This is a genomic window from Paracoccus broussonetiae (assembly GCF_031854425.1).
GTDB classification, from domain to species: domain Bacteria; phylum Pseudomonadota; class Alphaproteobacteria; order Rhodobacterales; family Rhodobacteraceae; genus Paracoccus; species Paracoccus broussonetiae.
This window is the reverse complement of record NZ_JAVRQI010000013.1, coordinates 111009-167368: the sequence shown is the minus strand read 5'-3', so window position 1 is coordinate 167368 and position 56360 is coordinate 111009. Positions and strand designations below refer to the sequence as shown.

The 56360-nt window shown below is 65.3% G+C and carries 51 protein-coding genes, 2 tRNA genes and 1 riboswitch (2 of these 54 cut by a window edge); of the genes, 26 read left to right on the top strand and 27 right to left on the bottom strand.

Annotation, left to right across the window (positions count from 1 at the left end):
- Positions 1-807: the 3' portion of a protein-disulfide reductase DsbD domain-containing protein gene (locus RM190_RS17115; protein WP_311760680.1), read on the top strand. 12 nt of this gene lie to the left of the window's left edge; the window shows 807 of its 819 coding nt (coding positions 13-819); the start codon falls outside the window, past its left edge; it ends in the stop codon at positions 805-807.
- On the opposite strand, the gene RM190_RS17110 is transcribed toward RM190_RS17115, so the two are convergent.
- Positions 804-1616, bottom strand: coding sequence for a uracil-DNA glycosylase (locus RM190_RS17110; protein WP_311760679.1), 813 nt, complete (start codon positions 1614-1616; stop codon positions 804-806). The genes RM190_RS17115 and RM190_RS17110 overlap by 4 nt on opposite strands.
- Positions 1617-1675: 59 nt before the next feature.
- Positions 1676-2092: a hypothetical protein gene (locus RM190_RS17105; protein WP_311760678.1), complete on the bottom strand. Its 417-nt coding sequence runs from the start codon at positions 2090-2092 to the stop codon at positions 1676-1678.
- A 145-nt stretch (positions 2093-2237) separates the two neighbouring features.
- Here RM190_RS17105 and leuB point away from each other — a divergent pair, with 145 nt between their 5' ends.
- The 5 genes from leuB to RM190_RS17080 all read left to right on the top strand — a co-directional run bounded on the left by leuB (position 2238) and on the right by RM190_RS17080 (position 7004).
- A complete protein-coding gene (gene leuB, locus RM190_RS17100) occupies positions 2238-3359 on the top strand; it encodes a 3-isopropylmalate dehydrogenase (RefSeq protein ID WP_311760677.1) in 1122 nt (373 codons plus the stop codon).
- 60 nt (positions 3360-3419) lie between these two features.
- Positions 3420-4367, top strand: a complete 948-nt coding sequence (locus RM190_RS17095) for a DMT family transporter (RefSeq protein WP_311760676.1) — start codon at positions 3420-3422, stop codon at positions 4365-4367.
- 70 nt (positions 4368-4437) lie between these two features.
- A tRNA-Pro gene (locus RM190_RS17090) sits at positions 4438-4514 on the top strand.
- A gap of 189 nt (positions 4515-4703) precedes the next feature.
- On the top strand, positions 4704-5036 hold the full coding sequence (locus RM190_RS17085; RefSeq protein WP_311760675.1) for a hypothetical protein: 333 nt from the start codon (positions 4704-4706) through the stop codon (positions 5034-5036).
- Between the two features lie 24 nt (positions 5037-5060).
- Positions 5061-7004, top strand: coding sequence for a M10 family metallopeptidase (locus RM190_RS17080; protein WP_311760674.1), 1944 nt, complete (start codon positions 5061-5063; stop codon positions 7002-7004).
- A gap of 21 nt (positions 7005-7025) precedes the next feature.
- Here RM190_RS17080 and RM190_RS17075 read toward each other — a convergent pair whose 3' ends face one another.
- The 11 genes from RM190_RS17075 to RM190_RS17025 all read right to left on the bottom strand — a co-directional run bounded on the left by RM190_RS17075 (position 7026) and on the right by RM190_RS17025 (position 20332).
- Positions 7026-7784, bottom strand: a complete 759-nt coding sequence (locus tag RM190_RS17075) for an ABC transporter ATP-binding protein (protein WP_311760673.1) — start codon at positions 7782-7784, stop codon at positions 7026-7028.
- On the bottom strand, positions 7781-8779 hold the full coding sequence (locus RM190_RS17070; protein WP_311760672.1) for a FecCD family ABC transporter permease: 999 nt from the start codon (positions 8777-8779) through the stop codon (positions 7781-7783). The genes RM190_RS17075 and RM190_RS17070 overlap by 4 nt, the downstream gene beginning before the upstream one ends.
- Positions 8776-9612: an ABC transporter substrate-binding protein gene (locus RM190_RS17065; RefSeq protein ID WP_311760671.1), complete on the bottom strand. Its 837-nt coding sequence runs from the start codon at positions 9610-9612 to the stop codon at positions 8776-8778. The genes RM190_RS17070 and RM190_RS17065 overlap by 4 nt, the downstream gene beginning before the upstream one ends.
- Entirely contained in the window at positions 9606-11477 is a 1872-nt protein-coding gene (locus RM190_RS17060; protein WP_311760670.1) for a TonB-dependent receptor plug domain-containing protein, read from the bottom strand. The genes RM190_RS17065 and RM190_RS17060 overlap by 7 nt, the downstream gene beginning before the upstream one ends.
- 131 nt (positions 11478-11608) lie before the next feature.
- Positions 11609-11809: riboswitch (cobalamin riboswitch) on the bottom strand.
- A gap of 128 nt (positions 11810-11937) precedes the next feature.
- Positions 11938-12900: a Bug family tripartite tricarboxylate transporter substrate binding protein gene (locus RM190_RS17055; RefSeq protein WP_311760669.1), complete on the bottom strand. Its 963-nt coding sequence runs from the start codon at positions 12898-12900 to the stop codon at positions 11938-11940.
- Between the two features lie 29 nt (positions 12901-12929).
- Complete coding sequence (locus RM190_RS17050; RefSeq protein ID WP_311760668.1) at positions 12930-14438, bottom strand: tripartite tricarboxylate transporter permease; 1509 nt, start codon at positions 14436-14438, stop codon at positions 12930-12932.
- A gap of 10 nt (positions 14439-14448) precedes the next feature.
- Entirely contained in the window at positions 14449-14910 is a 462-nt protein-coding gene (locus RM190_RS17045) for a tripartite tricarboxylate transporter TctB family protein (RefSeq protein WP_311760667.1), read from the bottom strand.
- 58 nt (positions 14911-14968) lie between these two features.
- Positions 14969-15943 (bottom strand): tripartite tricarboxylate transporter substrate-binding protein, encoded by a 975-nt coding sequence (locus RM190_RS17040; RefSeq protein WP_311760666.1) that lies wholly within the window; start codon positions 15941-15943, stop codon positions 14969-14971.
- A gap of 194 nt (positions 15944-16137) precedes the next feature.
- Positions 16138-17490, bottom strand: a complete 1353-nt coding sequence (locus RM190_RS17035; protein ID WP_311760665.1) for a sigma-54-dependent transcriptional regulator — start codon at positions 17488-17490, stop codon at positions 16138-16140.
- Positions 17487-19337, bottom strand: a complete 1851-nt coding sequence (locus tag RM190_RS17030; RefSeq protein ID WP_311760664.1) for a sensor histidine kinase — start codon at positions 19335-19337, stop codon at positions 17487-17489. Before RM190_RS17030 ends, RM190_RS17035 begins: the two co-directional genes overlap by 4 nt.
- Before the next feature lie 107 nt (positions 19338-19444).
- The gene (locus tag RM190_RS17025) at positions 19445-20332 is read right to left on the bottom strand and encodes a cation diffusion facilitator family transporter (protein WP_311760663.1); all 888 of its coding nucleotides are present in this window, start codon (positions 20330-20332) and stop codon (positions 19445-19447) included.
- A gap of 271 nt (positions 20333-20603) precedes the next feature.
- On the opposite strand from RM190_RS17025, the gene RM190_RS17020 reads away from it, so the two are divergent.
- Positions 20604-20816, top strand: coding sequence for a hypothetical protein (locus RM190_RS17020; protein WP_311760662.1), 213 nt, complete (start codon positions 20604-20606; stop codon positions 20814-20816).
- Positions 20817-20973: 157 nt separating this feature from the next.
- The gene (locus tag RM190_RS17015) at positions 20974-21429 is read left to right on the top strand and encodes a GNAT family N-acetyltransferase (RefSeq protein WP_311760661.1); all 456 of its coding nucleotides are present in this window, start codon (positions 20974-20976) and stop codon (positions 21427-21429) included.
- 142 nt (positions 21430-21571) lie between these two features.
- On the opposite strand, the gene gltB is transcribed toward RM190_RS17015, so the two are convergent.
- From gltB to RM190_RS16990, 5 genes are all read right to left on the bottom strand, one after another.
- Positions 21572-26104, bottom strand: coding sequence for a glutamate synthase large subunit (gltB, locus tag RM190_RS17010; protein WP_311760660.1), 4533 nt, complete (start codon positions 26102-26104; stop codon positions 21572-21574).
- Positions 26104-26817: a hypothetical protein gene (locus RM190_RS17005; protein ID WP_311760659.1), complete on the bottom strand. Its 714-nt coding sequence runs from the start codon at positions 26815-26817 to the stop codon at positions 26104-26106. The genes gltB and RM190_RS17005 overlap by 1 nt, the downstream gene beginning before the upstream one ends.
- 102 nt (positions 26818-26919) lie before the next feature.
- Positions 26920-28413 carry an NAD(P)-dependent oxidoreductase gene (locus tag RM190_RS17000; protein ID WP_311760658.1) on the bottom strand — a complete coding sequence of 498 codons (1494 nt, stop codon included), beginning with the start codon at positions 28411-28413 and terminating at the stop codon, positions 26920-26922.
- A gap of 151 nt (positions 28414-28564) precedes the next feature.
- Positions 28565-29368 (bottom strand): undecaprenyl-diphosphate phosphatase, encoded by an 804-nt coding sequence (locus RM190_RS16995; protein WP_390908575.1) that lies wholly within the window; start codon positions 29366-29368, stop codon positions 28565-28567.
- A complete protein-coding gene (locus RM190_RS16990; RefSeq protein WP_311760657.1) occupies positions 29368-30360 on the bottom strand; it encodes a complex I NDUFA9 subunit family protein in 993 nt (330 codons plus the stop codon). Before RM190_RS16990 ends, RM190_RS16995 begins: the two co-directional genes overlap by 1 nt.
- Positions 30361-30580: 220 nt before the next feature.
- On the opposite strand from RM190_RS16990, the gene RM190_RS16985 reads away from it, so the two are divergent.
- Together RM190_RS16985 and RM190_RS16980 are read left to right on the top strand one after the other, a co-directional pair.
- A tRNA-Leu gene (locus RM190_RS16985) sits at positions 30581-30665 on the top strand.
- 122 nt (positions 30666-30787) lie between these two features.
- Positions 30788-31237 (top strand): NUDIX hydrolase, encoded by a 450-nt coding sequence (locus RM190_RS16980; protein WP_311760656.1) that lies wholly within the window; start codon positions 30788-30790, stop codon positions 31235-31237.
- Here the strand turns inward: RM190_RS16980 and RM190_RS16975 are convergent.
- The 3 genes from RM190_RS16975 to RM190_RS16965 all read right to left on the bottom strand — a co-directional run bounded on the left by RM190_RS16975 (position 31211) and on the right by RM190_RS16965 (position 34660).
- Complete coding sequence (locus tag RM190_RS16975; RefSeq protein WP_311760655.1) at positions 31211-32494, bottom strand: PP2C family protein-serine/threonine phosphatase; 1284 nt, start codon at positions 32492-32494, stop codon at positions 31211-31213. The two genes, RM190_RS16980 and RM190_RS16975, sit on opposite strands and share 27 nt — an antisense overlap.
- 98 nt (positions 32495-32592) lie before the next feature.
- The gene (gene ilvA / locus RM190_RS16970; RefSeq protein WP_311760654.1) at positions 32593-33831 is read right to left on the bottom strand and encodes a threonine ammonia-lyase IlvA; all 1239 of its coding nucleotides are present in this window, start codon (positions 33829-33831) and stop codon (positions 32593-32595) included.
- Between the two features lie 46 nt (positions 33832-33877).
- Complete coding sequence (locus RM190_RS16965; RefSeq protein WP_311760653.1) at positions 33878-34660, bottom strand: hypothetical protein; 783 nt, start codon at positions 34658-34660, stop codon at positions 33878-33880.
- Positions 34661-34738: 78 nt separating this feature from the next.
- Between RM190_RS16965 and RM190_RS16960 the strand changes: the two genes are divergently transcribed.
- Complete coding sequence (locus tag RM190_RS16960; protein ID WP_311760652.1) at positions 34739-35971, top strand: argininosuccinate synthase; 1233 nt, start codon at positions 34739-34741, stop codon at positions 35969-35971.
- Between the two features lie 54 nt (positions 35972-36025).
- Here the strand turns inward: RM190_RS16960 and RM190_RS16955 are convergent, their stop codons facing one another.
- Positions 36026-36484, bottom strand: coding sequence for a GNAT family N-acetyltransferase (locus tag RM190_RS16955; RefSeq protein ID WP_311760651.1), 459 nt, complete (start codon positions 36482-36484; stop codon positions 36026-36028).
- Positions 36485-36585: 101 nt separating this feature from the next.
- On the opposite strand from RM190_RS16955, the gene mog reads away from it, so the two are divergent.
- From mog to RM190_RS16935, 4 genes are all read left to right on the top strand, one after another.
- Entirely contained in the window at positions 36586-37119 is a 534-nt protein-coding gene (gene mog, locus RM190_RS16950) for a molybdopterin adenylyltransferase (RefSeq protein ID WP_311760650.1), read from the top strand.
- Between the two features lie 99 nt (positions 37120-37218).
- On the top strand, positions 37219-38127 hold the full coding sequence (locus tag RM190_RS16945; protein ID WP_311760649.1) for a DnaJ C-terminal domain-containing protein: 909 nt from the start codon (positions 37219-37221) through the stop codon (positions 38125-38127).
- The gene (locus tag RM190_RS16940) at positions 38124-38474 is read left to right on the top strand and encodes a hypothetical protein (RefSeq protein ID WP_311760648.1); all 351 of its coding nucleotides are present in this window, start codon (positions 38124-38126) and stop codon (positions 38472-38474) included. The genes RM190_RS16945 and RM190_RS16940 overlap by 4 nt, the downstream gene beginning before the upstream one ends.
- A gap of 87 nt (positions 38475-38561) precedes the next feature.
- Positions 38562-40718, top strand: coding sequence for an esterase-like activity of phytase family protein (locus RM190_RS16935; protein WP_311760647.1), 2157 nt, complete (start codon positions 38562-38564; stop codon positions 40716-40718).
- A 3-nt stretch (positions 40719-40721) separates the two neighbouring features.
- Here the strand turns inward: RM190_RS16935 and RM190_RS16930 are convergent, their stop codons facing one another.
- From RM190_RS16930 to ccmI, 3 genes are read right to left on the bottom strand one after another with little or no spacing between them, the layout of a single operon-like run.
- On the bottom strand, positions 40722-40901 hold the full coding sequence (locus tag RM190_RS16930) for a DUF1289 domain-containing protein (RefSeq protein WP_311760646.1): 180 nt from the start codon (positions 40899-40901) through the stop codon (positions 40722-40724).
- Positions 40898-41365: a Holliday junction resolvase RuvX gene (gene ruvX, locus RM190_RS16925; RefSeq protein ID WP_311760645.1), complete on the bottom strand. Its 468-nt coding sequence runs from the start codon at positions 41363-41365 to the stop codon at positions 40898-40900. Before ruvX ends, RM190_RS16930 begins: the two co-directional genes overlap by 4 nt.
- Positions 41362-42576, bottom strand: a complete 1215-nt coding sequence (gene ccmI / locus RM190_RS16920; protein ID WP_311760644.1) for a c-type cytochrome biogenesis protein CcmI — start codon at positions 42574-42576, stop codon at positions 41362-41364. The genes ruvX and ccmI overlap by 4 nt, the downstream gene beginning before the upstream one ends.
- Before the next feature lie 205 nt (positions 42577-42781).
- Between ccmI and RM190_RS16915 the strand changes: the two genes are divergently transcribed.
- The 11 genes from RM190_RS16915 to der all read left to right on the top strand — a co-directional run bounded on the left by RM190_RS16915 (position 42782) and on the right by der (position 54471).
- The gene (locus RM190_RS16915) at positions 42782-44056 is read left to right on the top strand and encodes a sarcosine oxidase subunit beta family protein (RefSeq protein WP_311760643.1); all 1275 of its coding nucleotides are present in this window, start codon (positions 42782-42784) and stop codon (positions 44054-44056) included.
- Positions 44057-44210: 154 nt separating this feature from the next.
- Positions 44211-44495 carry a hypothetical protein gene (locus RM190_RS16910; RefSeq protein WP_311760642.1) on the top strand — a complete coding sequence of 95 codons (285 nt, stop codon included), beginning with the start codon at positions 44211-44213 and terminating at the stop codon, positions 44493-44495.
- 256 nt (positions 44496-44751) lie between these two features.
- Positions 44752-45120, top strand: coding sequence for a sarcosine oxidase subunit delta (locus RM190_RS16905; RefSeq protein ID WP_311760641.1), 369 nt, complete (start codon positions 44752-44754; stop codon positions 45118-45120).
- Positions 45117-48047 (top strand): sarcosine oxidase subunit alpha family protein, encoded by a 2931-nt coding sequence (locus RM190_RS16900; RefSeq protein ID WP_311760640.1) that lies wholly within the window; start codon positions 45117-45119, stop codon positions 48045-48047. Before RM190_RS16905 ends, RM190_RS16900 begins: the two co-directional genes overlap by 4 nt.
- Positions 48040-48558, top strand: coding sequence for a sarcosine oxidase subunit gamma (locus RM190_RS16895; RefSeq protein ID WP_311760639.1), 519 nt, complete (start codon positions 48040-48042; stop codon positions 48556-48558). Before RM190_RS16900 ends, RM190_RS16895 begins: the two co-directional genes overlap by 8 nt.
- A 69-nt stretch (positions 48559-48627) precedes the next feature.
- Positions 48628-49080, top strand: a complete 453-nt coding sequence (locus tag RM190_RS16890; protein ID WP_311760638.1) for a hypothetical protein — start codon at positions 48628-48630, stop codon at positions 49078-49080.
- 123 nt (positions 49081-49203) lie between these two features.
- A complete protein-coding gene (locus RM190_RS16885) occupies positions 49204-49803 on the top strand; it encodes a superoxide dismutase (protein WP_311760637.1) in 600 nt (199 codons plus the stop codon).
- A 117-nt stretch (positions 49804-49920) separates the two neighbouring features.
- Entirely contained in the window at positions 49921-50829 is a 909-nt protein-coding gene (gene rarD / locus RM190_RS16880; RefSeq protein ID WP_311760636.1) for an EamA family transporter RarD, read from the top strand.
- Positions 50830-50904: 75 nt separating this feature from the next.
- A complete protein-coding gene (locus tag RM190_RS16875) occupies positions 50905-51600 on the top strand; it encodes a tetratricopeptide repeat protein (RefSeq protein ID WP_311760635.1) in 696 nt (231 codons plus the stop codon).
- A 79-nt stretch (positions 51601-51679) separates the two neighbouring features.
- Positions 51680-53002, top strand: a complete 1323-nt coding sequence (locus RM190_RS16870) for a PQQ-binding-like beta-propeller repeat protein (protein ID WP_311760634.1) — start codon at positions 51680-51682, stop codon at positions 53000-53002.
- A complete protein-coding gene (der, locus tag RM190_RS16865) occupies positions 52999-54471 on the top strand; it encodes a ribosome biogenesis GTPase Der (RefSeq protein ID WP_311760633.1) in 1473 nt (490 codons plus the stop codon). The genes RM190_RS16870 and der overlap by 4 nt, the downstream gene beginning before the upstream one ends.
- Positions 54472-54477: 6 nt before the next feature.
- Here the strand turns inward: der and RM190_RS16860 are convergent, their stop codons facing one another.
- Together RM190_RS16860 and serS are read right to left on the bottom strand one after the other, a co-directional pair.
- Positions 54478-55290, bottom strand: a complete 813-nt coding sequence (locus RM190_RS16860; protein ID WP_311760632.1) for a hypothetical protein — start codon at positions 55288-55290, stop codon at positions 54478-54480.
- A gap of 67 nt (positions 55291-55357) precedes the next feature.
- A protein-coding gene (gene serS, locus RM190_RS16855) for a serine--tRNA ligase (RefSeq protein ID WP_311760631.1) crosses the window boundary here: on the bottom strand, positions 55358-56360 show its 3' portion. It continues 290 nt past the right edge of the window; 1003 of the gene's 1293 nt are visible here — the last part of the coding sequence; the start codon falls outside the window, past its right edge — the gene reads right to left on this strand; its stop codon occupies positions 55358-55360.

The following is a 56360-nucleotide window of genomic DNA, read 5'->3' as shown; positions in this document are numbered from 1 at the left end:
GCCCTTATATTGCTGTCGTCGCTGCCGGCCGTCGCCCAGGAAGGACTGGCGCAGTCCACCCCCGCCTGGGACGGGGCCACGGCCGCAACCCCGCCGGGCCTGGTATCGGCAGAGCTGATGCCGGGCTGGACCACGCCCGAGGGCCATCGCATGACGGCGCTTCGGATCGAGCTTGAGCCGGGCTGGAAGACTTATTGGCGCAGCCCCGGCGATGCGGGCGTGCCCCCGCAGTTCGACTGGACCGGTTCGCAGAATCTGGGCGAGGTCGAGATGCATTGGCCCCGGCCCGAGACAATCGAATCCGGCGGCGAACGGACCTTCGGCTATCACGACAGTCTGGTCCTGCCGATCGAGATCGCCCCGCAGGATTCGGCCAGACCCGTCGAACTGCGCGCCGTGGTCGATTTCGGGATTTGCGACCAGATCTGCGTACCGGCACAGGTGTCGCTGACCGCGCCCCCGCCCGCCGACGATCAGGATCCGGTGATCGAGGCGGCTTTGGCCGAGGTACCGGGCCTTGCCACGGATCGCGCGCAATGCCGCATCGAGGAGATTGCCGACGGGATGCGCGTCACCGCGCTGTTCGCGGGCCATGACGCCCCCGAGGTGGCGATGGAATTGCCCGGCGATCCGGTCTGGGTATCCCAGCCCGAGCTTGCCAGCGAGGACGGAGTGCTGAGCGCGCAGGCCGATTTCGTCTCGGAAAGCGGCAAGCCCTTTGCGATTGATCCCGCCCGCCTGCTGCTGACCCTGATCGGTCCGGACGAGGCGACGGAGTTCCTGGGCTGCGACCGGGTCGGAAGCTAGGCGGTTCCGTCCAGCCGCGCCGCGACCGACAGCAGGTCGCCCCAGGCCTCGCGCTTGGCCAGCGGCGTGCGCAGCAGATAGGCGGGATGGGTCATCGGCAGCGCGGGCAGGCCAAAGGCCTCGACCCACTGGCCGCGCAGCTTCAGGATGCCCTGCCGGTTCAGCCCCGCGATGCAGGGCGTGTTTCCCATCAGCACCAGCATTTCCGGCTGCGCCAGTTCGACATGACGGCGCAGGAAGGGCAGCATCAGCGCAATCTCGGCGGGTTCGGGCCGACGGTTGCCCGGCGGCCGCCAGGGCAGGACATTGGTGATGTAAAGCCCGCGCTCCGCATCGACCGCATCGCGCGCAAGCCCGATGGCTGCGAACATGCGGTCAAGCAACTGTCCGGCGCGTCCGACGAAGGGGCGGCCCTGCATGTCCTCTTCCTCGCCCGGTGCCTCGCCGATGACCATGACGCGCGCCCCGGCGCGCCCGTCCGCGAAGCAGAAATTGCGCGCGCCCTTGCGCAATTCGATGGGCTCGAAGGATTCCTGCGCCGCCGCCAGTTCCGCCAGCGTTGTCGCGCCCCCTGCCAGTCGTTCGGCCAAAGCCGCATGATCTGCGCCCACATCCGACTGTGGGGCGGGGGCGGGACGCGCCGCGGCGGGGGCGGCAGCGGCGGTCTCGACCCGGTCAGGCAGGGCATAGCGGTCGACCGCGGCATCCAGACAGGGTTCGTCCACGCCAAGCTCGGCCTGCCACTGCAAGAGTGCCAGCGCCGTTTCCGCGTCCAGCGCGAATCCCCTGTAGGTCGGATCTGCGGTCATGCGGGCAAGCTAGGGCCGTCGGGGGCCGCGGGCAAGCGCATCCGGCGGCCCGCGCCCGGTCACTTGGTCTCGGTCAGGGGAGTGGTGCCGCCGCCCATGTCGACAAGCTGCTGGATCAGTGGTTTTGCGGTCGGGCCAATGCGGTCGCAGGCCTGGGGGTCATCAAGCAGCTTGAAGGCGGGGCCATAATACTTGCTGTCATAGGCTGTCGCATCCAGCCCCAGCTTGGCCGCCAGCAGGTCGCCGGTCCCCGTGACCAGTGTCCATTCGCCATTGCTGATCTCATATCCCGGACAGTTCGACGTGATCACGTTCACATTGGCCAGGTCTGCGATCAGCTTCGTCGCCTGTTGCTGGTCAAGGCCCGAGATGTCGGGAAGCTGCACCTTGACGCCTCCGTCTGCCATGGCCATGCCGGCCAAGGTCACGCCGGCCATGACGGCAAGCGCCCCGGCCGTAGCCGTGATTGGTTTCATGGGTTGCCCCTTCTTTCCGATTGCCCGCCCATCCGGCCCCAAGCCCCGCTGGCGTGCAACCCAATTCGCCGTGAACTTGACGGGGCCGGGCCGCGCCGTTACGCGGATTTCCAAAGCGCGAGTAGCACGAGAGGATGCCCCTGCGATGACCACCCATTCCCTGCTGATCCTGCCCGGCGACGGCATCGGTCCCGAAGTCATGACCGAGGTGCGCAAGGTCATCGACTGGTTCCAGACGAACAAGGGCATCGCCTTTGACGTCAGCGAAGACCTGGTGGGCGGCGCTGCCTATGACAAACATGGCAAGCCCCTGGCGGATGAAACCATGGCCAAGGCGCTGGAAGTCGACGCGGTGCTTCTGGGCGCCGTGGGCGGCCCGGCCTATGACAATCTCGACTTCTCGGTGAAGCCCGAGCGCGGCCTTCTGCGCCTGCGCAAGGAAATGGACCTGTTCGCGAACCTGCGCCCGGCGCAGTGCTTCGACGCGCTGGCCGACTTCAGCTCGCTCAAGCGCGAGGTGGTTGCCGGTCTCGATATCCTGATCGTGCGTGAGCTGACCTCGGGCGTCTATTTCGGCGAGCCGCGGGGCATCCACTCCGATGACAACAACCCGCAGAACGAAGGCGGCCGCGTCGGCATCAACACCCAGCGCTATACCTCGGGCGAGATTCGCCGCGTCGCGCGCGCGGCCTTCGAACTGGCCAAGAAACGTGACAACCGCGTCTGCTCGATGGAAAAGGCCAACGTCATGGAATCGGGTATTCTGTGGCGCGAGGAAGTGCAATGGGTCCACGACAACGAGTATCCCGAGGTCGAGCTGTCCCACATGTATGCCGATAACGGCGCCATGCAGCTTGTCCGCCGTCCCAGCCAGTTCGACGTCATCGTGACGGACAACCTGTTCGGCGACATCCTGTCGGATGCGGCGGCGATGCTGACCGGCTCGCTCGGCATGCTGCCCTCGGCCAGCCTTGGCGCGCCGATGGCCAATGGTCGCCCGCGTGCGATGTACGAGCCGGTGCATGGTTCGGCCCCCGACATCACCGGTCAGGGCAAGGCGAACCCGATCGCCTGCATCCTGAGCTTCGCGATGGCGCTGCGCTACAGCTATGACCTTGGCGCTGAAGCCGACCTGCTGGAAAAGGCGGTCGAGAAGGTTCTGGCCGACGGCGTCCGCACCGCCGACCTGATGGGCCCCGAAGGTGGCACGCCGGTTTCGACCTCGCAGATGGGGGACAAGATCGTCGGGGCGCTGTCCGCCCTGTGATCCAAGATTGCGCCCGCCGTCACGGCGGGCGTTTTCCATTCTGCGGGCCGGGGAGGGGCGATGCGCGGAAACCTGAAGGGCGCCTTGTTCGCCCTGATGTCGATGGGGATCTATTCGACCCATGACGTGATCATCAAGCTGCTGGGGGAAACCTATCCCGCGCTGCAGATCCTGTTCTTTTCGGCCCTGTTTTCCTTTCCGCCCATCGCCATCCTGCTGCTGCGCGACCCGACCCACGGGACGCTGCGGCCGCGCTCTCCGTTCTGGGTGGCGCTGCGGTCGGCCTGCATCGTGAATTCCGGCATCTGCGGCTTTTATGCGTTTTCGGTCCTTCCATTGGCGCAGATCTATTCGATCCTGTTCGCTTCGCCCCTGATCATCACGGTCCTGTCCGTCCCGATCCTGGGGGAAAAGGTCGGCCTGTCGCGATGGGCCGCGGTGGCGGTGGGCCTGCTGGGCGTGCTGGTCGTGCTGCGACCGGGTTATGTCCAGTTGAGCCTTGGCCATGCGGCCGGGCTGCTGGCCGCTTTCTCCAGCGCGATGGCCGCGATCTCGGTCCGCAAACTGGGGCGGTCCGAGCGGACGGTGATCCTGATCCTGTGGCCCATCATCGGCAACTTCGTCCTGACCGGCCTGTCCTTGGGGCTGGCCTATCGGCCGATGGCGGGCGGCGACCTTGCGCTGACCGGGCTGATCGCGGTTCTGGGGCTGTCCGCCGGGTTCCTGCTGATCCTTGCCTATCAGACCGGAGAGGCGGCCAATGTCGCGCCCATGCAATATTCCCAGATGCTGTGGGCCATCGGCTACGGCTGGCTTTTCTTCGATGAGCGTCCCGGCTTGCTTACGCTTGGCGGGGCGGCACTGATCATCGGATCGGGCCTGTTCATCCTGATGCGCGAGGGCAGCGGCGCGTCGCGCCTGCGTCCGGTGACCGAGGCGCGTTTGCGGGGCGAGACCGTGACTGCCCCCCGCGCAAGCCTTCTGCGCCGTCTTCTGAACCAGCAATGAGCTTCGATCAGAAAAGCGAACGAAACCCCTTGCATTCCCGCGTTGGCCGGGCTACCTGCCGCTCCACGGTCGGAGCGTAGCGCAGCCTGGTAGCGCACCTGCTTCGGGAGCAGGGGGTCGGAGGTTCGAATCCTCTCGCTCCGACCATTTTCCCGATTTCCCCTATATGTTGGAAAACCTGCCGCGGGCGGGCGCATTTCATGCACGCCCAGGTTGTCCAAAAATCGACGAAATAGACAGGTGGCGTGACGGCGAAGGCATTGATTAAGATGGATTCGTTGCCAAGCGAGAAGCGACCGAATCCTTATGCCCAATGCCTTGTCCGGTTGTCTGCTTTTGCTTCTTCTTGGTTCTGCCCCGACCCTTGCCAGTGAACCCCTGTCCCTGAACTGCGAGGTTGAGGGAGCGGGGGCCGAGCAGCTTTGCGCGGCGGTCCGCGCGGAATTATCCCGCCGCGGCGGCCTGTCTGATGCCGATCCTGCCCTTGTCCTTGTTGCGCAATCCCCTCGTCCCGACATGCTTCGCGCGCGGATCGATCTGGTCAGGAATGGTCAGCGCCAGCAGGGCGAGCCCGGAGAAACCGTCGCCATGGACCGGGACGGGCTTGCACCCGGACAGCTGGAAGACTTCGCCCGCGCCCTTGTCCGCCGGACGGGCCTTTTTCCGTGATTTCCCATTCTTCAGGAGCCTTCGATGACCCTTGCCACTGACCTGCTGCGCGATGCGATCCTTGGATCTGCAACGTCACAGTACGTTCCGCGCGCCGTTCGGGTCGAGGGAACCGATGCCCGTGCAAACACGACCACGACCCATACGATGAGTGTCGGGGACACGTTCAACGGCTCGATCGGTCGCGGGGGGGATGCCGACTGGGTGCGCGTCAACCTTCAACCGGGGGTCTATGTCGTCACGCTGAACGGAAACGGGGCCAACGCGCTGAGCGATCCCTATCTTCGCATCCATTCGGCGAACGGAGCGGTCATTGCCTCGAATGACGATGGCGGCTCGGGGCTGAACTCTCGCGCTGTCGTGACGATTGCCCAGGCGGGGACATATTACCTGGACGCGGCAGCCTATAGCTGGTCCGATTCGGGCGGTTATTCGCTGCGCATCACGACAAATACCGTTCCCACCTACACGATCCCGCAGATCGCCCGGCAGCTGACCGACGGGTTCTGGCAGGATCGGGGAGAGACGCGGCGGGCCTTCGACGTCGATCCGGGCGAGGTGCTGAAAGTCGATATCTCGGGCCTGACCGCAGACGGTCGCCGACTTGCCGTCGCGGCGCTGCAGGCCTGGACCGACGCGACCGGCATCCGCTTCAACACCAACCCGGCCAGCGGCACCGCGGATATCGTCATCGACGACCGCTATTCCGGTGCTTATGCCACCAGCACAACCTTTGGCGGCACCATCGACAGCTCGAGCGTGAATATCGGGCTGGACTGGCTTCGTGCCTATGGATCGGGTTTCGCGACCTATTCCTTCCAGACCTATATCCACGAGATCGGCCACGCGCTGGGGCTGGGTCATGCCGGCAACTATAACGGCTCGGCAAGCTTCGGGGTCGACAACCTGTTTCGCAACGACAGCTGGCAGGCATCGGTGATGTCCTACTTCAGCCAGGACGAAAACCCTTACATCCATGCCGATACCGCCTTTGTCACCTCGGCCATGATGGCGGATGTTGCCGCGATGCGCGTGCTTTACGGGCATGCGGACCTGCGCATGGGAAACACGATCTATGGCGAGCACAGCAATGCCGGGGGGAACTATACCCGGATCTCGAACCTGCTCGCCTCTCCGGCCACCCGCAATGACATCACCTTTACCATCGTGGATGATGGCGGGGTCGACACGCTTGACCTGCGCAGCGACACGACGAACCAGCGGATCGTGATGGCGGGCGGCGGGATTTCGGACGCTTATGGGCTGGTCGGGAACATCTCGATCATGACGGATACGCGGCTTGAAAACCTGCAGGCCGGTTCGGGCAACGACCGGGTCTCGGGCAACGCCTTCAACAACACCATCTGGGGCAATGCCGGGAACGACGTGCTGAACGGCGGGGGCGGCAACGACACGCTGATCGGCGGGGCGGGGCGCGATACGCTGGTCGGGGGCATCGGGAACGATGTCTACCACGTCGATGCTCTGGACGTGATCGTCGAGCAGGCGAATGGCGGCGTCGACCTTGTCAATTCCGCTGCAAGCTTCACCTTGGGCACTGCGCTCGAACAGTTGCGCCTGACGGGAACCGCCGCGATCAACGGCACCGGCAATGCCGAGGCGAACGTGATCTACGGCAATGCCAACGCGAACCAGCTTCGGGGACTGGGCGGCAATGACATGCTCAGCGGGAATGCCGGGAACGACAGCCTGTGGGGCGGCGCGGGGGCGGATGTCTTCCTGTTCAATGCCGGGCGGGACCGGATCATGGACTTTCAGAACGACATCGACACGATCCAGATCGACGACGCGCTGTGGGGCGGCGCGCCCAGATCGGTGGCGCAAGTGCTGCGCCTTGCCACCGTCGCCGATGGCGACGTGGTCTTCAACTTCGGCAATGGCCACAGCCTGACGGTCGAGAACCTGACCAATATCCAGGCGCTGGCAAACGACTTGATCATCATCTGATCCTGCCGCCGCCCGGACGGATCAGGTGTCCCGGGCGGCGCGACCCAGAAGCTGGACGATCAGGCCCTGCGGGGCCTCTTCGACATGGGCCGCGACGCCGAAGCAATCGGCCAGGTTGCGCGTCGTCAGGACCGCGCGTGGCGGCCCGTCCGCCGCGATGCGACTCCGGTGCAGCAGGACCAGTCGTGTGCAATGGCGCGCCGCCAGCCCCAGGTCGTGAAGCGAAGCAAGCACCGTGCGCCCTTGCGAGGCAAGCTGGCGGAACATCTGCATGACCTCGATCTGCGCGGCCGGATCCAGCCCCGAGATCGGTTCGTCCGCGATCAGAAGCGGCGTTTCCTGTGCCAGTGCGCGGGCCAGCAGTGCGCGGGCCTGCTCGCCCCCCGACAAGGTGGTGGCGCTGCGGTGGCGCAGCCTGTCCAGCCCCAGAGCGGCGATGGCGCGATCGGTGGCAAGTCGGTCGACCTCGGCCGCGGCGTCGGGATGGGCGATGCGCCCGAGCGAGACCAGCGCCTCGACCGAGACCGGCCAGGCGATCTCGCGGCCCTGCGGCATGAAGGCGGCCGCGCGGGCGCGTTCGCGCGGCGGCAGCGCGGCCAGCGAGGATTGCCCGGCGAAAGGCAGCAATCCCTGTGCCGCGCGCAAAAGCGTGGTCTTGCCCGCGCCATTGGGGCCGATCAGTCCCACGAACTCGCCCGGTTGCAGGGCCAGGTCGATCCCGTCGATCACGACACGGCGGCCGTGACGGCAGGACAGGCCGGACAAAACCAACCCGGTCATAGCGCGTTCCCCCGTGTCTTCAGGATCAGGCGCAGAAAGAATGGCGCGCCGACCAGCGCCGTCAGCACGCCCAGCTTCAGGTCGCGTTCGGGCAGGATCAGGCGCACCGCGACATCGGCAGCCAGCACCATTGCCGCCCCGCCAAGCGCCGAGGCAGGCAGCAGGCGCGAAGGGCGCGCACCCACCGCGTGACGCAGCACATGCGGTACCACCAGACCGACGAAGCCGATGGTTCCCGCAACCGCGGTGGCGCCACCGACCAGCGCCGCTGTGCCGGCGACCAGCAACAATCGCAGCCTGCGAAGGTCGACGCCCATCGACGCGGCCGCATCCTCGCCCAGTGTCAACGCATCCAGCTGTCCCGTGATCGGCACCAGCAGGGCAAAGCCGGCCAGCAGGAAGGGCAGGACGATCCAGACATGCAGCATGGACCTGTCGGCCAGCGATCCCAGCGTCCAGAAAATGATCTCGTTGGCGGCAAAGGGGTTGGGCGACAGGTTCAGCACCAGCGAGGTCGCGGCCCCCGCCAGGGCCGAAATCGCGATGCCCGCAAGGATCAGCGCCAGCGCGCCGCCCCGCGCGCCGGCCAGTATCAGCACCAGCAGGACCGAAACCAGCGCCCCGGCCAGTGCCGCCAGCGGCAGCGCCAGAGGAAAGGCCAGCGACAGGCCGGTATGGATCGCAAGCACGGCCCCCAGCGCGGCCGAGGCGCTGGTCCCGATCAACCCCGGCTCGGCCAGCGGGTTGCGCAGAAAACCCTGAAGGACCGCGCCAGACATGCCAAGCGCCGCCCCGACCAGCACGCCCAGAATGGCGCGCGGCAGCCGGATCTCGCGCATGACCAGCGCCAGCATCTCGTCCCCCTGTCCCAGCAGCGCCGCAAGGGCGGGACCGGGGCGGACCCCGGCGGGACCGATCAGCAGTGACGCCGTGAACAGCGCCGCGACCAGCAGGGCCAGCAGCGCAAGTAGGCGGGAATAGCTTGCGCGGATCATTTCGCCTCCGGCATGGAAAGGCGCTGGTCCCGAAGCCGGGCGACGGCATTGAGGACAAAGGGGGTGCCGCACACCCATTCGGGGTCGTTCATCGGTGTCGAGGGCAGCCGACGCGCCAGCTCCCGCAGGGCGGGGTGGTCCAGCGGCTCTTCGGCGCGAGAGCGACCGGGATAACGCCGCCCCTTGACCAGCAGGTCGGAACCGGACAGCAGCAGCGTTTCCAGTGGCAGGTAGCCCCCGGCAGCGATCCCCCTGCGGTCGGCAAGGTTTTCGAAGCCGGCCAGCGCGATGATCTGGCCGGGCAAGGTCAGGCTGCCCGAGCTGTAGCCATTGGCGGCGTAAAGCGCGGCAAGCGGGCGTGGACCCGGCGGGGCGTCGTCCAGCCGGGCCAGGTCGCGGTCGAAATCCCGGATTGCATCCCCGGCGGCAGGTTCGCGCCCCAGCAGTTCGCCCATGCGGCGCAGGTTGTCGCGGATCCCGGCGACGGTTTCATCAGCCGGAAAGGTTTCGACCCGAATGCCCAGCCTTTGCAGCATCGCAAGGGTGACGGGGTTGGTGTAATCGCCCGCCAGCACAAGATCGGGGCGCAGCAGATAGATCTCTTCGGCGGTGCCGCCATTGGCGGGAAAGGCCCGCGCCTGATCCGCCATCGCTGAGGTCGAGGGATCGCCCGCATGGCGCGACACCGACACAAGCTGTCCCGGTCCCGCCAGCAGCATGGCCAGCTGATCGGTGCACAGGTTCATCGACACGACCCGTTGTGGGACATCGGCCCGCGCAAGAACGGCGCAAGGCAGCGCCAGCGCCAGCGCCAGAAGCCCGGACCTTACCATCGGGCCTGCAGCCCCGCATAAAGCGTGCGACCCTGCGAGGCAAAGCCCCAGACGTCCGAATATTCGCTGTCGAAAAGGTTCACGACCCGCCCTGTCACCCGCACCCGTTCGGTCAGGTCATAGCCCGCCGACAGGTTCACAAGGTTATAGGCCGGCAGTTCGGCCGTCGCATAGTCGCCGAAGAAGCGCGTGTCGAAATTGCCCGAGACGTGGCGGAAATCGGCGGTGACCTGGCCGCGGCCTTCCAGCACAGCAAGCGTGGCGGACAGTCCGAATTCGTTGCGCGGACGCCGGATTTCGATCGAGCCGTCGGGATTCTTTGCGTCCAGATAGGTATAGCTCAGCGCAAGGTCCAGGTTCGCGGTGGGTTTGATCCGGGCGCTGGCCTCGATCCCTTGGCGCGGGCTTTCTCCCGACTGGTTCACATAGCTGGCCCGGCCATCCGGGGCGGCGCCGTAGACATAGGTGATCTCGTCCTCAAGACGCTCGTTGAAATAGGTCACGTCGATGCTGCCCAATCCATTCGGCAGTTCGGCCTCGATCCCAAGGTCGAAGCCGCGGTTCTTCTCGGGGGCGAGAAAGGGATTGCCGACGCTGTAGGCGTCATTGGCGTAAAGCTCGAAGAACGAGGGATTGACCATCCCCGCCCCGGCCGAGGCATGAAGCCGGAATGGGCGATCTGGAATCTGCCAGGACAGGCCGATGTTCCAGCTGGTGAAGTCGTCGAAGACCCTGTTGTCGTCATGACGGATCCCGGCCTGCAGATCGATGCCATTGTCAAGGAACGCCCGGTACTCGACGGCCAGCGAGGTCATCTCGCGGTCGAAATCCGGCGCGGTCGAGGCCTCGTCCTTTTGCCCCTCGGCCATGACGTTCAGAAGGTGGTGGGCTTCGTCGACGGCAAGGCCGTCCAACCCGAAACTCAGCCGGTACTTCAGCTTGCGGGTTTCGCCCCGTGTCTCGTTTTCGCCCTGCAGGCTCTGCTTGAAGATGCTGTCCTGATATTCCAGGCGCTGCGTCAGCCGTCCGTCCAGCATCGACAGTTCGGCCCAGGTCGCGCCCTGGAATTCGTCCCGGTCGCCAAACAGGCCGGGATCGTCGACGACATATTCGTCGGTGGTGGTGGCGCTGTAATTTTCGGCATCATAGTCATAGGTTTCGGTCGCCCGCCGCAGTGTGGCACCCAGCCGCAGGTCGTCGGTCGCCTGGAACCAGCCGGACAGGCCGATCGTCTTGCGGGTCAGCCCGTCCTTTTCGCCGCCATCGCCCGACTGGTCGAACCCGTGGTCGTCCTTCGCGGACAGATTCACCGCCAGCCCGCCGCGAGATCCGTTCCGGCTGGCATAGGCCGAGGCAGAGGCACCGTTTCCAACCTCGACCGCGCCGCCATAGGACAGCCCCTCGCCGCCCTTTCGGGTGATGATGTTGATCACGCCAGCCGAGGCGTTCGATCCGTAATAGACTGATTGCGGGCCGCGCAGGACCTCGATCCGCTCGACATTGGCGGTTTCCAAACCGCTCAGGATGTACTCATCCGCTCCGCCCGTGGCCTCGATCCCGTCGATCAGGATCAGGGTGTGATCTGCTTCGCCGCCGCGGATGCGGACCTGGGTATGGGTCGATCCGGTGCTTGAAACCGAGACGCCCGGCACCGCGCGCAGGGCATCCTGGATGGTGGCGATGCCCCGCGCCTCGATCTCGTCCGAGGTGATGACGGTGAACGCGCGGCCATAGGCATCCCCGGCGATCGGCGCGAAGCCGGCCGAGAGGATGACCGGGTCCAGCGTCACCACATCCTGCGCGGGGGCGACGGCGGGCAGAAGGGTGGCGGTGACGGCGGTGGAAAACAGATGGCGCAACTTCATGCCTTGGCCTTTCCTGTGCAGGCCGGGGCCTGCCGCTGCAGATTGCCCGCGACGGGAACCGGGGTCCCTGCCACAGGCCGGTGATCTTCACCTCTGCGGAATGGCCGCTTTCACGGCGCGCCCCGCGCCGGAAATGGGTGAGTGCTGCGGCAGGTCTCCTGGCTTGCGGATCGCTGCTCGGGCCGGCCTTCCCGGGTGTTTCCCAGTGGCGTCGTCGGCCTTCGCTCACCGCCTACAGTTGCGGGGGCAGCCGCGGCATGGCCTTTCGGCGCACCGCATTCCCTTTTGATCCGACGGCAGTACCGCCGGAAACCGAAGCGTTCCTGTGTTGGCGCAGGATTGCGGGCTCTGTCAAGCAGACTTGCGGCACGGCTTTGGCGGCACCGGCAGTATCGCGGGTCCGCAAACGAAAACGGCCCGGAGAGACGATCTCCGGGCCGTGGTTTCTGGACGTGGCGCCTCAGTCCAGGCTGACATTCGCGGCCTTCACGACCGGCTCCCATTTCGCCATCTCGGCCTTGACGTGCTCGGCCAGTTCCTCGGGGCTGGAGGCGACGATGCTGGCCGAGAATTCGCCCATGCGGGCCACGACCGCCGGGTCGGCCATGGCCTCCAGCGCGGCCTTGTTCAACGCGGCAATGGCTTCGGGCGGGGTTCCGGCGGGCGCGAAAAGCGCGTTCCAGCTGTAGGTTTCATATCCCGGCAGCGTTTCGGCAATGGCCGGGATATCCGGGAACGAGGGCACGCGTTCCTTGGTCGTCACACCCAGCGCTCGCAGCTTGCCACTGGTGATATGGCCCGAGGAAGACGGCAGATTGTCGAAGATGATCGGCACCTGGTTGCCCAGAACATCAGTCAGCGCCGGACCCGAGCCCTTATAGGGGATATGCGTGATATCGACGCCAGCCATCGACTTGAACAACTCGCCCGACAGGTGCAGCGGTGTCCCGTTCCCCGACGAGGCATAGGCCAGCGGGTCTTTCTTCGCGAGGTCGATCAGCTCCTGCACAGTCTTGACCGGCAATTCCGGGTTCACCGCCAGCACGTTCGGGACCAGCACCAGAAGCGAGATCGGCGCGAAATCCGTGACCGGGTCATAGGGCTTCTGCTTCAGGATCAGCGGGTTCAGCGCATGGGTCGCGACCGTGCCCATCAGGATCGTGTAGCCGTCGGGATCGGCCTTGGCGACCTGCTGCGCGCCCAGACTGCCGCCTGCGCCGCCCACGTTCTGGACCACCACCTGCTGGCCAAGGGCCTGCCCCATCCGGTCGGCGACGATGCGCCCGACCACGTCGGTCGAGCCGCCGGCCGCGAAGGGGATCACCAGCGTGATCGGGCGGTCAGGGAACGCGGCGGCCGCGGCCCCGGCCAACCCTGCGGCCATTGCGGCGCCCAGAAGAAGGCGCCGGGTGATTTTCAGCATCATGTTTCTCCTCCCATTCTATCGCGACCTCAGGCGTCGCTTTCGGTAAAGACCTCGTCCCGGCGCTTGCGGATCTGGGGCAGGAAGACCAGCACCAGGATCGCGGCGGCCATCAGAAGCAGCGTGGCGCTGATCGGACGGGTGATGAAGGTGGTCGGATCGCCCCGTGACAGGATCATGGCCCGGCGCAGGTTCTCTTCCAGCAGGGGGCCAAGGACGAAGCCCAGAAGCAGCGGTGCGGGTTCGCAGCGAAGCTTGGTCATCGCGTAGCCGAGCAGCCCGAAGAACGCGACGGCGTAAAGGTCATAGGTGTTCGAGGCGACCGAATAGACCCCGATCGAACACATCGCCATGATGATCGGGAACAGCACGTAATAGGGCACGGTCAGCAGTTTGACCCACAGCCCGATCAGCGGCAGGTTCAGGACGACCAGCATCAGGTTCCCGATCCACATGCTGGCGATGATGCCCCAGAACAGCGCCGGTTGTTCGCTGACGACGTTCGGACCCGGTACGATGCCCTGGATGATCATCGCGCCGATCATCAGCGCCATGACCGGGTTCGCGGGAATGCCCAGCGTCAGCAGCGGAATGAAGCTGGTCTGCGCGCCGGCATTGTTCGCGCTTTCCGGTCCCGCGACGCCAGCAAGGGCGCCCTTGCCGAATTCCTCGGGGTGCTTGGACAGCTTCTTTTCCACGGTATAGCTGGCAAAGCTGGCCAGGATCGCGCCCCCGCCGGGCAGGATGCCCAGGACCGAGCCAACGGCGGTGCCGCGCAGGATCGGGCCGATCATCTCGCGCAGCTCGTTGCGCGTCGGGAACAGACGGTTGATGTTTTTGGTCATCACTTCTCGATCATGCTCATCTTCAAGATTGCGCAGGATCTCGGCGATGCCGAAGACGCCGACGGCCAGGGCCACGAAATTCAGCCCGTCGGCATATTGGGTGATGCCCAGCGTGAAGCGCGGCGCGCCGGTATAGATGTCGGTTCCCACAAGGCCCAGCAGCAGGCCAAGCACGACCATGGCCAGCGCCTTGAGGACCGAGCCATGGGCAAGGGCCACCGACATCACCAGACCCATCACCATCAGGCTGAAATACTCGGCCGCGCCGAATTTCAGCGCGATGGTGGTCAGGGGTGGTGCAAAGATCGCGACAAGGAAAGTCGCGACAGTGCCGGCAAAGAACGACCCGATTGCGGCCGTCGCAAGCGCGGTTCCGGCGCGGCCTTTCCGCGCCATCTGATAGCCGTCGATCGCCGTCACGGCGGACGAACTTTCGCCCGGCATGTTGATCAGGATCGCAGTGGTCGAGCCGCCGTATTGCGCGCCGTAATAGATCCCGGCGAGCATGATCAGCGAACTGACCGGTTCAAGCTGGAACGTGATCGGCAGAAGCATGGCGATGGTGGCCGTCGCGCCGATCCCCGGAAGCACGCCGATCAGCGTGCCAAGGATGACCCCGATCAGGCAGAAGGCCAGGTTCGCCAGAGACGAGGCGACCGAAAAGCCAAGGGCAAGGTTGCTGAGAAGATCCATGCCGCCCTCCTCAGAACTGAAGCCAGGGGCCGAAGCGGCGGAAGGGCAGGCCCAGCCCATAGCTGAAGATCAGCGTCGACAGCACCGTGACCGCCAGCGCCAGCACCAGCGCGTACAGCGGCCGCATTCGAACCGAGGCCTGCGCGGCGATCAGCGTCGTCAGGAACAGCGCCGGAACGAAGCCCAGTCCGCGCACCGTCAGTCCGAAGAAGACCGGCGCGGGCAGGATGAACATCAGGCCGCGCCAGGCGACCTTGCCAAAAGGTTCGTCCGCGCGGCCGAATGCTTTCAGCAGGATCAGCAGGCCCAGCAGGAACAGCAACCCCGACAGGACCATCGGGAAGTAGCCGGGCCCCATGCGCAGCGACGTCCCGATCTCCAGCCCGGTGGTTTGCCAGCCGAAAAAGGCCGCGGCGGCCATCAGCAGAAGGCCGGTCGCGATATCCGTGGAATCCTTGGGTTTGGTGGACATGTTTCCCCCCTGTTCAATGCGGTTTCCCGCCGCGCCGGGCGCGGCGGGACCGAAAGGGTTAGTCGGCATAGACGCCGGCGGCGTCGATCACCGGTTTCCAGCGCGCAATCTCGGATTCGAGTTTCGCTTTCAGCGCGGCGGGGGTTGCATCCTCGGCGGGCGAGGGCGCGGTCCCGAGATCGGCCATGGCCTTGACGACGCCTTCATCCGCCAGCGCGGTCTGCAGCGACTTCGACAGGCGCTCATTCACCTCGGCCGGGGTGCCCTTGGGGGTATAGATGCCATGCCAGATGCCGACCTGAAGATTCTCAAGCCCCGATTCCTTGGCCGTGGGCAGGTCGGGGAACAGCGGCAGCCGTTCGGGCGTAGTGACGGCATAAGCCTTGATCGTGCCGCCCTGAATCTGCTGGGTGGTGTTGGTCGTCTGGTCGCACATGATATCGACCTGACCGCCCAGAAGGTCGGTCATCGCCGGGCCGGTCCCCTTGTAGGGAACGGTGACCAGCGGCGTGTCCAGCGCCTGCATCAGCAGCATGCCGCACAGGTGCGAGGCCGCCCCGATCCCGGCATTCGCCAGCGTCAGTTTGTCGCCATTGGCCTTGACGTAATCCATGAAGCCCTTGAAATCGGTGGGCTCAAGATCCTTGCGCGCGACGACGACCATCGGCACCTCGGTCACGAGGCCCACATATTCAAAGGCGTTCAGCGTGTCATAGGCGAGGTTGCGATACAGCGTGGCCGAAGTCGCCATGCCGATATGGTGCAGCAGGATCGTATAGCCGTCGGGTTCAGCCTTGGCGACCTGGCCCGCGCCCAGCGTGCCGCCAGCGCCGCCGACGTTTTCCACGACGATCTGTTGGCCAAGGTCTGCCGACATGCGCTCGGCCACCAGCCGGGCGACGGTATCGGTGGGACCGCCGGCCGAAAATGGCACGACCATGGTGATCTGGCGGTCGGGATAGCCCTCGGCGAAAGCCGGCGCGGTCAGCATGGTCACGGCGCAGATCGCACCGAGAAGTTTCGAGATTGCCATCTTCCCCTCCCAAGGAATGCAGGTTCGGCGGACTCCTCATCGTGCCGCCGCTTGGGTCAGACTGGGGGCGACGCGGGTGCATCGCCAAATGCAAAGCACGGTCACCGGCCGGAATTGGCGGGCGGCGCATATGGAATGGGTGAAAAAGGTGACATCACGGGATTGAGAGGGGTGGATTTCCACCCATCATCGGGTCAACCCGGCCCGTCGTTTCCGGGGTCAAGGATCAGACGCCGGTCCAGCGCGTATTTCTGCATCTTCTCGTAAAGCGTCTTGCGGGAAATCCCGAGCGTTTCATAGACTGGGCGCAGCCTGCCACCATGCGCGGCAATGGCGCCGGCGATCAGGCTGCGTTCGAAACTGGCGACACGGTCGGACAGCTTCGCACCCGGATCTGGGCCAAGTTCTGCCCCCTCCAGCCCCAGCACGAACCGTTCGGCCAGATTGCGCAGCTCGCGCACGTTTCCCGGCCAGTCCCGTGCCGCAAGACCGGACAGGAAGGCGGCCGGGGCTTCGCGCTCGGGGATGTTGTGCCGGGCGGCAGATTCCCTGACCAGTTGCAGGAACAGCAAGGGGATGTCCTCGCGTCGTGCCGCAAGCGGGGGGACATGCAGGACCGCGACATTCAGCCGCCAGAACAGATCCTCGCGGAATTCGCCGCGTGCGACGGCCCCGGTCAGGTCGGTCTTGCTGATTGCAATGAAGCGGACGTCCAGCGGCACCGGGTCGTTCGAGCCAAGGCGGGTGATGACGCGTTCCTGCAGGACACGCAGCAGCTTTGCCTGCATTTCGGGCGGCATCGAGCCGATCTCGTCCAGCAGGACCGTGCCGCCGCGGGCATGTTCGAACTTGCCATAGCGCGGGCGCAATGCGCCGGGAAAGGCCCCGGCCTCGTGACCGAACAGCTCGGATTCGATCAGCGCTTCGGGCAGGGCGGCGCAGTTGATGGCGATGAAGGGCCGCCCGGCACGGGCCGAGATGTCGTGCAATGCGCGCGCCACCACCTCTTTGCCCGCGCCGGTCGGGCCGATGATCAGCGTATCCGCGTCCGAAGCGCCGATGGCGCGCAGTCGGTATCGCAGATCGACCATGACCTGGGTGCGACCGGGCAGGCGGGCCTCGACGTCGTCGCGCTTGCCGGCGACGGCGCGCAGGCGGCGGTTCTCCAGCACAAGACCACGATGTTCGGCAGCACGACGGATGACCGTTGCCAGATCCTGAACGACAAAGGGCTTTTCGATGAAGTCATAGGCGCCGCCCCGGATCGCTTCGACCGCAAGGGGCACCTCGGCATGGCCGGTGACAAGGATGACCGGAATTTCGGGATCGACCTCGTGCAACCGACCAAGCAGCGTCATGCCATCCATGCCGGGCATTCGGATGTCGCTGACGACGACGCCGGAAAATCCCGGCCCCGCCAAGGCCAGCGCCTCGTCCCCCGATCCCAGCGGCTCGACATCGAAGCCCGCCAGTTCCAGCGCCTGCGTGGTTGAGCTGCGCATCTGCGGGTCGTCATCGACCAGAAGAACCCGCGCCAGCCCGCTCATGCCGCGACCCCGGAAGAGGTGGCGACATGCAGCCGGACGCAGAACTCGGCACCCGGCTGGGCGTTGCGGCAGGAAATCTCTCCGCCGAAGTCGCGCACGATATTGGCTGTGATCGACAGCCCCAGCCCCAGTCCCGCGCCGACGCCCTTGGTCGTGAAGAACGGGTCGAAGATCCGCCCGGCAATCGCTTCGGGAATGCCCGCACCGCGATCGCGGACGCGAATGGCGATCACCTCGCCTTCGAGCCGGCCCGACAGGGTGATGCGCCGGTCGGTCGCGGTCTCGGCCGCGTCTGCGGCGTTCGAGACCAGGTTGACCAGCACCTGCTGCAATCGCGTCGGACCGGCGCGCAGGGCCGGAAGGTCGGGGGGCACATCAATTTCAAGCGTGGCGCCGCTTGCCGCCAATCGGGCGGCGACGATGGTGCGGGTTTCATCCAGCAGCGCGGGCAGCGACACCGCCCCCAGCACGTCGTCGGGCTTTCGCGCCGCCTGCCGCAGATGCTTGCCGATGGCCGCCATCCGGTCGACCAGCGACAGGATCTGGCCGATATTGTCCCGCGCCCGCGCATAATCGCCGCGCTCGATCAGGATGGCGGCGCTGTCGGCATAGTTCCGCGCCGCGGCCAACGGCTGGTTGATTTCATGCGAGAGCGAGGCGGACATCTGCCCCAGCGCCGCCAGCTTTCCGACCTGGACAAGGCTGGCCTGAGCCGCCCGCAACTCGGCCTCGGTCGCGCGACGCTCGGCGATCTCCTGCTCCAGCTGGGTGTTGGCACGGGCCAGCGCGGCCGTGCGTTCGATCACGCGGCGCTCAAGCTCGGCATGGGCGAAACGCTCCATCGCCAGCCTCTCGGCGGTCTGGGCACGACGCTGGCGCCACATCAGCGCACCGAAACCGGCGGCAGATAGCAGCAGCACAAGGCCAAGCACGGCAAAACGTGCCTCGGCCCGCAGGTTCGCGCTGTCCAGCAGCACATGTACGGTCCATCCCGCCTCGGGCATCTGGTCCGAGGCGACGACATATTCCCTGCGACCCGCGCCGTCGGGAAGCCGCAACAACGGAACCCCATGCAGGACCAGCCGCTCCAGCGCGAATTCCGTTACCGGCGTCTCGGCATAGCGGCGAACGGCGGCGCTGCGGGCGGTGCGTTCGGGGGTCAGGGGAAGAAGGCTGTGGTAAAGCCAGCCGGGCTGTGAGGACAGGAAGACGGTGCCGTCCGGGTCGGTGACCAGCACGCGAAATTCGCCGCCTTGCCAGGACCGTTCGATCCGGTCGACGCCGATCTTGACCGCGACGACGGCCATGATCCGGCCTGCATCGTTCCTGACCGGAGCCGAGAAGTAATAGCCCCTGACCCCCGACGTCGTCCCGACCCCATAGAACCGCGCCGGGTGCCCGGCCATCGCGTCGATGAAATAGGGGCGATAGCTGAAATTCTGGCCGATGAAACTTTGCGGACCCCGATAGGTCGAATGGGCGATCGTCTCTCCGTTCGGCAGGATCAGGTAGATGTCCGAGGCCTCGACCGTGGCGTTCTGCTCGGCCAGCCACAGGTTTGTCTGCCGGCGCAGCGCCGCATCGTTGGGCGAGGCGGCAAGTTTCTGGATCAGGTCCAGATCGCCCACCAGTTGCGGCACGACCTCGTATCGCGAAAGATCGGCCTGCAGCGCGTTCACGGTCAGGCGCAGCGCATTCGCAGCGCGGCTTTGGCCAGCGGCCAGCGACTGCTGAAGGGCAAGCTGTCCGCCAAGCCACAGGATCAATGCCAGCAGCGCGGCGATGGCGGCGGAGGGCAGGATACGATTGCCCTTGCCCTGACGGGACCCGGGCAGCGTCAGGCGCATCGGCAGGCGGGCAGGGGTCGGACCGACCCCCGGATCAGGTTCATTGCGGCTTCCTCACATCCCTGTGTGGAATGTGACAGCAAGGCTCGCGCCGTGCAATATCGCCGTCAGATCACCAGCACGCCCGAGTGCTTGGCCTTGTGTTCCGGTTCCACGTGAATCGTGATCTGCGCCCCCGGCAGATGCGCGCGAAGCGCCTGTTCGACGCGGTCGCAAATGTCATGCGCCTGCTCGACCGTGGTCTGTCCCTCGACCACCAGGTGAAAGTCGATGAAGGTCTTCGGCCCGGCATGGCGGGTCCGCAGGTCATGCGCCTCGATCGCGCCGGTCGCGTGGTCCGAGATGGTGCTGCGGATCGTATCAAGCGTTTCTTCGGACACGGCTTCGTCCATCAGACCGGAGAGGGACGAGGCCATGACCCGCCAGCCCGACCAAAGGATGTTCAGTGCGACCAGCGCCGCCAGCGCGGGATCAAGCACCGACCAGCCCGTCAGCACCGCCAGCGCAACGCCGACGACCACGCCGCCTGACGAAATCACGTCCGACAGCAGGTGATGCCCATCCGCGACCAGCGCGGGCGAGCGATGGCGCCTGCCACCCCGGATCAGCACCCAGCACCACCAGCCGTTGATGCAGCTTGCGACGACGTTGATCAGCAACCCGCCTAGCGGTGCGTCGAGCACGCGCGGATTCAGGAATCCGTGCCACGCCTCGCGCAGGATCAGCAGCGCCGCGACGATGATCATGACGCCTTCCAGCACGGCGCTGAAGAATTCGGCCTTGTGGTGGCCATAGGGGTGGCCCCGGTCGGCTGGTTTCGCCGCGACGCGAATGGCGATCAGCGCGGCGACCGCGGTCGCCACGTTCACCGTGCTTTCAAGCGCATCCGACAGCAGCGCGACCGAGCCCGTCAGCCACCAGGACAAAGCCTTGAGACCCAGGACCAGCAGGCCGACGAAAATGCTGCCGATTGCGATTCTCTCGGTCGCGGACATCTGCGCTTCCCTGTTCGAATCTGTGGAAGGGCGTTTTAGCGGGGATCGTCGGAGACGCCAACCACCCGGTTCCGCAAGAAAGCACGGGCGACTGGCGGTTTGCGGGCTTTGCTGTCCTTTCCTTATCCTGCACAATGAACCCGCTGAAGACAGACGACCAAGGGGCAGCAGCTCGTTCATCGCCAGAACAGGGAAAGCGAACTTGCGAATTTCGATCACATTCGGTCCGACCTTCGACCTGAACCCTGCAATACGCCGAGGTATAGTGTCCGTGATCCTCACCCCCGCCGAGGCGGAAACCGCCGTCTGGTCCGATGACCGCCTGACCTACCGCACCCGCCGCCCGCCCGAGGAGGTGATGGCCGACTGGGAAACCCACGGCTATGCCGCCAGCGATTTCCAGCGCGTCGAAATAGCCCCTTGGGTGGAACGCCGCGACGACCAGCCCTGGACGGGACGAAAACGGCGCATCCATCGGCAGTGAGGGGGCAGAGCTGCGGCCGAAGCTCCCGCTCGCCCCTTGCAGTTTCACACTTGGAGCGTTAGCTCAGAGATCCGTTTACAGCATCCTGTTCAATTTTGATCAGTGTGAACGAGGGCGGCAAAGCCACCTAAGACCCTAAATGTCTGATTAGAGGTCAATGATGCAGATCCTGCACACATCTTACGAAGCTAACAAAGAAGCTGCTCTTCAAGGGCTGGAGCATTATTACGCAGAAGCTCTTGAAGTGGCGGGTGAAACGGCACCCGAATTCCCTACTGCTTATCAAGAAGTAAATGGGCAGGTCAGTCTTGAAGCCCATAACTCAGGAAGCACTGTCGGGCGCCTGCTAGCCACTTATGACGATTTGACCAATTCCATCCGCATAGACTTTCTTTTTGTCGAGAAATGGCAGCGTGGTCAGAATATCGGTGGGCTGTTAATCAAACATTTGGAGCAGGATGCTCGCTCCAAATCGGTACAAATGATGTTTGTCGACACGACTCTGGCCAGCGCGCCAGATTTCTACCGCAAGCAAGGCTTTGAAGTTATCGGGCAAATCGAAAATTACCCCGTTTTGGGCGATACCTACATTCTGATGATGAAGAGGCTTTAAGCTACGCCCTTACCGGAACTGGACAGGTTGATGAAACACTGCTCATGAGCAGGATGATCGAGCAACCTCAACGTCCGGTAAGGGCTCAATCCCGCCGTCCATCGGGAAGTAGAAAACGGGGGCCTTTCGGCCCCCGCTTCATTCACTCTGCCGGCACTGCTGCCAGATCCTCCACATCCGCGATGGGATGTTTCAGGTGGGCGAGCATTTCTTTCGGGCAAACTTGCAGGAAGTTGGCCTTTTCCTCGGCCCAGTTCTGCAGGATCTCGCCCGCGCGGAACGAGCCGGTCTCGCGGAAATGGCGCTCGACCAGGCCTTTCACCTCGTCTTCCCAATGGGGCTGGGTGACGGGGCATAGGATCAAGGTCTCGGCGTTGATATAGTCGCGGGCCACGCCTTCGGGGTCGTAAAGATAGGCCATGCCCCCGGTCATGCCCGCGCCGAAGTTGGCACCGATGCGGCCCAGGATCACGGCGACGCCGCCGGTCATGTATTCGCAACCGTTGCTGCCGCAGCCCTCGATCACCACCTTCGCACCCGAGTTGCGGACGCCGAAGCGCTCGCCCGCGCGGCCGGCCGCGAACAGGTGACCGTCGGTCGCGCCGTAAAGCACGGTGTTCCCAATTATGGTGTTGTCGGCCGCGACCAGCGGGCTTGCCATCGGGGGACGCACGACGATGGTGCCGCCCGACAGGCCCTTGCCGACATAGTCGTTCGCATCGCCCGAAACCTCGATCTTCAGGCCTGGCGCCGCGAATGCGCCCAGCGACTGGCCTGCCGAACCGGTCAGGCGAACGGTCAGGTGGTCGGGTTGCAGGTTGTTGCGCATGCCGAAGGTCTGCACGATCATCGACGAGGTCCGCGTGCCGACCGTCCGCAGGGTGTTCCGCACCGCATAGGACAGCTGCATCTTCTCGCCATCCGAGAAGAAGCGGCTGGCATCGCGGATGATCTCGGCGTCCAGCGTGTCCGGAACCGCGTTACGCGGTTTCGAGCGGTCGTAGACGATCTTGTCCGAGCCATCGACGGTGATCAGCAGCGGGTTCAGGTCGAGGTCATCCAGCGACTTGTCGCCACGGCTGACCTGCGTCAGCAGGTCCGCACGGCCAATGATCTCGTCCAGCGAACGGGCGCCGATGCTGGCCAGGATCTCGCGGACTTCGGTGGCGTAGAAGGTGATGAGGTTCACCACCTTGTCAGCCGAGCCGTTGAACATGGCGCGCAGCTTTTCGTCCTGGGTGCAGACGCCCACCGGGCAGGTGTTCGACTGGCACTGGCGGACCATGATGCAGCCCATCGCGATCAGGGCGGCGGTGCCGATGCCATATTCCTCGGCCCCCATCATCGCTGCCATGACGATGTCGCGGCCGGTGCGCAGACCACCGTCGGTGCGCAGGGTGACGCGGTCGCGCAGACGGTTCATCGCCAGAACCTGATGCGCCTCGGTCAGGCCCATCTCCCACGGAAGACCGGCATATTTGATCGAGGTCGCGGGGCTGGCCCCGGTGCCGCCATTGTGCCCCGAGATCAGGATCACGTCGGCTTTCGCCTTGGCCACACCCGCCGCGATCGTGCCGACGCCGCTGGATGCCACCAGCTTCACGGTGATCTTGGCGCGCGGGTTGATCTGCTTCAGGTCATAGATGAGCTGCGCCAGATCCTCGATCGAATAGATGTCGTGGTGCGGCGGCGGGCTGATCAGGGTCACACCCTTGGTCGAATGCCGCAGCCGCGCGATCAGGTCGGTGACCTTCATGCCGGGCAGCTGGCCACCCTCGCCGGGTTTCGCGCCCTGGGCGACCTTGATCTCCAGCTCTTCGCAGGCGTTCAGGTATTCGGCGGTGACACCGAAACGGCCCGAGGCGACCTGTTTGATCTTGGCGCAGGGGTTGTCGCCATTCGGCAGCGGATGGCTGTGGGCCGGATCCTCGCCACCTTCGCCACTGTCGGATTTCGCGCCGATCCGGTTCATGGCGATGTTCAGGGTCATGTGCGCCTCGGGCGACAAGGCCCCCAGCGACATGCCCGGCGTCACGAAGCGCTTGCGGATCGAGGTGATCGATTCGACCTCTTCCAGCGGCACCGGCTTGCCAAGCGCCTTGATGTCCAGAAGGTCGCGCAGATGGATCGGCGGGTTCGCCCGCATGGTCGCGGTGAACTTCTTCCAGACGTCATAGGACGCCTTTTCGCAGGCGAGTTGAAGCAGGCGCATGGTGTTGGCTTCCCAAGCGTGCTTTTCGCCCGAGCGGCGCGCCTTGTAGAAGCCGCCGACCGGCAGCAGGTCGGTGGTCTCCGCGTCGAAGCCCTTGGCGTGGATATCCTCAAGCTTGGCTTGCAGGCCGTGCAGACCCATGCCGGAAATCCGCGACTGCATGCCGGGGAAATATTCCGCGACCATCGCGCGGGACAGGCCGACCGCCTCGAAGTTCAGGCCGCCACGATAGGACGAAAGGACCGAGATCCCCATCTTCGCCATGATCTTCAGCAGGCCCGCATCGATCGCATCGCGATAGTTGCGCATGTTGTCGATCAGGCTGCCGGTCAGCAGGCCGCGCTCGATCCGGTCGGCAATGGTGTCCTGCGCGAGATAGGGGTTCACCGTGGTCGCGCCGCAGCCGATCAGCACCGCGAAATAATGCGGGTCGATGCATTCGGCCGAACGCACGTTCAGCGAACAGAAGGTGCGCAGCCCCTTGCGGGTCAGCCAGCTGTGGATTGCGCTGGTCGCCAGGATCATCGGCAGGCCGATGCGATTGGGGCCAAGCGTCTCGTCGGTCAGGACCAGGTGGCCTGCACCGGAACGCACGGCGTCCTCGGCCTCGGCGCGGATGCGCGCCAGTGCCTCGCCCATGGCTTCGGGGCCCGCGCCGTCGGCAAAGGTGCAGTCGATCTGCGTCACCGCATCGCCGAACATCTTCGCCATTTCGGCAAATTCGGCGTTGGCGACGAAGGGGCTTTCCAGCACCAGGATTTCGGTCTGAGCCGAGGATTCGTCCAGCACGTTCTTGAGGTTACCGAAGCGCGTCTTCAGCGACATCACGCGGGTTTCGCGCAGGGAGTCGATCGGCGGGTTGGTGACCTGGCTGAAGTTCTGGCGGAAGAAGTGCGACATCGGGCGATACTGGCCCGACAGGACCGCGGGCGGGGTGTCGTCGCCCATAGACGCCAGCGCCTCCTTGCCGTCTTCGGCCATGGGGGTCAGCATCGTTTCGATTTCTTCGATCGTATAGCCAGCCGCGATCTGGCGGCGGCGCAGCGCCTCGCCATCGTAAACCACCTGTTCGGGCAGTTCCTTCATGACCTCGGACAGCTCGACGACCTTTTCCAGCCACTCGCCAAACGGCTGGCTGTTGGCCAGACGATCCTTGATGGCGCGGTCGTGGTAAAGACGGCCTTCCTTCATGTCGACTGCGATCATCTGGCCCGGACCCAGCGCGCCTTTTTCACGCACCGAGGTTTCGTTGATCGGGACCATGCCCGCTTCCGAACCGGCAATCAGCAGGTTGTCACCGGTGATGACGTAACGCAGCGGGCGCAGCCCGTTCCGGTCCAGACCACCGCAAACCCAGCGGCCATCGGTCATGGCCAGCGCGGCCGGGCCGTCCCACGGCTCCATGACGGCGTTGCAATAGGCATACATGTCGGCCCAGACCTTGGGCATGTCGGTCGTTGCCTTGGACCAGGCTTCGGGCACCAGCATGGTCTTGGTCATCGGGGCCGAACGGCCCGAACGCACCATGACCTCGAACACGGCGTCCAGCGCTGCCGAGTCGGACGAGCCGGCCGGGATGATCGGCTTGATGTCCTCGGCCATCTCGCCAAAGGTGCGCGACGCCATGCGGATCTCATGGCTGCGCATCCAGTTCGAGTTGCCCTTCAGCGTGTTGATCTCGCCGTTGTGGGCCAGCATGCGGAAGGGCTGTGCCAGCCACCATTGCGGGAAGGTGTTGGTCGAATAGCGCTGGTGATAGATCGCGAATGCGCTCTCGAAACGCTCGTCCTTCAGGTCGGGATAGAACTCCGCGACCTGCTCGGCCAGCATCATGCCCTTGTAGATGATCGAGCGGCAGGACAGCGACGCGAAGTACAGGCCGGCGATCTGCGCGGCGATGGCCGCCTTCTCGATCCGGCGGCGGATGATGTACAGCTCGCGCTCGAACTGCTCCTGATCGATGTCCTTTTCGCAGCGGATCAGGATCTGCTCGATCTCGGGGCGCGTCGCGTTGGCCTTTTCGCCCAGCACCGAGGTGTTCACCGGGACGTGGCGCCAGCCATAGATGTAATGGCCCATGCGCAGGACTTCGGATTCGACGATGGTCCGGCAGGATTCCTGCTGCGCGAAATTGGTGCGGGGCAGGAAGCACTGGCCTACGGCGATCAGCTTCGACTGGTCCGGTTCGTGCCCGGTGCGGCGGACCTGGTCATAGAAGAAGGGGACCGGGATCTGGACATGGATGCCCGCGCCGTCGCCGGTCTTGCCGTCCGCGTCCACCGCGCCGCGATGCCAGATCGCCTTCAGCGCGCTGATCCCGCTTTCGACCACCTTGCGGCTGGCCTTGCCATCCAGGTTCACCACCAGGCCGACGCCGCAGGACGAATGCTCGTCCTCGGCACGGTAAAGCGAATTCTCCGCCATCCAGTCGCGGCGGGCCTGTTCCTTCTGTTCCCAGTCCATCACGTCCGTGCCTCCTTCAAGTTCATAAGCTGCCTCAGCAGGTCGGGCCTTTGCCCCCGGACCATCTGCAGGTCGCAATCATATTCCGGCTTGGTCGAGCCAAATCCGGGCTGTCCCGGAAAGGAAAACCTGACCGGACTGTCATTCGAGTTCTCGCTGGCGCCGGTCCAGTCGCTGGATGTCTCGACGCCGCCATAGAAACGTCCCTGCGCCCGGCTGATGAACTGCTGCCCCTCGCGTTCGATCAGCACGTCGCCGGATTCGCTGTAGGTCGTCAGGTGAAAGCGGGTCCGCTCCAGCTCGACGCCGTCGATGCTGATCTTTTCACCCGTCAACTCGTCGCGGCCGACATGATGCAGCCGCTCGCCACTGTTCGAGCGCGTCCAGAAGTCGAAATCATCCGACCCTGTCGCCAGCAGCCCCGAAAACGAGGCATCGTCCTTGGCCCCATCCTCAAGCGTGTCCACCAGACCGGTGCGAAGGTCGGTGCTTTCCATCCAGCGCGTCTCGCGGTCGATGCGCGACTGATAGGTCGCGCCCTCGGGCGTGAAATAGACGACCCACTGATCCCCGGGCGCGTCCCCGCTGCAGCGGTAATGCTGCGAAACGGTACAGCCGCGGTTCTGCACCGTCACTTCCAGCCGACACCCGTCCGGAGGTGCGAAATTCGCCGCCAGGGCAGGCAGGGCGGGAAGGGTCAGCAAGACTGCCATTGCCCCGGAAAGCATCCGACCGCGCGCAGCATGCAAGGCCTGCCGCCGATCTGCGCGCGGTGAACAGGCGGTATCTGCCATGTGCACCATCTTCACGCTCTCCTATTCGGCAGCGACGCGCGCCGCGCCCGAAAGGTAGCCCACGATGCTGTCGGCCGCTTCGCGACCGTCGCGGATCGCCCAGACGACAAGGCTGGCGCCGCGGACGATGTCGCCGACGGCGAAGACGCCCGGCAGGCTGGTCTGGTGAGTCTGGAAATCGGCCTTGATCGTGCCCCAGCGGGTCACTTCCAGCCCGTCCACGCCCCAAAGCCGCGGCAGTTCCTCGGGTTCGAAGCCCAGGGCCTTGATGACCAGGTCTGCGGGTTCGTCGTAATCCGCGCCATCGATCAGTTCGGGCGACTGGCGACCGCTGACGTCGGGTGCGCCCAGACGCATCTTCTGGATGCGGACCGAGCTGATGGTCGGGATGTCGCCGGTTTCGTCGACGTCGCGCTCTTGCGCCTCCATCGCCTCGCCGGTGACATGGCCGCTGAACGAGCCGGGGGCCGACAGCCAGACGAATTCGACGCCTTCTTCTTCGGCGTTCTGGACCTCGCGCTGGCTGCCCGGCATGTTCGCACGGTCGCGGCGATACAGGCATTTGACCGATTGCGCGCCCTGACGGATCGCGGTGCGCACGCAGTCCATCGCGGTATCGCCGCCGCCGATGACGACGACTCGCTTGCCCTTGGCGTTCAGCTCGCCATCCTCATAGTCGGGAATCTCGTCGCCCAGATCGACCCGGTTCGAAGCAGTCAGGTAATCCAGCGCGCGCACGACGCCGCGGGCATGGGCATTGTCGATATCCAGATCCCGCGTCTTGTAGACACCGGTCGCGATCAGCACCGCATCGTGCTTGCCGCGGATCGCGTCGAAGCTGATATCCTCGCCGACATTGGCGTTCAGGACAAATTCCACCCCGCCATCCGCCAGCAGCTTGTTGCGGCGCTCGACGACTTCCTTTTCCAGTTTGAAGCCGGGGATGCCATAGATCAGCAGCCCGCCCGCGCGGTCGTGACGGTCATAGACGGTGACCTGATAGCCCATGCGACGCAGGCGATCGGCTGCGGCAAGACCGCCGGGCCCCGCGCCGATGATGCCGATGGATTCCGGCCGCTCGACCGCGGGAACGATGGACTGGACCCAGCCTTCCTCCCATGCAGTGTCGGTGATGTATTTCTCGATCGCGCCGATGGTGACGGTGCCGTGGCCCGACTGCTCGATCACGCAATTTCCTTCGCACAGGCGATCCTGCGGGCAGATGCGGCCGCAGATCTCGGGGAAGGTGTTGGTTTCCTGGCTGCGCAGATAGGCTTCCTGGGTGCGCCCCTCTGCGGTCAGGCGCAGCCAGTCCGGGATGTTGTTGTGCAGCGGGCAATGCGACTGGCAATAGGGGACGCCGCACTGGCTGCAGCGGCTGGCCTGTTCCTTCGCCTTTGCATCGGCGAACTCGCGATAGATCTCGTGGAAATCCTCGGATCGGGTGGCGGCATCACGCTTTTCGGGCATTTCGCGCCCGATGGTGACGAACTTGAGCATCTTTTGCGTGGCCATGGCTGCGCATCCCCCGAAATAGCAAGCTAGTGAAAGCCTGATATGCCAGCGCGAAACCAAATAAAAGTCAGCACAGTTTACCTATTTGTCGATTTTCCGGCCCGCGAGCCTGAAATCTGGCCCGCGGCGGTCGAAAATAGGTCAGTATAGTTTACCAACCAAGCGACAAGGCCAACAAGGCAAGGCCGCCAACGATGATTCGCCACCAGGCGAAGACCGCATATCCATGCATCGAGACATAGTTCAGCAGTCCCCGCGCCACGACCAGCGCCGACAGAAAGGCGCAGACGAAGCCGATGACGATGTTCCCGGCCGAGGCAGCGTCAAGGATGTCCCGATTCTTGTAGAGATCAAAGACAAAAGCCCCCAGCATCGTCGGCATGGACAGGAAGAAGCTGAATTCGGCGGCGGATCGCTTGTCCGCGCCCAAAAGCAATGCGCCCGTAATCGTCGCGCCCGAGCGCGAGACCCCCGGCACCATCGCAAGGCACTGGATCAGCCCGATCCCCAGCGCACGGCCCAGCGGAATGTCCTCGGCCGCGTGATAGCGGGGCGTTTTGGCCATGCGATCGACGAAAAGCAGGACTACGCCCCCCAGGATCAGCATCGAGGCGATCAGGATCGGGGTTTCGAACAGCACGGTCTTGATGATGTCATGGGCCATGACGCCGATGACGACTGCGGGCAGGAAGGCGATCAGCACCGACAGGATGAAGCGCCGGGCGCGGGGATCGTGCGGCGCGGTCGAAAAGATCCGCCACAACCGACCCGCATAGACGCTGAGGATCGCAAGGATCGCCCCCAGCTGGATCAGCACCTCGAAGGCCCGTCCGGGTGAATTGAAACCCAGGAAATGTCCGGCCAGAAGCACGTGTCCGGTGGACGATACGGGAATGAACTCGGTCAGCCCTTCCAGCAGACCGAGCAGGGCGGCGACGATCGTGTTATGTTCCATCAGCTCCGGCGCAGGTTCTTCGCGGTCGCGGTCATCGCCTCGTATTGTCCCGAGGGACGGAAGCGCCACAGGTATTCGCCGATCACCGCAGGCGCGGCCGTCGGCTCGATTCCCAGGTCGGCAAAGCCACGTGCGGTGCCCGAGGCGACATTGGGATGTTTCAGCAGACGCAACTGGTCAGGCGTCATGAAGCGGTTGGCAATCAGCCCGCCGCTGATCTTCTCGATCCCGTTCATGACGGCGGCGATTGCGCCCGATACCCAGTTCGGCAGGCCGATGACGACGCGGCGGCGGTCGGTCGCCGTCAGGATCTGGCCTACCAGCTCGCGCATGGTGACAACTTCGGGTCCGGCCAGCTCATAGATGCCCGGCTCTGCTGCTCCGGTCGCGCCCATCGCAGCGGCGCGGGCAACGTCGAGGACATAGACCGGCTGCAGCTTTGCATTGGCGCCCGGCAGCGGCATCACCGGTCCCAGCCGCGTGGCGGCCGCAATGCGGTTATAGAACTTGTCGTCGGACCCAAAGATGACCGAGGGGCGCAGGATCATGGCGTCGGGCCGGTGCTTCAGCACCTCGGCCTCGCCCCGTGCCTTGGACGTGGCATAAAGGCTGTCCGATTCCGGGTTCGCGCCCAGGGCAGATACATGGACCAGCCGCGCGACCCCGCGCTCGGCCGAGATGCGGGCGATGCGGCCCGCGGCTTCTTCGTGGACCGCGCCAAAGGTGTTGCGGTCCCGGTTCGCCATGATCCCGACGCAGTTGATGACCGCATCCGCATCGGCCATGCAGGCCGAGACCGACAGGTCGTCGCGGACGTTGCAGGGCACAGGCTCGATCTGGCCGGGGGCACCATAGGTGCGGACGATCCCCGCTTCGTTTGGACGGCGCACAGCGACCCGGACGCGCCAACCTTGCGAGGCCAGTGCGCGTGCGATTTGCCGGCCAAGGAAACCGGACCCGCCATAAATGGTGACAAGCTTGGCTGCGGACATGGCTCTCGCTCCTTCTAGGCGTGCCTTGATGGCGTGCTTTCCCGCTCATTACCCAAGCCGGGGCCAAGCGGCAAGCCGTGCGATCCCCGGGGCGGCGGGGAAGGGGCGCGAAGGGGGCTTCAGGGGCGCTCAAAGAAAAAAAATCGGCTCCGATGAAAAAACTTATCGAATGCCATTGACGCCTCCCGCCACTCCCTTTAGAGACCCCTCCACACCACCTGCCCAGGTGGCGGAATTGGTAGACGCGCACGGTTCAGGTCCGTGTGCCGCAAGGCGTGGAGGTTCGAGTCCTCTCCTGGGCACCATGTGAAAAACCCTCGGAAACTTCGTGTTTCCGGGGGTTTTTTCTTGTTTTGACCTGTCGTGATGTCCTGGGCATCTGCCCCTCGGCGTGGCGCTGGCTTCCACGCTCATCACAGGCTTGCCCATGATCCCCGTTTTCGGACCACCACCCGGCCGCCATCCTTATCGGCAGCGTCATGGAGCCTATGCGCTGCTGATCCGAGACGGCTCGGCGCTGGTCACGTTCCAGTTGGCGCCGGATTGCGAGTTCCAGTTGCCCGGGGGTGGAATCGATCCGGGCGAATCGGCCATCGCGGCCCTGCATCGCGAGGTTTACGAGGAAACCGGCTGGACAATCGGCACCCCGCGACGGCTTGGCACCTATCGCCGGTATTGCTTCATGCCGGATTACGATTTCTGGGCCGAAAAGATCTGCTCGGTCTGGCTGGCACGTCCGATCCGTCGTCTTGGCCCCCCGTCGGAAAAGGGCCACGAGGCGCATTGGGTGCCGTTGGACAGGCTTGAGGGGATCCTGGCCGATCCGGGGTCGCGCGCATTCGCACACGCGCTATTGAAGCAGATCCGGGACCGCTGAGCCCAGCCAGCCGCTGCGGCCCAGATGTTCGACCAGCACGGCCGAGATGTCGTCGCTGCGCACCCCGCCGCTGTAATTCGCGGCCGACCAGCAGATCGATTCCAGAAGCGCGTTCCCGCGCAGGACCGCGTTCGTGCGCAGGATCGCTTGCAGCCCGTCATCGCCCAGCGGCTCTCCGCGCGCGTTCTCGGAATCGATCAGACCATCCGAGCTGATGAAAAGCCGGTCTCCGGGATCCAGTTGCACCGAGATTTCCTCGAACTCGGCATTGGGGAAGACACCCACCGGAAAGCCGCCCTGTCCGATCAGCTCGATCCGGCCATTCGCGCGCTGCAGGACGGGATGGGGGTGGCCGGCCTGAACCAGCCGCACCCTGCCGCTTGCGATCTCAAGATCGGCATAGACCATGGTGAAATAGGAATCGGTCCGCAGCTCGGACAGCATCAGCCCGTTCAGGTGGCGCAGGATCTCGGCCGGGCTGCGCGGCTCGCCCCCCGGCAGGTCCGAGGATCGCATCGCGATATTGTGTTCCGGCTCTCCCGACAAAAGGGCAGCCAGGCGCGCACTGAGAAGTGCCGCCGCGACCCCATGCCCGGACACGTCCAGCGCAAAGAACCCGACCCGCCGCCGATCGACCGGAAAGAAGCCTACGAGATCGCCGCCGACATGCCCGGCGGGCCGCATCAGCAGCGACAGATTGAAGCTGCCGAACTGGCCATTGCGTTCGCGCACCAGCCCTTGCTGCAGGCGATGTGCCTCGCGCAGGTCGCGCTCCAGCGCGGCCTCCTTGTCGCGCAGGCAGGCAAGCGTTTCCTTCAGCTGGGTATTCGCCATGCGCAGGCTTTCCTCGACCCGCAGGATACGCTCGGCCGCAGAAAGCCGGGCAAGCAGTTCGGCCCCGGAAACCGGCTTGGTCAGGAAATCGTCCGCGCCCGCGCCCAGCCCTTCGGCCACGTCGGCCTTGTCATGGCGCGAGGTCAGCAGGATGAAATAGCCATAGCGCTCGCTGGGCAGCGCGCGAAAGCGGCGGCACAGATCCAGCCCGGCGCGACCCGGCGCCATCCAGTCCGAGATCACGATCTCGGGCGCGCGGGCGCGGCACAGGTCGATCGCCCCATCCGCGTCGGCGGCCTCGATCACGTCATAGCCGGCGCGCCTCAGCTGCACCGCCAGTGCCCGCCGTTCGGCGCGGCTTTCGCCGACAAGCAGGATCAGGCGCCACGCACGCGGCGGGCCAGGGGATCTGGTATCGCTCATGCAGCCCTTCTAGGCGCGAAGGGCTGAAGCTTCGATTAATGGCGGGCATTTTCATCATCTTGCCCGGTCGGGCCGCCGCGATGGCGGCCCGTGCGGGTTCAGATCAGGAATTCCGCAAGGACCGGATCGCGGGTGATGTCGCGATAGCCGATGCCCGCCCCCTCAAGCCGCTCGCGCAGGCGGTCGAGGTTCTCGGGCGAGGTGGTCTCGATCCCGATCAGGATCGAGCCGAAGTTGCGCGCCGATTTTTTCAGGTACTCGAAACGGGCGATGTCATCGTCCGGCCCCAGAAGCTGCAGGAAGTCGCGCAATGCGCCGGGGCGCTGCGGCATCCGCAGGATGAAGTAGCGTTTCAGCCCCGAGAAGCGCTGAGCCCGCTCCTTGACCTCGGGCAGGCGCTCGAAATCGAAGTTCCCGCCGGAGCAGATGCAGACCACGCGCTTGCCGGCAAGATCGGGAATGTCGCGCAGCACGTCCACGGCGAGCGCACCGGCGGGTTCCAGCACGATGCCTTCGATGTTCAGCATCTCAAGCATGGTGGCGCAGATGCGGTCTTCGGGGGCCAGGTGGACCTGTTCGGGCCCAAATTGCCCAAGCTGGGCAAAGGGCAGGGCGCCGATCCGGGCCACGGCCGCGCCGTCGACAAAGTTGTCGACCGCGGGCAGGGTCACCGGTTCGCCCGCCTGCAACGCCGCCTGCAGGCTGGAACCGCCCTCCGGCTCGGCGAATTCGGGCCGGGTTTCGGGCGACAGCTCTTGCAGAAGCCGCGTGACGCCTGCGGACAGACCGCCCCCGCCCACCGGCAGCACCACGATGTCGGGTGCTGCGCCAAGCTGTTCCAGCATCTCCAGCCCGACGGTCGCCTGGCCCTCGATGATGTCGGGATCGTCGAAGGGCGACAGGAAGGTCGCCCCGTGTTCGCGCGAGAATTCCTGTGCGGCGGCCAGCGTCTGGTCGAAATAGTCGCCGGTCAGCACGATCTGGACCGCGCCGCCGCCAAAGATGCGGGTCTTGTCGATCTTCTGCTTCGGCGTGGTGACGGGCATGAAGATCGTGCCTTTGGCGCCGAAATGGCGACAGGCAAAGGCCATGCCTTGGGCATGGTTCCCGGCGCTGGCACAGACGAAATGGCCCTGCGCGCCGTTTGCGACCTTGCGCATGGCGTTGAAGGCCCCGCGCAGCTTGTAGCTGCGCACCGGGGTCAGATCTTCGCGTTTGAGCCAGATCTCGGCACCGTATTTCGCCGAGAGGTGGTCGTTCTTCTGAAGCGGGGTCGGCTCGAAGAGGTCGCGCAGCGCGATCTCTGCCTGGCGGACAGAGGCGGCAAAATTTTCCATGCCCCGCCAATGGCGCGAAACGGCGGATTTGGCAAGCGGGGTTGATTCAGGTCAGGGCGCGGCCTTCGACGTAATGGCCCCAAAGGGTGGTGAGCAGGGACAGTGCGAACATCCATAGCAACCAATAGACCATCAGCTGTGCGCCCAGCCACGGCCAACTCTGTTGAATGAAGGCATGGTTGTGTTCGGCAAACGGCAACTGCTGAAGTCCGTACTGCATCAGCATGTAGGGGAGCGTGATCATCGCGAGCGTGCTGGTCTTGCCGCCCGTTGCGGCCCAGCTTCGCGCGATAGGTGTCCTGTCGCCGAGCGCCGCCCCCGGAAGCGCGACACCAAGGCGCAGCAACAAGATACAAAAGAGAAAATTTCCCAAGAAGCCGAGCAGAATTGCCGCCGTCGGCAGCGCGTCGCGATTTACAATCAGCATCAGGGCGAAAATCGCCATCGCCAATGGGATTAACGCCAGGCTCAGAAAGACGGCCGTGATCACCGCCGTTTTCGCGTAGTTCAGGATTGACCGCGCGCGTCGCGCGGGAATAAAGCGTGGCTCCTCTCCCAGTAGTACGAAGCGGTGCCAGCCGACGGCGATCCAGATCGTGCAGAAGCCGATAACCAGCCCGAGGGTCGTGGCAAGAAGCCAGAACCGGCCCGCCCCGGCGCTGCTCGCGACCATCTTGGGAAGCACGGTGATGAAGATTGCAAAAGCTGCAGTCTGGATCAGCGTCGGCACGAGCGAGATCGTGACCGCCTGTCGAGGGTGTCGTGCCACCATCAGGAACGCGTGTCTGAGAATGCGGAACGCCTGCATGATCCCCCCGATTTTCGCCAATCGTTATTTCCCCCTTCCCCTTGTGACAAGCGGCGAATGGGCCTATTCCCTGCCGAAATTCCTATGAGGGTTAACCGCATGACCGACGCGCCGAAGAAAGTCGTCCTTGCCTATTCGGGCGGGCTCGACACCTCGATCATCCTGAAATGGCTTCAGACAGAATACGGCTGCGAGGTCATCACCTTCACCGCCGACCTGGGCCAGGGCGAAGAACTGGAGCCGGCGCGCGCCAAGGCCGAGCTTCTGGGGATCAAGCCCGAGAACATCCACATCGTCGACGTGCGCGAGGAATTCGTGCGCGACTTCGTCTTCCCGATGTTCCGCGCCAACGCGGTCTATGAAGGCCTTTATCTGCTGGGCACGTCGATCGCGCGCCCGCTGATCTCAAAGCATCTGGTCGAACTGGCGCACAAGCACGGCGCCGATGCCGTGGCGCATGGCGCGACCGGCAAGGGCAACGACCAGGTCCGCTTCGAACTTTCGGCCTATGCGCTGGATCCTTCGATCAAGGTGATCGCACCGTGGCGGGAATGGGACCTGACCTCGCGCACCAAGCTGATCGAATTCGCCGAAACGAACCAGATTCCGATCGCCAAGGACAAGCGCGGCGAAGCGCCCTTCAGCGTCGATGCGAACCTGCTGCACACCTCGTCCGAGGGCAAGGCGCTGGAAAACCCGGCCGAGGCCGCGCCGGAATATGTGTATCAGCGCACCGTCTCGCCCGAGGAAGCGCCGAACGAACCCGAATTCCTCGAAATCACCTTCGAACAGGGTGATGCCGTCGCGATCAATGGCGAGGCGCTGTCGCCCGCCTCGATCCTGACGCGCCTGAACGAAATCGGCGGCAAGCACGGCGTCGGCCGGCTGGACTTCGTCGAGAACCGCTTCATCGGCATGAAGTCGCGCGGAATCTATGAAACCCCCGGCGGCACCGTCCTGCTGGAAGCCCATCGCGGGATCGAGCAGATCACGCTGGATTCCGGTGCGGGCCACCTGAAGGACTCGATCATGCCGCGCTATGCCGAGCTGATCTATAACGGCTTCTGGTTCAGCCCCGAACGCGAGATGCTGCAGGCGCTGATCGACAAGTCGCAGGAACATGTCACCGGCACCGTCCGCCTGAAGCTTTACAAGGGCTCGGTGCAATGCGTGGGCCGCTGGTCCGAACATTCGCTTTACAGCGAAAAGCACGTCACCTTCGAAGAGGATGCCGGCGCCTATGACCAGAAGGATGCGGCAGGCTTCATCAAGCTGAACGCCCTGCGCCTCAAGCTGATCGCGACCCGCAACGCGCGCGTCGCCGGCAAGTGATCCCGAAGGGCCGCGGTCATCCCCGCGGCCCTTTCGATTCCGCCCGACTGGCGGTCAGCGCACGGTTTTTTCGTAAAAGACCCGGTCGAAGCCATCCTCGGACCGGCGGTCGACCTCGACAAAGCCCAGATGCGGATACATCGACAGGTTCGCGGTCATCTTCTGGTTCGTGTAAAGATGGACCGCGCCAAGGCCGGCCCGTCGGGCCGCTTCCTCGCAATGCCGGATCAACTGCCTGCCGACGCCCTTGCCGGTGGCCGCGGGCGTGACGGCCACGGCTTCAAGATGCATATGCCCGGCTTCGGGAAAGAAGACGACATAACCCAGAAGCGCGCCCGTCGCATCCTTGGCGACATGAACGTGGCCCGCGGCGATCTGGGCCGGGAAATCGGCCTCCATTGGGGCGGGCTTGCGGCCGATCGCGGTGACATACTGGCCATAGGCGGCATGGGCGCAGGCCCGGATGGCGGCTTCGTCGGCGGGAAGGGCGGGGCGGATCGGATCTTGCTGCATGTACGCAGTCGATCACGCGATGAGGCCACAGGCAATACGGGATTCCTTTCCCGAGCATTCCCCGCCACTATGGCCGCGAACCTCTGAAGAAGGCTGCCCCCATGACCCGCCCTGCCCATATCGCCATCGTCACAGTCTCGGACCGCGCGAGTCGCGGCGAATACGAGGACAAGGGCGGGCCGGGCGCCGAGGACTGGCTGCGCGCCACCATCACCTCGCCCCTCGAGATCACGCGCACCATCATCCCCGATGGCCGCGAGTCGGTTGCGGACACGCTGCGCACGCTGTGCGACCACAAGGGCGCGGACCTGATCCTGATCACCGGCGGCACCGGGCCCGCCCCGCGCGACCTGACGCCCGAGGGCATGGCCGACATCATGGAAAAGGAACTGCCCGGTTTCGGCGAGGAGATGCGCCGCGCCAGCCTGCGCGAGGTGCCGACCGCGATCCTGTCGCGCCAGACGGCGGGCATTCGCCGGCGGACGCTGATGATCACCATTCCCGGCAAGCCCTCGGCCATCGCGACCTGCCTTGATGCGGTCTTTGCCGCCGTGCCCTATTGTCTTGATCTGATCGGGGCGGCCCGGATCGAAACGGACCCGGCCCGGATCGTCGCCTTCCGGCCGAAGAAATGACGGGAAAACTGGACAAAGCCGGTGTGCCGGTGTCCCATGGCCCGGAACGGCCGCGGCGCAGGGACGATGTCGCGGAGCAGGTGAAAGGACGGAACGGCGATGGCCGATGATCCCTACAAGGCGCTGGGTCTGGGCAAGAACGCCAGCCAGGACGAGATCAAGAAGGCCTATCGCAAGATCGCCAAGACCGATCACCCGGACCTGAACCCGGATCCCAAGGCGCATGAGCGTTTCAAGGCGGCGTCATCGGCCTATGACCTGCTGAAAGACGCCGAGCAGCGTGCGCGTTTCGACCGGGGCGAGATCGACGCCTCGGGACAGGAGCAGGCGCAGCGGCATTATTACCGCGACTATGCCCAGGCGGGCGACAATCCCTATCGCCAGGGCGCGCAGGATTTCGACGATTTGTCAGAGGTGTTCTCGGACCTGTTCGGGCAGGGTGGCGCCCGGCGCCGGGGCGGGGCGCGCAGCTTCGACATGCGCGGTCAGGACCAGCGCTTCACGATGGAGATCGACTTCATGACCGCCGCGCGGGGCGGGTCGACCCGGATCACCATGCCCGATGGCGCGGTGCTGGAGGTCAAGATTCCCGAAGGCGCGCATGACGGCCAGATCATCCGCCTGCGCGGCAAGGGCGGCGCGGGCTATGGCGACGGCGGACCGGGCGACGCGCTGCTGACGCTGGTGGTCGCCGACGATCCCGAATGGCGAAGGGACGGGAACGATCTGGAAACCACCCTGCCGATCACGCTGGACGAGGCGATCCTGGGCGGCAAGGTCGAGGCCGAGACAATCGACGGCCCCGTCATGCTGACCGTCCCGCGCGGCGCAAGCTCGGGCCAGAAGTTGCGGTTGAAGGGGCGGGGCCTGCGTGGCGAAGGCGGAAAGCGCGGCGATCAGCATGTCGTGCTGAAGGTCGTGATGCCGCCGCAGATCGACGACGAACTGGCGCGCTTCATGGAAAACTGGCGACAGGAACACGTCTACGATCCCAGGAGGGGCAAATGACGCGCCGCCATTTCTCGCTGACCGAAGTGCTGGTGCAGTTGCCCGAACTGACGCGCTCCCAGCTGGAAAGCTATATCCGCAGCGGTGTCGTCCTGCCCGTGCAGTCGCAGGAAGGCCCGCTGTTCCGCGAACTGGACATCGCGCGCCTGCATCTGGTCGTGGATCTGTCCGAAGGCTATCACCTTGACGAAGAGGCACTGGCCCTTGTCCTGTCGCTGGTGGACCAGCTGCACGGATTGCGCGGCGACATGTGCGCGATCCTTGACGCCGTGGCGCGCGAGCCGGTCGAGACGCGCGCCCGCCTGAAGACCGCCATTCGCGAGGTGCGCGTGGTGACGCGCGACTAAAGGTCACGAAAGCGTCATCAGCCCGATAACAGGGCGTTACATCATCGCGCCAAATCCGCGGGGGAAACGCCAACCCCCGAGGATTGCATGAGCTTTCGCCTGACCCTTTGCTCGATCGCTGCGCTGTCGGCCGCCGCGCCGGCCTTTGCCGAGCCGGTCTTCAACCGCATCTCCAGCTTCGCCACCGCCGACAACATGGCCGAAGGCGAGGATCGCGCCCGCGCGACTTCGGCCGAAATCATGACCGCGACGGCCGATGGGATGGAGCTGATCTATTCCGACAGTCCGCTGAACGCGATCGGGCTGATCGACATCGCCGATCCCAAGGCACCGAAGCCCCTTGGCAACATCGCCATGGATGGCGAACCGACGACCACCGTCGTTCTGGGCGAGCGCGCCTTTGTCGGCGTGAACACTTCGGAAAGCTTCACCCAGCCGTCGGGCGTGCTGCGGACAGTCGACCTGACCTCGAAACAGGTGGTGGCGAATTGCGACCTCGGCGGGCAGCCCGATTCCGTCGCGCTGTCGCCCAAGGGCGACATGCTGGCCGTCGCGATCGAGAATGAGCGCGACGAGGACGTTAATGACGGCGCCTTGCCGCAGATGCCCGCAGGCTTCGTCGTCCGCCTGCCGGTCAAGGCGGGAGAGGTTGATTGCGCAGGCAAGCAGGTCGTCGATCTGACCGGGCTGGCAACCATCGCGCCCGAAGATCCCGAACCGGAATATGTCGATTTCAACGCGAATGGCGATCTGGTCGTCACCCTGCAGGAAAATAACTACCTCGTGGTCATCGGCGCAGATGGCAAGGTCGCCTCGCATTTCAGCGCGGGCACGGTGGATCTGGATGGGATCGACACGGAAAAGGACGGCAAGCTGGACTTTACCGGCAGCCTCAAGGCTGTCCCGCGCGAACCCGACACGGTTGCATGGCTGGATAACGACCATTTCGCCACGGCCAATGAAGGCGACTGGAAGGGCGGCTCGCGCGGGTTCACCATCTGGAACCGCGACGGCTCGGTCGTCTATGACGCCGGGAACAGCTTCGAACACGCGCTGATCCGCATCGGACATTACCCCGACAAGCGGTCGGACAAGAAGGGCGTCGAACCCGAGGCGCTGAAATACGCCGAGTTCGACGGCAAGAAGCTGCTGTTCGTCGGGTCCGAGCGCGGCAGCGCGATCGGTGTCTATGACGTCGCCAATCCCGCCCAGCCGGTGCTGACCCAGATCCTGCCTTCGGGCATCGGTCCCGAGGGGCTGGTGACGATCCCGCAGCGCAACCTTTTCGCCAGTGCGAATGAAACCGACCTCGGCGAGGACGGCGCCGCCCGCGCCCATGTCATGATCTTTGAGCGCGCGGAGGGCGAGCCGGCCTATCCGACCATTGCCTCGACCGAGGACGACCTGATCGGCTGGGGTGCTCTGTCGGGCCTGACCGTCGATCCCACGGACCCTACGGTGCTGTATGCGATCAGCGACAGCGCCTATGCCAATCAGCCCTCGATCTATCGGGTCGAGACTGGCGCGAAGCCCGCCCGCATCACTGCGAGGATCGTGGTCAGCAAGGATGGAAAACCTGCCGAAAAGCTGGACCTTGAAGGTATCAGCGCGGACGGCAAGGGCGGCTTCTGGCTGGCAAGCGAGGGGAATCCCGAAAAGGAGATTCCGCACCAGATCCTGCATGTCGGGGCCGATGGAGCGATTGCCCAGCAGGTGGAACTGCCCGCCGACCTGACCGCCGGTTCGACCCGCTTTGGTCTGGAAGGCATTGCGCTGGCCCCCGACGGGAAGCTGTGGATGGCCGTCCAGCGCGAATGGAAGGATGATCCCAAGGGCCAGACGAAGCTGCTGCAATTCGATCCTGCCTCGGGTGATTGGGCCGGGGTCCGCTATCCGCTGGAATCGGGCGAAGGCTGGGTCGGCCTGTCCGAGATCGCGGTCCACGGCGACAATCTTTACCTGATCGAGCGCGACAACCTGATCGGTCAGGCGGCCAAGCTGAAGCAGGTGACGTCGGTCGCACTGGCCGACCTGAAACCCGCTCCGCTGGGGGGCGACCTGCCGGTCGCCAGCAAACAGGTTGTTCGTGACCTGCTGCCCGACCTGAAGCAGTGGAACGGCTATGTCCAGGACAAGGTCGAAAGCCTGGCGATCACCCCCGATGGCACGGCCTGGGTCGCGACCGACAATGACGGCGTCGACGATTCCTCGGGTGAAACCTTCCTGTGGTCCTTCCGCATGTAGCTCTCAGGACCGGGGCGGTGCGCCCGTCTTGCGCAAGGGCAGGCTGGCCATGATGGCCAGCCTTTCCGCTTCGGTCATCCCGCCCCAACGCGTGATCTCGTCTATCGAGCGCAGGCAGCCGATACACAGCCGCGTCGCGGGGTCGATCTGGCAGATGTCGATGCAGGGCGACGACGGCTTCATCCCAGGTGGCGCATCCGGTCCAGCGCGCCTTGCAGGATATAGCCCGCGGCAACCTGGTCGATGACCTCGGCCCGTCGCTTGCGCGAGGTGTCGGCCTCCAGCAGCGCGCGCTCGGCCGCGACGGTGGACAGACGCTCATCCCAGAAGCTGATGGGCAGGGGGGTCAGCCGTTCGAGATTGCGGGCAAACGCGCGGGTCGATTGCGCCCGCGGTCCCTCGCTGCCATCCATGTTCCGGGGCAGGCCAAGGATCAGCCCGACCAGCGCCCGTTCTGCGGCGATTTTCAGCAGCGCCTGTGCGTCCAGCGTGAATTTCTCGCGCCGGATCACCGTGATGGGCGAGGCGACGCCGCGCAGCCCGTCGCTGACCGCGACGCCGATGGTCTTTGTGCCCAGGTCCAGCCCGGCGATTGCCCCCGCGCGCGGCAGAAGCGCGGTGAATTCCTCGATCGTCTCGCAGATCATTTCAGCCCCGATTTCCTTCCCGCTGCCTCGACCACGTCGAGTGCTTCGGGGATTGCGGCAAAGCGCGTCCGCGCCTCGCCCAGAATATCCTGCGCATGGTCGTTCTGCCCAAGCACGACAAGCGCCGAAATCAGCCGCGCCCATTCTTCGGGCGTGCCGCCTTGGGTCGCAAGCCGGGCTTCCAGCCCCTTGACCATGCCCTCGATCATCTTCTGCCGTTCATCGGGGGACATGTTCTCGGCCGCGGCCATCGCTGCGTCGTCGGGGCGCGGCATGGGCGAACCTTCCGGCGCGACATAGTCGGGACGCCCTGCGAACCACGCAAGATCGCCGATCGCCAGGCGCAGCGGCGCGGCCCAGGGCTCTGCGTCATGGCCTTCCTCCAGCAGCGCGGCCCAGATCGGGAAGGCCCGGTCGGGACGTCCGTTCTGGATCTGGACCAATCCCGCCATATAGCGCGCCTGCGCATTCTGGGGCTCAAGCTTCAGGGCGGCGTTCAGCTCGGTCTCGGCATCGCGGGTGATCAAGCCGCCCGCGGCCTCGGCGGTCAACGCGGCAAGGCGCAGGTGGTCGTCGGCCGCCGCCCCGTCGCCCTTCAGCGCGACAAGCCGGGCCTGCGCCTGTTTCGCGGCGACAAGATTGCCAAGCCGCTCTTCATGCATGGCCAGCAATTCCTGCCCGCGCTGGTCGTCCGCGTTCTTGGCGACGGTGGCCCGCAGCTGGTCGATCAACGCCAGATATTCGGCATCGGGCGTCGGTCGCTCGGGCTTCGGCGCGACCTTTTCTGCCTCGGCCTGGCTGGGACGGTTGGCGTAGAAGGCATTGGCATCGGCGATCCGCTGGGCCAGCGGCTCGTCCGGCATCTTGGGGGCGCCGATGCGCTGATACAGCAGGACCGCCCCGACCAGCAGCAGGACCAGCACCAGCATCGCGACAGGCCCGCCCGGAGCACGTCCGGCCGCGCCTTCGCGTGCCAGCGCGCGGTCCGCGGCAAGCACCTTGCGCCCGACCTCGTTGCGCAGGCGAACGGCCTCGGCCGGTTCGACCAGCCCACGGTCCAGATCTCGCTCGATATCGCGAAGCTGGTCGCGATAGATGCGCAGGTCATAGGCGGCTGCCGGTTCCTCGCCCGCTTGCCGCCGCCGGATCAGCGGTGCCGCGATGGCGATTGCCACGATGGCCGTCATGGCGGCGCAGATGATCCAGAACATCGCATATACTCCCCGGCGCCCAGCCGGCGCCCATGCCTCATACCGTTTTCGGGCGCGCGGCAAAAGTCAAAGAGCCGTGCCATGTCCGGACGGAAGATCTGCGCCCCGGCCTGACGCATTTCGACAATTCGCCCGTCGCAAGCCCGCTTGCCGGATTGGGGCCGAGGCTTCACTCTGCGCGATGAGAGTCTCGAAAGGTCCGCACATGTCTGCCAACCCCGCCTCAAAAAGCACCGGCCGCTATTCGGTCTTTGCCATCGCGCGCGAGGCGATGCGCCTGCATACCGGCTGGAAACGGGCCTGGGCCAGCCCCGAGCCGCGCAAGAAATATCAGGTGGTCATCGTCGGGGCCGGAGGGCACGGGTTGGCGACCGCCTATTACCTTGGCAAGAACTTTGGCATCACCGATGTCGCGATCATCGAAAAGGGATGGCTGGGCGGCGGCAATACCGGCCGGAACACGACCATCATCCGGTCGAACTATCTGCAGGACCCGTCGGCCGCGATCTATGACAAGGCTTTGAAGCTTTACGAGAACCTGTCGCAGGATCTGAACTACAACGTCATGTTCAGCCCGCGCGGCCTGTTGATGCTGGCCCAGACCGAACACGAGATCCGGGGCTACAAGCGCACCGTCTATGCCAACCAGTTGCAGGGCGTCTCGACCGACTGGGTCACGCCCGAGCAGATCAAGCAGATGCTGCCGATCATCAATATCGACGGACCGCGCTATCCGGTTCTTGGCGGGCTTTATCAGGCGCGCGGCGGCACGGCGCGGCACGACGCGGTGGCCTGGGGTTATGCGCGGGCCTGTTCGGCCATGGGCATGCACATCATCCAGAATTGCGAAGTCACCGGGATCGAGACGGCAGGCGGAGCGGTCCGCGCGGTGAATACCGGCAAGGGCCGGATCGAATGCGACAAGCTGGCGCTTGTGGTGGCCGGCCACTCCTCGGTCCTGGCCGAGAAGGCGGGGTTCCGCCTGCCGATCGAGTCGATGGCCCTGCAGGCGTTGGTCAGCGAGCCGATCAAACCCTGCTGCGATCTGGTCATCATGGCGAACACGGTCCACGGCTACCTGTCGCAATCCGACAAGGGCGAGATGGTGATCGGCGGCGGCACCGACGGGTTCAACAACTATTCCCAGCGCGGCTCGTGGCAGCATGTCGAGGAAACCGTCCGCGCGCTGATCGAGACCTTCCCGATGCTGTCGCGGCTGAAGATGCTGCGCCAATGGGGCGGGATCGTCGACATGACTGGCGACCGCTCGCCCATCCTGTCGACGACCCCGGTCGGCAACATCTTCGTCAATTGCGGTTGGGGCACCGGCGGCTTCAAGGCCATTCCGGGCTCGGGCTGGGCCATGGCCGAGTTGGTGGCCAATGGCACGCCCGGCCCCCTGACCGCCGAATTCGGTCTGAACCGATTCAGCGAGGGCCGCTTCATCGACGAAAGCGTGGCGGCGGGGGTCGCCCACTGATGGCGATAGCGCGCGATGCCCTGCCGGCAGAGCGGCTGGCAAAGCGGGACTTCGCCGATCGTGCACGCGCGCGAAAAGTGCTGCGAAATCAAGGGAACTCTTTTTCGGCTGGCGCATTGGTGGGTTACGTCACCATGACCAAGGAGTTTTCTTCATGGCCGAACAGAACAAGAGCAACCTGTGGCTCATCATCGGCGCGATCGTCGTCGTCCTGGCCGTCATCTACTGGTACATGTCCGGCGGAACGCCCGAGCCGACCGCTCCGGCCGACACCGGCGCAGCAACGACCCCGGCACCGGCAGCGGAAACGCCAGCACCCGCCGATGGCGCTGTCAGCGTCGAGCCTGCGACCCCGGCCACGCCTGCTCCGGCCACGCCCGCTCCGGAACCCGCTCCTGCCGAACCAGCGCCCGCTGGCACCACGCCGCCGGCCAACTGATCTGATCCTGACGGCGGCCAAGGCCGCCCGTCCGATCGCGATCCGGGGGGCGCTTGCGTCCCTCGGATCAATCTTGTGCAAGGGTCGTGACGCGATATTGCGCGCGCCTTGCGCCGAATCCTTCGCCCCGCTTTTCGCGGGCGCTGGGCTTTTGATTCGGGCCCGCGAAAATTTCCTGATCCATGACATGCTTCGCGTCCGCCCCAACCGGCGGGCGCGTTCTGCTGCGCGCGCCCTGCCGCACAAGGAGTGACTGATGCTGACCCTGACCTGTCCCTATTGCGGCATCGCCGCCGAGGAAACGGAACTTCATCCGGGTGGCGAGGCGCATCTGAAACGCTTCGGGCCCGGCTCGACCGATGCCGATTTCGAGGCCTATCTGTTCGCGCGGAAGAACCCCAGGGGCGTGCATTTCGAACGCTGGCGCCATGCCTATGGGTGTGGGAAGTGGTTCCTGGCGGCACGCGATACCGTCACGCTTGAAGTCTTTGGCACCTACAAGGCGCAAACTTCTCATCCCACGGACGAGATCGTCGCCGCCATCCGCGCCAAGCGACCGGGCTGGATGCCCGACTGGACCAGCCCCAAGACCGAAACCTCGCCTGTCGAAAGCCTGACCGAATGAGCGACAACGGACCCTTCCGCCTGAACCGGGGCGGTCGCCTGATCGACCGCGCCTATCCGCTGCCCTTCCGCTTCGACGGCCGCCAGCTGCTCGGCCTGCGCGGGGACACGATCGCTTCGGCCTTGCTGGCCAATGGCCAGCTGATGATGGGGCGTTCCTTCAAGTATCACCGCCCGCGCGGTCCGATGGCATCCGGCGTCGAAGAGCCGAACGCACTGCTGGGTCTGGGACAAGGTGGCCGGTTCGAGCCGAACCAGCGCGCGACCACGACCGCGCTGGTCGGTGGCATGGTCACGACCAGCCAGAACAGCTGGCCGACCCTGAACGTCGATATCGGTGCGGTGAACAGCTGGATGTACCGCTTTTTCCCGGCGGGCTTCTATTACAAGACCTTCATCCATCCGCGCCCGTTCTGGAAGCATGTGTTCGAGCCGGTGATCCGCCGCTCGGCCGGTCTGGGCAAGGCCCCGACCGAGGCCGATCCGGACACCTACGAACAGGCCTATGCCCATGCCGACCTGGTGGTCGTCGGGGGCGGGATCGCCGGGCTGAGCGCGGCGCGCGATGCCGCGGGGCAGGGCAAGTCGGTGATCGTGCTTGAACAGAACCCGCAATGGGGCGGGCGCACGCCGACCGATCACGCGGACGGGCAATCCCGCGTCGATGCACTGCTGTCGGAACTGCGCATGCTGCCGAACGTCACCCTGCGCCGTGGGACGATGGCGACCGGGCTATACGACCACGGCTATCTGATCGCGCGCGAGGCGCTGGCGGATCACGATCCGAATGCCGGACTGCCGCGCCAGCGCTTGTGGCGCATCCGTGCGGGTCACGTGATCGTCGCGACCGGCGCGCTGGAGCGTCCGCTGAGCTTTGCCGGCAACGACGTTCCCGGCGTGATACTGGCTTCGGCCGCGCGCGATTTCATCGTCGACTACGGCGTGGCGCCGGGGCGGCGGATCCTGGTGGTGACGAATAACGACGACGCCTATCGCACCGCACTGGCCGCGCTGGATGCGGGGCTTGAGGTTCCTGCCGTGATCGACACGCGCCCCGATCCGGTCGGCGCGCTGCCTGCCGCGGCGCGGGCCCGTGGCATCCGCATTCTGGCGGCCAGCGCCATTGCCGGGATCAAGGGCGGCCACGCGGTCGAGGCGGTCAAGATCTGCTCTCATGCCGGGTCGGGTCAGGTGTCCGAGGTGATCGCGGCGGATTGTGTCGCCATGTCTGGCGGCTGGTCTCCGGTCGTGCACTTGTGGAGCCATTGCGGCGGCAAGCTGAACTGGTCGGATGCACAGGCGATGTTCGCCCCCGACACCGCCCGCCCGCCGACCGGCGCGGATGGCAAGGCGATGGCCAGCCCGGTCGGGGCGGCAGCAGGCGACCTGCGCGTCGCGGCCGCCACCGGCGCGGCGGAAGAACGGCCCCTGATGCCAGTCTGGGTCATGCCGGTGAACGCCACCCGCAAGATGAAGTTCAAGATGTGGCTGGATTTCCAGAACGACGTGAAGGTCTCGGACGTCGAACTGGCTGCGCAGGAAGGTTATGAAAGCGTCGAGCATACCAAGCGCTATACCACGCTGGGCATGGCGACCGATCAGGGCAAGGTCAGCAATATCAACGGCCTCGCGGTGCTGTCGGCGGCGTTGAAGCAGCCGATCCCGGCCACCGGGACGACGACATTCCGCCCGCCCTATACGCCATTGACCCTTGGCACCATCGCGGCCGAGGGGCGGGGCGATCTGTTCCAGCCGCTGCGCAAGACGCCGATGCATGGCTGGCACGAGGCGCGCGGCGCACATTGGGAGCCGGTCGGCCATTGGCGGCGGCCCTATTGCTACCCCAAATCGGGCGAAAGCCATGCCGAGGCCGTGGCACGCGAAGTGCGCGCGGTGCGGGCCGGGGTCGGAACGCTTGACGCCTCGACCCTGGGCAAGATCGTCGTGAAGGGGCCGGATGCCGGGCGCTTCCTTGACATGATCTACACGGGCATGATGTCGACCCTGCCGGTGGGCAAGTGCCGCTATGGCCTGATCTGCAACGAGAACGGCTTCCTTGTCGACGATGGCGTGGTCGCGCGCCTGTCCGACGACAGCTGGCTGGTCCATACGACAACCGGCGGCGCGGACCGGATGCACGCCCATATGGAAGACTGGCTGCAATGCGAGTGGTGGGACTGGAAGGTCTATGCCGCCAACGTGACCGAGCAATGGGCCCAGGTCGCCGTGGTCGGTCCGCAGGCGCGCACCCTGCTGGAGCGGTTGGGTGGCATGGACCTGTCGGCCGAGGCGCTGCCCTTCATGGGTTGGGCCGAGGGTGAGATCGCGGGCATCCCCGCGCGCGTCTATCGCATCAGCTTCTCGGGCGAGCTGTCCTTTGAAGTCGCGGTGCCGGCCAAGCGGGGGCTGGAGCTTTGGGAAAAGCTGCATGCCGCCGGGGCCGACATGGGGATCACCCCCTATGGGACCGAGGCGATGCATGTCATGCGCGCCGAAAAGGGCTTCATCATGATCGGGGACGAAACCGACGGCACCGTGATCCCGCAGGATCTGGGGCTGGGCTGGGCGATCAGCAAGAAAAAGGACGACTATATCGGCAAGCGGGCGCAGGAACGCAGCTTCATGGCCTCGGCCGACCGCTGGAAGCTGGTCGGGCTGGAAAGCGTCGATGGCCGGATGTTGCCCGATGGGGTCTATGCCGTGGCCGAAGGCGTCAATGCGAACGGCCAGCGCAATGTGCAGGGCCGCGTCACTTCGACCTATGTCTCGCCGACGCTGGATCGGCCGATCGCAATGGGACTGGTCCGGCATGGCCCGGACCGCATGGGCGAGGTGCTGGAATTCCCGGTCGCCGGGCAGGAAAGCTTCAAGGCGCGGATCGTCGATCCGGTCTTCTACGACAAGGAAGGGAGCCGCGCGAATGGCTGACGCATTGGCGGACATCACCGAGATCACCGGCCTGGGCATGATCCAGATCCGCGCCGACCAGAAGCGGCTGGGCAAGGCGCTGGCCAAGGCCGCGGGCCTGCCGCTGCCCGCCTCCGGCACGGCCAGCGCCAAGGGAACGCGCCGGCTGTGCTGGATGTCCCCCGACGAGTTGCTGCTGGTCCTGCCCGCTGCGGAAACCACCCAGGCGGTCGCGGCGCTGACCGGAGCGGTCGCGGACGAACATGCGCTGATCCTTGACGTCAGCGACATGCGCGTCGCCTTTGCGATCAGCGGTTCGCGCGCCGAGCAGGTGCTGATGAAGCTTTGCCCGACCGAGATCGCTGCCATGCCGGAAAACGGGATGCGCCGCACCCGTGCCGCGCAGGTCGCCTGCGGCATCTGGCGCGAAGGCGAAGGATTCGCGCTGGTCGGTTTCCGCTCAGTTGCGGATTATCTGCACGGGATCCTTGCCGGGGCGGCGCGCTCGGGCACCGCGCTTGATCCGCGCTGAGGCGTCTTCGCACTTGTGACGGCGCGCCAGCGGTCTATGGATAGGGGGATCACATTCCAGGGTCTGCCGATGCGCCGTCTGAAACATGTCCTGCCGCTTCTTGCCCTTGCCCTGAACATTGCCTTTCCGGCCCTGTCGCAGACGCCGCCACCGCGCCCGCCGCTGCGGGTGATGATGTGCGAGCTGGTCGACGAAAGCGGCACCGGCTGGGTGCCAGAGTTCCTGATGTTCACCCGCCCCTCGACCGGCGCGAATGCGGGCCGGATCGAGGTGTTCGACCCGATTCTGAAGGATCTTGTCCATCGCCCGATCCGGGCGGTGGTCACGGCGGACGATGGCCGCAGCCGCACCTATGGCTGGGCGCTGGCCCGCGTGCGCAACCATTCGGGGCAATATGCCGATCGGCTGGATTTTCGCCTGACGGTCGGTAAGTCCGATGGCAGCGCCAGCATGGCGGTCAGCGCGCAGGGTTATCAGAACGTCATGCAGGGGCACGGCCATTGCGCTTCGCCGCAGGAATAGGGGCGGAACCCGCGCTGCGGGTCATGCGTTGCCCCGCCTGACGACAGGCCGCGCGACGGGGCTTTTCCCCGCGCCCCAGCTGTGTCAGAAACCTGTTCCGAACCTCTGGAAAGGAAATCGAAAATGGCCTTCACGCTTCCCGATCTTCCCTATGCCCACGACGCGCTTGCGGCGGGCGGCATGTCGAAAGAAACGCTCGAGTTTCACCACGACAAGCACCACAAGGCCTATGTCGACAAGCTCAACGAGCTGGTTTCGGGCACCGAGTGGGAAGGCAAGAGCCTTGAAGACATCGTCAAGGGCACCTACCAGTCCGGCGCAGTCGCGCAGAACGGTATCTTCAACAATGCCAGCCAGCATTGGAACCACGCCCAGTTCTGGGAAATGATGGGTCCGAATTCGGGTGCCATTCCGGGCGATCTGGAAAAGGCCCTGACCGAGTCCTTCGGTTCGGTCGCGGACTTCAAGAAGAAGTTCTCGGAAGCTGGCGTCGGCCAGTTCGGGTCGGGCTGGGCCTGGCTGGTGAAGGATGCGGATGGTTCGCTGAAGGTCACCAAGACCGAAAACGGCGTGAACCCGCTTTGCTTCGGCCAGACCGCGCTGCTGGGCTGCGACGTGTGGGAGCACAGCTACTATATCGACTTCCGCAATGCGCGCCCGAAATACCTGGAAAACTTCCTCGACAAGCTGGTGAACTGGGAAAACGTGGCCTCGCGCCTCTGATCCCCGCAGCACCCGAGACAGGGGCCCGCCAGACCGGCGGGCCTTTTGCGTTTCGCCCTTGTCCTTGCCCTGCGACGGGTTCATGTCCTGATCGCGCGCGCGAATGGAGACCGGAAGATGAGCGAACAGGCCAAGGGACTTATCGCCATGGTCGGGGTCTGCCTGATCTGGGGGCTGTCGCCGCTGTTCTATCACACGCTGGCCGCTGTTCCCGTGGCCGAGGTGCTGGCCCACCGCACCCTGTGGTCGCTGGTGCTGTTCCTGGGAATCCTGGGCTATCAGGGCCGCCTTTCCGAATTCCGCGTGGCGCTGACCGGACCCTATTTCTGGCGGCTGGTCTTTGCGGCTGTCACTATTTCCGCCAACTGGGGGCTGTTCATCTGGGCTGTGCAGGCGGGGCATGTCGTGCAAAGCTCGCTGGGCTATTACATCTTTCCGCTTGTCGCGGTGGTGATGGGCATTGTCCTGTTCAAGGAACGGCTGACCGTGACCCAGGGCGTGGCCGTCGCGCTTGCGGCGCTGGCGGTGCTGATCCTGACCTGGGGACTTGGCGTCGCGCCCTGGATCAGCATCGGACTGGCCATCAGCTTCGGGCTTTACGGTGTCGCGAAGAAGGCACTGCCGATGGGCCCGGTCCTGTCCGTGGCCTGCGAGGTGGCGATCCTGACGCCGCTGGCCGCGCTGTGGCTGATCCTGCAGGCGACCGGCCTGATGCCCGCGGCGCTGCTGCAACCCGTCAGCTTCGGCACCCACCTTGGAGAGACCCTGCTGCTGGTCTTTTCCGGCGTCGTCACCGCGGTTCCGCTGATCCTCTTCAGCTATGCCACCCGTCGGATCGGAATGGCGACGGTCGGGTTGATGCAATACCTGAATCCCACCCTGCAATTCTTTTGCGCGGTCGCCATCTTTGGCGAGACCTTCACCGGCTGGCACATGATCGCTTTCACGATGATCTGGACCGCGCTTGCGATCTATTCCGCCTCGGCGCTGGGGCTTGTTCCTGCGGCACTGCGCCGCCGGACGTGAACGCCATCCGCGCCTCGGCATTGGCAAACGCGCGCAAGCCCGTATAAAACAGCGCGAAAGCATACCGGGGGCGACATGGCCAATCAGAACGACAGCTTTATCGACGAGGTCACCGACGACCTGCGCCGCGACCGCCTTTTCACGGCATTCCGCCGTTTCGGCTGGATCGCGATCGCGCTGATCCTGGTGCTGGTCGCCGGATCGGCATGGCGGGAGTATTCCTCGGGTCAGGCTGAAAAAAGCGCGCGCGCCTGGGGCGATGCCGTCCTGGCGGCCCAGGATTCGCCCGATCGCGCCACGGCCCTTGCCGCCATCGACGCCAAGGGTTCGGGTGGTCGCAAGCTCCTGTCCGAGATGCTGGCGGCAGGTGCCGAGGCCGAGGCGGGTCAGGCCGACAAGGCGTCCGAGCGGCTTCTGGCCGCGGCCGAGGCGAATCCCCAGGATCCCTTGCTGCACGACCTTGCGCTGCTGAAGGCGGTGATGCTGGCGGGACCGACGATGGATGCGGCCAAGCGGGATGGCATCCTGTCGCAACTCTCCAAGCCCGGCGCGCCTTACGAACTGCTGGCGTTGGAGCAGAAGGCCGTGGCCCTGATCGGCGCCGGCCGCAGCGAGGATGCGACGATGCTGATCCGCCAGATCCAGCAAAAGGACGGGCTGTCCGAAGCCTTGCGGCGACGCCTGGCCGAGATGATGATCACCCTGGGCGCCGACCCCGAGGATGCGCAGGGTCCGGGTCCGCAGACCATGCCCATCGCGCCTTCCGAATGATCCGGCATCCTGCCGGGACGTGAACCTAGTGAAGACCAAGACCAGGACGTGGCGGAATCGCCGCAATGAGGAGACAGCGATGACAAGGTTGCCCCTGATCGCCGCTTTGGCGGGGCTGACGGCCCTGACGGCTTGCACCCCGCGGGACCAGGCCCTTCCGGGCGAGCGGCTGGACCCGCGCGCGGTGCTGTCGCCCGACGGCCCCGCCGTCGTGGGCAATCCCGGTCCGACCACCTCTGCGCTGTCCCTGCCGCCGGTGCGCGGCAATTCCGACTGGCCGCAGCGCGCGGGCAGCGCCACCCATGCCTCGGGCAATATGGCGCTGGGGGCCGGGACCACGCGGGTCTGGCAGTCTCCCATCGGCGCACCGTCGGACCGTCGCCACCGCATCGTCGCCGATCCGGTCGTCGCGGGCGGGCTGGTCTTTACCCTGGACAGCCAGTCCAGCGTCACCGCGACCACCACGGGCGGCGGCCGTGCCTGGACTTCGAACCTGCGTCCGGCGGCGGAAAGCGATGTCAGCGTTTCCGGCGGCGGCGTCGCTTATGACGGCGGGCGGGTCTTTGTTACCACCGGCTATGGCGAGCTTGTGGCGCTGGATGCGCGCAGCGGCGGTATCCTGTGGCGCCAGCGCGTCGATGCCCCGATCAGTGGCGCGCCGACCGTGGCCAATGGCGTCGTCTATGTCGTCGGGCGCGATGCCTCGGGCTGGGCGGTCCGCGCGAGCGATGGCCGGGTGCTGTGGCGTGTGGCGGGCAATGACGCGATGGCCGGGGTCATGGGCGGGGGTTCGCCCGCGGTCTCGGGCGGAACGGTGGTCTTCCCTTATGCAACGGGCCAGCTGATCGGCGTCGATGCCAGCAATGGCAGCCAGACCTGGGCGGCGAATGTCGGCGGCTCGCGCCTTGGCCGCGCGATCACGCTGTTCCGCGACATGACGGGCGATCCGGTCATCTCGGGGAATACGGTCTTTGCCGGGACCAGCTCGGGCCGGGTCGGCGCCTATGACCTGGCAACTGGCGTCGCCAAATGGGAAGCCCCGGAAGGCGCGTCAAGCCCGGTGCTCGTCGCGGGCAACTCGATCTTCCTGGTGAACGACCAGGCGCAGCTTCTGCGGCTGGACATCGCGAATGGCGGAAGGGTCTGGGCGCAGAAGCTGCCCTATTTCACCAAGCAGATCGTGCGCAAGCAGGATAAGGTGTGGAATCACTATGGACCGGTCCTGGCAGGGAATCGCCTTTACCTTGCCGGCTCGGACGGATATCTGCGCGTCTTCGATCCTGCCACGGGTGCCCTGATCGGCCAGTCCGAGATACCGGGCGGCGCCGCGGCGGCACCGGCTGTCGCAGGCCAGACCCTTTACGTCGTCAGCAATGACGGCCAGTTGATTGCATACAGATGAGCTTTACCCTCGCCATCGTCGGGCGTCCGAATGTCGGCAAGTCCACGCTTTTCAACCGACTCGTCGGGAAACGGCTGGCGCTGGTCGATGACCAGCCCGGCGTGACCCGCGATCTGCGCGAGGGGCAGGGCAGGCTGGGCGACCTGCGCTTTATCGTTGTCGACTCGGCAGGGCTTGAGATTGCCGAGGATGACAGCCTTCAGGGCCGGATGCGCCGCCTGACCGAGCGCGCCGTGGACGAGGCCGATGTCTGCCTGTTCGTGATCGACGCCCGCGTCGGCGTGACTGCGGCGGACGAATATTTCGCCGAGATCCTGCGCAAGCGGGCCAAGCATGTGATCCTTGCCGCCAACAAGGCCGAGGGTCGCGCCGGCGAATCCGGCGCGATGGAGGCCTATGCCCTGGGTCTGGGTGAGCCTTTGCGCCTGTCCGCCGAACATGGCGAGGGCATGGACGACCTGTATCGCGCGCTGCTGCCTTTGGCCGAGGTGTTCGAGGCCCAGAATATCCAACAGGCCCCCGAAACCGATGTCGACGTGTCCGAAGACGACGATGACGAGGCCGAGGATTGGCGGCCAAGTGCTGCAAAGCCCCTGCAGGTCGCCGTGATCGGCCGGCCGAATGCCGGGAAATCGACCCTCATCAACAAGATCCTGGGAGAGGATCGGCTTCTGACCGGGCCAGAGGCGGGGATCACCCGCGATTCGATCAGCGTCAGTACCGACTTCATGGGCACCCCGATCCGCATCTTCGACACTGCCGGGATGCGCAAGAAGGCGCGCGTGACCGACAAGGTCGAAAAGCTGTCGGTCGCCGACGGCCTGCGTGCCGTTCGCTTCGCCGAGGTCGTGGTGGTTCTTCTGGACGTGGGCATCCCGTTCGAGCAGCAGGACCTGCGCATCGCCGATTTCGCCGAGACCGAGGGCCGCGCCGTCGTCATCGCGGCGAACAAGTGGGATCTCGAGGAAGAAAAGCCGCAAAAGCTGAATGAACTGCGCGAGGCGTTCGAACGCCTGCTGCCGCAGCTGAAAGGTGCGCCACTGGTCACCGTCTCGGCCCGGACGGGCAAGGGGCTGGACCGCCTGCACAACGCGATCCTGAAGGCGCATGAGGTCTGGAACCGCCGGGTGCCGACCGCCCGCCTGAACCAGTGGTTGTCGGCGATGACCGAGGCCCATCCGCCGCCCGCGCCGGGTGGCCGCCGCATCCGTCTGCGCTATATGACGCAGATCAAGACGCGGCCTCCGGCCTTTGTCGTCATGGCCACGCATACCGACAAGCTGCCCGACAGCTACCAGCGCTATCTGGTCAACGGCCTCAGGGCGGATTTCGACATGCCGGGCACGCCGATCCGCCTGACCTTCCGCGATCAGGGAACGAAGAACCCCTATCGGGACAAGGCGAACAAGATCAATCAGTCGGGCGCGCTGTCCAAGCACAAGGTCCGGCAGAAGCCCAAGGGCACCTGATTCCCTTCAGGTCGTGACCCGGACCATCGCCACGGCGATGATGGCGATCCCCAGGACGGCCATCATCGACAGGGCGGCCTGGGTCGCGACCGATCCGGCCGCCAGGCCGATCATTCCCCAGATCACCGCGATGCCATAGCTGATCGTCCGCCCCAGCCGCAGCTGGATGCTGACCGTCGCGAGTGCCGCGATGGTGATGCCCAGCACCGCGGCCACGTGGGGCGGAGCGCCAAGCTGGGTTTGCAGCAGGGTCGCAAAAAGCGCGCAGCCCGCCATTGTGGCCCATCCGGCGACAAAACTCAGCGAGGTGCTGTTGCTGGGCTCGGCCCCGGCATACGCGCCGCCCAGAGCTTCGCCCAGGATCCCCGCGACCATCAGCGCGCCCAGCAGGAACGCGCCGCCCGGTTGTTCCGCCAGAAGCCAGGGCCAGACGGCGCCTGCGACAAGCCCGATGACCAACAGCCCATGTTCGGCCTGTTTGCCGTCCGCGGGGGGCAGAGGGGGGTCGTCATCGTCTTCGACCGCGCGGGTGCCCCAAGGACGCCACCCAAGCTGGCTGAAGGCATGATAAAGCACGGCAAGCCAACTGATCGTCAGAAGTGCCGCCATCGCCGGGATTCGCGGGCGCAGCAGCTGCGTGGCCAGATCGGGTGCCGCGGCGGTCGGCTCCAGCAATTCATCCAGCCCCGCATCGGACCGAAGGGGGCTGGGAAGGGCGGCCGCAACGGGCGGGCTGACAGGCTGCAGCGCATAGCCAAGCCCGCTGGCCACGAAAGCCAGGCTTGCAATAATCAGCAGGATTGCGCCGGCTTTCCTCATGCCGCCGAACGCGCGGCCTCGTGGCGCGGTTTCCTGCCCGGCGCGAATTATTGCCGGGCAGGCAGGATCAGGCCAGTCGCCCGTCCGAACCCAGCCGTGTCTTGCCGCCCAGATAGGGGTGCAGCGCCGCGGGCAACTCGACCGAGCCATCTTCCTGCTGGCCGTTTTCCAGCACCGCGATCAGAGTGCGGCCCACGGCAAGACCTGATCCGTTCAGCGTATGGACGAATTCCGGCTTTCCGCCACCTTCCGGGCGATAGCGGGCGTTCATACGTCGCGCCTGAAAGTCGCCGCAATAGCTGACCGAGGAAATCTCGCGATACTTGCCCTGACCGGGCAGCCAGACTTCAAGGTCATGGGTGATACGCGCGCCGAAACCCATGTCGCCGCCGCACAGCACCATGGTGCGATAGGGCAGGCCAAGACGTTCCAGAACCGCCTGCGCACAGCCGGTCATGCGGGCATGTTCTGCCAGCCCGTTTTCGGGATCGGTGATCGAGACCATCTCGACCTTCTCGAACTGGTGTTGGCGCAGCATCCCGGCGGTGTCGCGCCCGGCACTGCCCGCTTCTGAACGGAAGCACTGGCTGTGCGCGACCATGCGGCGGGGCAGGGTCGCGTGTTCGACCAGATCGCCATGGACGGTGTTAGTCAGCGTGACTTCCGAGGTCGGGATCAGCCAGTAACCCTCGCGCGTCTGATAGCTGTCCTCGCCAAACTTCGGCAGCTGGCCGGTGCCCTCCATCATCTCGGACAGCACGAGGACCGGGGTCCATGTTTCGGTCAGGCCATGTTCTTCCGAATGCAGGTCGATCATGAACTGGGCCAGCGCGCGGTGGATGCGCGCGACGCCCTGCTGCAGCACCACGAAGCGCGAGCCGGACAGCTTGGCCGCGGTTTCGAAATCCATGCCGGGCTTGACGCCCTCGATCTCGAAATGCTCACGCGGGGTGAACTCGAAATTGCGCGGATCTCCCCAGCGGCGGATTTCGACATTGTCGGCCTCATCCTTGCCGGGGGGAACACTCTCGACCGGAAGGTTCGGAATGCCCAGCAGCAATTCGCGCAGG

What these genes read in the sequence shown, in the direction of transcription:
- RM190_RS17110 (WP_311760679.1), bottom strand. Translation starts at nt 1,616, where the DNA reads ATGACCGCAGATCCGACCTACAGGGGATTCGCGCTGGACGCGGAAACG.
- RM190_RS17105 (WP_311760678.1), bottom strand. Translation starts at nt 2,092, where the DNA reads ATGAAACCAATCACGGCTACGGCCGGGGCGCTTGCCGTCATGGCCGGC.
- leuB (WP_311760677.1), top strand. Translation starts at nt 2,238, where the DNA reads ATGACCACCCATTCCCTGCTGATCCTGCCCGGCGACGGCATCGGTCCC.
- RM190_RS17095 (WP_311760676.1), top strand. Translation starts at nt 3,420, where the DNA reads ATGCGCGGAAACCTGAAGGGCGCCTTGTTCGCCCTGATGTCGATGGGG.
- RM190_RS17080 (WP_311760674.1), top strand. Translation starts at nt 5,061, where the DNA reads ATGACCCTTGCCACTGACCTGCTGCGCGATGCGATCCTTGGATCTGCA.
- RM190_RS17075 (WP_311760673.1), bottom strand. Translation starts at nt 7,784, where the DNA reads ATGACCGGGTTGGTTTTGTCCGGCCTGTCCTGCCGTCACGGCCGCCGT.
- RM190_RS17070 (WP_311760672.1), bottom strand. Translation starts at nt 8,779, where the DNA reads ATGATCCGCGCAAGCTATTCCCGCCTACTTGCGCTGCTGGCCCTGCTG.
- RM190_RS17065 (WP_311760671.1), bottom strand. Translation starts at nt 9,612, where the DNA reads ATGGTAAGGTCCGGGCTTCTGGCGCTGGCGCTGGCGCTGCCTTGCGCC.
- RM190_RS17060 (WP_311760670.1), bottom strand. Translation starts at nt 11,477, where the DNA reads ATGAAGTTGCGCCATCTGTTTTCCACCGCCGTCACCGCCACCCTTCTG.
- RM190_RS17055 (WP_311760669.1), bottom strand. Translation starts at nt 12,900, where the DNA reads ATGCTGAAAATCACCCGGCGCCTTCTTCTGGGCGCCGCAATGGCCGCA.
- RM190_RS17050 (WP_311760668.1), bottom strand. Translation starts at nt 14,438, where the DNA reads ATGGATCTTCTCAGCAACCTTGCCCTTGGCTTTTCGGTCGCCTCGTCT.
- RM190_RS17045 (WP_311760667.1), bottom strand. Translation starts at nt 14,910, where the DNA reads ATGTCCACCAAACCCAAGGATTCCACGGATATCGCGACCGGCCTTCTG.
- RM190_RS17040 (WP_311760666.1), bottom strand. Translation starts at nt 15,943, where the DNA reads ATGGCAATCTCGAAACTTCTCGGTGCGATCTGCGCCGTGACCATGCTG.
- RM190_RS17035 (WP_311760665.1), bottom strand. Translation starts at nt 17,490, where the DNA reads ATGAGCGGGCTGGCGCGGGTTCTTCTGGTCGATGACGACCCGCAGATG.
- RM190_RS17030 (WP_311760664.1), bottom strand. Translation starts at nt 19,337, where the DNA reads ATGCGCCTGACGCTGCCCGGGTCCCGTCAGGGCAAGGGCAATCGTATC.
- RM190_RS17025 (WP_311760663.1), bottom strand. Translation starts at nt 20,332, where the DNA reads ATGTCCGCGACCGAGAGAATCGCAATCGGCAGCATTTTCGTCGGCCTG.
- RM190_RS17015 (WP_311760661.1), top strand. Translation starts at nt 20,974, where the DNA reads ATGATGCAGATCCTGCACACATCTTACGAAGCTAACAAAGAAGCTGCT.
- gltB (WP_311760660.1), bottom strand. Translation starts at nt 26,104, where the DNA reads ATGGACTGGGAACAGAAGGAACAGGCCCGCCGCGACTGGATGGCGGAG.
- RM190_RS17005 (WP_311760659.1), bottom strand. Translation starts at nt 26,817, where the DNA reads ATGGCAGTCTTGCTGACCCTTCCCGCCCTGCCTGCCCTGGCGGCGAAT.
- RM190_RS17000 (WP_311760658.1), bottom strand. Translation starts at nt 28,413, where the DNA reads ATGGCCACGCAAAAGATGCTCAAGTTCGTCACCATCGGGCGCGAAATG.
- RM190_RS16995 (WP_390908575.1), bottom strand. Translation starts at nt 29,368, where the DNA reads ATGGAACATAACACGATCGTCGCCGCCCTGCTCGGTCTGCTGGAAGGG.
- RM190_RS16990 (WP_311760657.1), bottom strand. Translation starts at nt 30,360, where the DNA reads ATGTCCGCAGCCAAGCTTGTCACCATTTATGGCGGGTCCGGTTTCCTT.
- RM190_RS16980 (WP_311760656.1), top strand. Translation starts at nt 30,788, where the DNA reads ATGATCCCCGTTTTCGGACCACCACCCGGCCGCCATCCTTATCGGCAG.
- RM190_RS16975 (WP_311760655.1), bottom strand. Translation starts at nt 32,494, where the DNA reads ATGAGCGATACCAGATCCCCTGGCCCGCCGCGTGCGTGGCGCCTGATC.
- ilvA (WP_311760654.1), bottom strand. Translation starts at nt 33,831, where the DNA reads ATGGAAAATTTTGCCGCCTCTGTCCGCCAGGCAGAGATCGCGCTGCGC.
- RM190_RS16960 (WP_311760652.1), top strand. Translation starts at nt 34,739, where the DNA reads ATGACCGACGCGCCGAAGAAAGTCGTCCTTGCCTATTCGGGCGGGCTC.
- RM190_RS16955 (WP_311760651.1), bottom strand. Translation starts at nt 36,484, where the DNA reads ATGCAGCAAGATCCGATCCGCCCCGCCCTTCCCGCCGACGAAGCCGCC.
- mog (WP_311760650.1), top strand. Translation starts at nt 36,586, where the DNA reads ATGACCCGCCCTGCCCATATCGCCATCGTCACAGTCTCGGACCGCGCG.
- RM190_RS16945 (WP_311760649.1), top strand. Translation starts at nt 37,219, where the DNA reads ATGGCCGATGATCCCTACAAGGCGCTGGGTCTGGGCAAGAACGCCAGC.
- RM190_RS16940 (WP_311760648.1), top strand. Translation starts at nt 38,124, where the DNA reads ATGACGCGCCGCCATTTCTCGCTGACCGAAGTGCTGGTGCAGTTGCCC.
- RM190_RS16935 (WP_311760647.1), top strand. Translation starts at nt 38,562, where the DNA reads ATGAGCTTTCGCCTGACCCTTTGCTCGATCGCTGCGCTGTCGGCCGCC.
- RM190_RS16930 (WP_311760646.1), bottom strand. Translation starts at nt 40,901, where the DNA reads ATGAAGCCGTCGTCGCCCTGCATCGACATCTGCCAGATCGACCCCGCG.
- ruvX (WP_311760645.1), bottom strand. Translation starts at nt 41,365, where the DNA reads ATGATCTGCGAGACGATCGAGGAATTCACCGCGCTTCTGCCGCGCGCG.
- ccmI (WP_311760644.1), bottom strand. Translation starts at nt 42,576, where the DNA reads ATGTTCTGGATCATCTGCGCCGCCATGACGGCCATCGTGGCAATCGCC.
- RM190_RS16915 (WP_311760643.1), top strand. Translation starts at nt 42,782, where the DNA reads ATGTCTGCCAACCCCGCCTCAAAAAGCACCGGCCGCTATTCGGTCTTT.
- RM190_RS16910 (WP_311760642.1), top strand. Translation starts at nt 44,211, where the DNA reads ATGGCCGAACAGAACAAGAGCAACCTGTGGCTCATCATCGGCGCGATC.
- RM190_RS16905 (WP_311760641.1), top strand. Translation starts at nt 44,752, where the DNA reads ATGCTGACCCTGACCTGTCCCTATTGCGGCATCGCCGCCGAGGAAACG.
- RM190_RS16900 (WP_311760640.1), top strand. Translation starts at nt 45,117, where the DNA reads ATGAGCGACAACGGACCCTTCCGCCTGAACCGGGGCGGTCGCCTGATC.
- RM190_RS16895 (WP_311760639.1), top strand. Translation starts at nt 48,040, where the DNA reads ATGGCTGACGCATTGGCGGACATCACCGAGATCACCGGCCTGGGCATG.
- RM190_RS16890 (WP_311760638.1), top strand. Translation starts at nt 48,628, where the DNA reads ATGCGCCGTCTGAAACATGTCCTGCCGCTTCTTGCCCTTGCCCTGAAC.
- RM190_RS16885 (WP_311760637.1), top strand. Translation starts at nt 49,204, where the DNA reads ATGGCCTTCACGCTTCCCGATCTTCCCTATGCCCACGACGCGCTTGCG.
- rarD (WP_311760636.1), top strand. Translation starts at nt 49,921, where the DNA reads ATGAGCGAACAGGCCAAGGGACTTATCGCCATGGTCGGGGTCTGCCTG.
- RM190_RS16875 (WP_311760635.1), top strand. Translation starts at nt 50,905, where the DNA reads ATGGCCAATCAGAACGACAGCTTTATCGACGAGGTCACCGACGACCTG.
- RM190_RS16870 (WP_311760634.1), top strand. Translation starts at nt 51,680, where the DNA reads ATGACAAGGTTGCCCCTGATCGCCGCTTTGGCGGGGCTGACGGCCCTG.
- der (WP_311760633.1), top strand. Translation starts at nt 52,999, where the DNA reads ATGAGCTTTACCCTCGCCATCGTCGGGCGTCCGAATGTCGGCAAGTCC.
- RM190_RS16860 (WP_311760632.1), bottom strand. Translation starts at nt 55,290, where the DNA reads ATGAGGAAAGCCGGCGCAATCCTGCTGATTATTGCAAGCCTGGCTTTC.